The 57,671-nt window shown below is 65.4% G+C and carries 48 protein-coding genes and 1 tRNA gene (1 of these 49 only partly in view); 26 read left to right on the top strand and 23 right to left on the bottom strand.

Annotated elements, in window-relative coordinates:
• Positions 1-90 precede the first annotated feature (90 nt).
• Genes D779_RS03375 through D779_RS03360 form a run of 4 tightly spaced genes read left to right on the top strand, consistent with a single transcriptional unit; the run spans position 91 to position 4,080 of the window.
• Positions 91-1,185: a polyamine ABC transporter substrate-binding protein gene (locus tag D779_RS03375; RefSeq protein ID WP_043749388.1), complete on the top strand. Its 1,095-nt coding sequence runs from the start codon at positions 91-93 to the stop codon at positions 1,183-1,185.
• A gap of 18 nt (positions 1,186-1,203) precedes the next feature.
• Complete coding sequence (locus D779_RS03370) at positions 1,204-2,340, top strand: ABC transporter ATP-binding protein (RefSeq protein ID WP_043749386.1); 1,137 nt, start codon at positions 1,204-1,206, stop codon at positions 2,338-2,340.
• A 22-nt stretch (positions 2,341-2,362) separates the two neighbouring features.
• Positions 2,363-3,283, top strand: a complete 921-nt coding sequence (locus tag D779_RS03365; RefSeq protein ID WP_081763300.1) for an ABC transporter permease subunit — start codon at positions 2,363-2,365, stop codon at positions 3,281-3,283.
• The gene (locus D779_RS03360) at positions 3,280-4,080 is read left to right on the top strand and encodes an ABC transporter permease subunit (RefSeq protein WP_043749381.1); all 801 of its coding nucleotides are present in this window, start codon (positions 3,280-3,282) and stop codon (positions 4,078-4,080) included. The genes D779_RS03365 and D779_RS03360 overlap by 4 nt, the downstream gene beginning before the upstream one ends.
• A gap of 70 nt (positions 4,081-4,150) precedes the next feature.
• Here D779_RS03360 and pnp read toward each other — a convergent pair whose 3' ends face one another.
• The 13 genes from pnp to D779_RS03295 all read right to left on the bottom strand — a co-directional run bounded on the left by pnp (position 4,151) and on the right by D779_RS03295 (position 18,226).
• Entirely contained in the window at positions 4,151-6,247 is a 2,097-nt protein-coding gene (gene pnp, locus D779_RS03355) for a polyribonucleotide nucleotidyltransferase (protein WP_043749378.1), read from the bottom strand.
• Positions 6,248-6,429: 182 nt separating this feature from the next.
• Complete coding sequence (rpsO, locus tag D779_RS03350; protein WP_043749376.1) at positions 6,430-6,699, bottom strand: 30S ribosomal protein S15; 270 nt, start codon at positions 6,697-6,699, stop codon at positions 6,430-6,432.
• Between the two features lie 184 nt (positions 6,700-6,883).
• Positions 6,884-7,801 (bottom strand): tRNA pseudouridine(55) synthase TruB, encoded by a 918-nt coding sequence (truB, locus tag D779_RS03345; RefSeq protein ID WP_043749373.1) that lies wholly within the window; start codon positions 7,799-7,801, stop codon positions 6,884-6,886.
• 4 nt (positions 7,802-7,805) lie between these two features.
• Entirely contained in the window at positions 7,806-8,219 is a 414-nt protein-coding gene (rbfA, locus tag D779_RS03340; protein ID WP_043749370.1) for a 30S ribosome-binding factor RbfA, read from the bottom strand.
• On the bottom strand, positions 8,216-10,966 hold the full coding sequence (infB, locus tag D779_RS03335; protein ID WP_043749367.1) for a translation initiation factor IF-2: 2,751 nt from the start codon (positions 10,964-10,966) through the stop codon (positions 8,216-8,218). The genes rbfA and infB overlap by 4 nt, the downstream gene beginning before the upstream one ends.
• Positions 10,967-10,984: 18 nt before the next feature.
• The gene (gene nusA, locus D779_RS03330; protein WP_043749365.1) at positions 10,985-12,487 is read right to left on the bottom strand and encodes a transcription termination factor NusA; all 1,503 of its coding nucleotides are present in this window, start codon (positions 12,485-12,487) and stop codon (positions 10,985-10,987) included.
• Positions 12,488-12,548: 61 nt separating this feature from the next.
• On the bottom strand, positions 12,549-13,007 hold the full coding sequence (rimP, locus tag D779_RS03325) for a ribosome maturation factor RimP (protein ID WP_043749496.1): 459 nt from the start codon (positions 13,005-13,007) through the stop codon (positions 12,549-12,551).
• A gap of 326 nt (positions 13,008-13,333) precedes the next feature.
• Positions 13,334-14,077 carry a hypothetical protein gene (locus tag D779_RS03320; protein ID WP_043749362.1) on the bottom strand — a complete coding sequence of 248 codons (744 nt, stop codon included), beginning with the start codon at positions 14,075-14,077 and terminating at the stop codon, positions 13,334-13,336.
• A gap of 101 nt (positions 14,078-14,178) precedes the next feature.
• The gene (locus D779_RS03315) at positions 14,179-14,919 is read right to left on the bottom strand and encodes an S-methyl-5'-thioinosine phosphorylase (protein WP_043749360.1); all 741 of its coding nucleotides are present in this window, start codon (positions 14,917-14,919) and stop codon (positions 14,179-14,181) included.
• 117 nt (positions 14,920-15,036) lie between these two features.
• Positions 15,037-15,495: a hemerythrin domain-containing protein gene (locus D779_RS03310; RefSeq protein ID WP_043749357.1), complete on the bottom strand. Its 459-nt coding sequence runs from the start codon at positions 15,493-15,495 to the stop codon at positions 15,037-15,039.
• Positions 15,496-15,696: 201 nt separating this feature from the next.
• Positions 15,697-16,248 (bottom strand): hypoxanthine-guanine phosphoribosyltransferase, encoded by a 552-nt coding sequence (locus D779_RS03305; RefSeq protein WP_043749355.1) that lies wholly within the window; start codon positions 16,246-16,248, stop codon positions 15,697-15,699.
• Complete coding sequence (gene nagZ, locus D779_RS03300) at positions 16,245-17,321, bottom strand: beta-N-acetylhexosaminidase (RefSeq protein WP_043749353.1); 1,077 nt, start codon at positions 17,319-17,321, stop codon at positions 16,245-16,247. The genes D779_RS03305 and nagZ overlap by 4 nt, the downstream gene beginning before the upstream one ends.
• Before the next feature lie 152 nt (positions 17,322-17,473).
• Entirely contained in the window at positions 17,474-18,226 is a 753-nt protein-coding gene (locus D779_RS03295) for an ABC transporter permease (RefSeq protein ID WP_052347769.1), read from the bottom strand.
• A 245-nt stretch (positions 18,227-18,471) separates the two neighbouring features.
• Here D779_RS03295 and ftsH point away from each other — a divergent pair, with 245 nt between their 5' ends.
• A complete protein-coding gene (ftsH, locus tag D779_RS03290; RefSeq protein ID WP_043749349.1) occupies positions 18,472-20,388 on the top strand; it encodes an ATP-dependent zinc metalloprotease FtsH in 1,917 nt (638 codons plus the stop codon).
• A gap of 180 nt (positions 20,389-20,568) precedes the next feature.
• On the opposite strand, the gene D779_RS03285 is transcribed toward ftsH, so the two are convergent.
• The 5 genes from D779_RS03285 to rimI form a co-directional block, all read right to left on the bottom strand.
• On the bottom strand, positions 20,569-24,075 hold the full coding sequence (locus D779_RS03285) for an ATP-binding protein (protein WP_043749347.1): 3,507 nt from the start codon (positions 24,073-24,075) through the stop codon (positions 20,569-20,571).
• Positions 24,072-25,346: a DNA repair exonuclease gene (locus D779_RS03280; protein ID WP_043749344.1), complete on the bottom strand. Its 1,275-nt coding sequence runs from the start codon at positions 25,344-25,346 to the stop codon at positions 24,072-24,074. The genes D779_RS03285 and D779_RS03280 overlap by 4 nt, the downstream gene beginning before the upstream one ends.
• A 77-nt stretch (positions 25,347-25,423) precedes the next feature.
• A complete protein-coding gene (locus D779_RS03275) occupies positions 25,424-25,666 on the bottom strand; it encodes a BolA family protein (protein WP_043749492.1) in 243 nt (80 codons plus the stop codon).
• Between the two features lie 121 nt (positions 25,667-25,787).
• The gene (locus D779_RS03270) at positions 25,788-27,368 is read right to left on the bottom strand and encodes a peptide chain release factor 3 (RefSeq protein WP_043749342.1); all 1,581 of its coding nucleotides are present in this window, start codon (positions 27,366-27,368) and stop codon (positions 25,788-25,790) included.
• Positions 27,369-27,464: 96 nt separating this feature from the next.
• Entirely contained in the window at positions 27,465-27,935 is a 471-nt protein-coding gene (gene rimI / locus D779_RS03265; protein WP_043749340.1) for a ribosomal protein S18-alanine N-acetyltransferase, read from the bottom strand.
• Positions 27,936-28,254: 319 nt separating this feature from the next.
• Between rimI and nifJ the strand changes: the two genes are divergently transcribed.
• From nifJ to D779_RS03245, 4 genes are all read left to right on the top strand, one after another.
• Positions 28,255-31,836 (top strand): pyruvate:ferredoxin (flavodoxin) oxidoreductase, encoded by a 3,582-nt coding sequence (gene nifJ / locus D779_RS03260; RefSeq protein WP_043749337.1) that lies wholly within the window; start codon positions 28,255-28,257, stop codon positions 31,834-31,836.
• A gap of 111 nt (positions 31,837-31,947) precedes the next feature.
• Complete coding sequence (locus tag D779_RS03255) at positions 31,948-32,964, top strand: dihydroorotate dehydrogenase-like protein (protein WP_043749334.1); 1,017 nt, start codon at positions 31,948-31,950, stop codon at positions 32,962-32,964.
• 313 nt (positions 32,965-33,277) lie between these two features.
• Complete coding sequence (locus D779_RS03250; RefSeq protein ID WP_043749332.1) at positions 33,278-33,586, top strand: DUF485 domain-containing protein; 309 nt, start codon at positions 33,278-33,280, stop codon at positions 33,584-33,586.
• Complete coding sequence (locus D779_RS03245) at positions 33,583-35,301, top strand: cation acetate symporter (RefSeq protein ID WP_043749328.1); 1,719 nt, start codon at positions 33,583-33,585, stop codon at positions 35,299-35,301. Before D779_RS03250 ends, D779_RS03245 begins: the two co-directional genes overlap by 4 nt.
• Positions 35,302-35,396: 95 nt before the next feature.
• On the opposite strand, the gene soxB is transcribed toward D779_RS03245, so the two are convergent.
• Positions 35,397-37,178, bottom strand: coding sequence for a thiosulfohydrolase SoxB (gene soxB, locus D779_RS03240; protein ID WP_043749488.1), 1,782 nt, complete (start codon positions 37,176-37,178; stop codon positions 35,397-35,399).
• Between the two features lie 466 nt (positions 37,179-37,644).
• On the opposite strand from soxB, the gene soxX reads away from it, so the two are divergent.
• The 5 genes from soxX (at position 37,645) to D779_RS03215 (ending at position 40,513) form a co-directional block, all read left to right on the top strand.
• On the top strand, positions 37,645-38,025 hold the full coding sequence (gene soxX, locus D779_RS03235) for a sulfur oxidation c-type cytochrome SoxX (protein ID WP_043749326.1): 381 nt from the start codon (positions 37,645-37,647) through the stop codon (positions 38,023-38,025).
• Between the two features lie 26 nt (positions 38,026-38,051).
• Positions 38,052-38,894, top strand: coding sequence for a sulfur oxidation c-type cytochrome SoxA (gene soxA, locus D779_RS03230; RefSeq protein WP_043749323.1), 843 nt, complete (start codon positions 38,052-38,054; stop codon positions 38,892-38,894).
• 84 nt (positions 38,895-38,978) lie between these two features.
• Positions 38,979-39,539, top strand: coding sequence for a hypothetical protein (locus D779_RS03225; protein ID WP_043749321.1), 561 nt, complete (start codon positions 38,979-38,981; stop codon positions 39,537-39,539).
• A 69-nt stretch (positions 39,540-39,608) separates the two neighbouring features.
• Positions 39,609-40,280, top strand: a complete 672-nt coding sequence (locus D779_RS03220; protein WP_043749318.1) for a rhodanese-like domain-containing protein — start codon at positions 39,609-39,611, stop codon at positions 40,278-40,280.
• Positions 40,281-40,428: 148 nt separating this feature from the next.
• A tRNA-Leu gene (locus D779_RS03215) sits at positions 40,429-40,513 on the top strand.
• Between the two features lie 1,537 nt (positions 40,514-42,050).
• Here D779_RS03215 and D779_RS21510 read toward each other — a convergent pair.
• From D779_RS21510 to D779_RS03200, 3 genes are all read right to left on the bottom strand, one after another.
• Positions 42,051-42,386, bottom strand: coding sequence for a helix-turn-helix domain-containing protein (locus D779_RS21510; protein ID WP_043749316.1), 336 nt, complete (start codon positions 42,384-42,386; stop codon positions 42,051-42,053).
• Positions 42,370-42,681 (bottom strand): hypothetical protein, encoded by a 312-nt coding sequence (locus D779_RS03205; RefSeq protein ID WP_043749313.1) that lies wholly within the window; start codon positions 42,679-42,681, stop codon positions 42,370-42,372. Before D779_RS03205 ends, D779_RS21510 begins: the two co-directional genes overlap by 17 nt.
• A 344-nt stretch (positions 42,682-43,025) precedes the next feature.
• On the bottom strand, positions 43,026-44,651 hold the full coding sequence (locus tag D779_RS03200; protein WP_081763298.1) for a serine hydrolase: 1,626 nt from the start codon (positions 44,649-44,651) through the stop codon (positions 43,026-43,028).
• A 353-nt stretch (positions 44,652-45,004) separates the two neighbouring features.
• Between D779_RS03200 and D779_RS03195 the strand changes: the two genes are divergently transcribed.
• From D779_RS03195 to ccmI, 11 genes are all read left to right on the top strand, one after another.
• A complete protein-coding gene (locus D779_RS03195; RefSeq protein ID WP_052347765.1) occupies positions 45,005-45,424 on the top strand; it encodes a YajD family HNH nuclease in 420 nt (139 codons plus the stop codon).
• A gap of 123 nt (positions 45,425-45,547) precedes the next feature.
• On the top strand, positions 45,548-47,710 hold the full coding sequence (rlmKL, locus tag D779_RS03190) for a bifunctional 23S rRNA (guanine(2069)-N(7))-methyltransferase RlmK/23S rRNA (guanine(2445)-N(2))-methyltransferase RlmL (RefSeq protein ID WP_043749311.1): 2,163 nt from the start codon (positions 45,548-45,550) through the stop codon (positions 47,708-47,710).
• Between the two features lie 94 nt (positions 47,711-47,804).
• On the top strand, positions 47,805-48,422 hold the full coding sequence (gene ccmA / locus D779_RS03185; protein WP_043749309.1) for a cytochrome c biogenesis heme-transporting ATPase CcmA: 618 nt from the start codon (positions 47,805-47,807) through the stop codon (positions 48,420-48,422).
• Positions 48,423-48,428: 6 nt separating this feature from the next.
• Positions 48,429-49,100, top strand: coding sequence for a heme exporter protein CcmB (gene ccmB / locus D779_RS03180; protein WP_043749306.1), 672 nt, complete (start codon positions 48,429-48,431; stop codon positions 49,098-49,100).
• A 58-nt stretch (positions 49,101-49,158) separates the two neighbouring features.
• Positions 49,159-49,917, top strand: coding sequence for a cytochrome c biogenesis protein CcsA (gene ccsA / locus D779_RS03175; RefSeq protein WP_043749304.1), 759 nt, complete (start codon positions 49,159-49,161; stop codon positions 49,915-49,917).
• A complete protein-coding gene (gene ccmD / locus D779_RS03170; protein WP_043749301.1) occupies positions 49,914-50,084 on the top strand; it encodes a heme exporter protein CcmD in 171 nt (56 codons plus the stop codon). Before ccsA ends, ccmD begins: the two co-directional genes overlap by 4 nt.
• Complete coding sequence (gene ccmE, locus D779_RS03165) at positions 50,081-50,551, top strand: cytochrome c maturation protein CcmE (RefSeq protein ID WP_043749300.1); 471 nt, start codon at positions 50,081-50,083, stop codon at positions 50,549-50,551. The genes ccmD and ccmE overlap by 4 nt, the downstream gene beginning before the upstream one ends.
• The gene (locus tag D779_RS03160) at positions 50,551-52,545 is read left to right on the top strand and encodes a heme lyase CcmF/NrfE family subunit (RefSeq protein ID WP_043749297.1); all 1,995 of its coding nucleotides are present in this window, start codon (positions 50,551-50,553) and stop codon (positions 52,543-52,545) included. Before ccmE ends, D779_RS03160 begins: the two co-directional genes overlap by 1 nt.
• Positions 52,546-52,564: 19 nt before the next feature.
• Positions 52,565-53,113 (top strand): DsbE family thiol:disulfide interchange protein, encoded by a 549-nt coding sequence (locus D779_RS03155; protein ID WP_043749294.1) that lies wholly within the window; start codon positions 52,565-52,567, stop codon positions 53,111-53,113.
• Positions 53,110-53,601, top strand: a complete 492-nt coding sequence (locus D779_RS03150) for a cytochrome c-type biogenesis protein (RefSeq protein WP_043749292.1) — start codon at positions 53,110-53,112, stop codon at positions 53,599-53,601. Before D779_RS03155 ends, D779_RS03150 begins: the two co-directional genes overlap by 4 nt.
• A gap of 7 nt (positions 53,602-53,608) precedes the next feature.
• Positions 53,609-54,922: a c-type cytochrome biogenesis protein CcmI gene (gene ccmI / locus D779_RS03145; RefSeq protein ID WP_043749289.1), complete on the top strand. Its 1,314-nt coding sequence runs from the start codon at positions 53,609-53,611 to the stop codon at positions 54,920-54,922.
• A 6-nt stretch (positions 54,923-54,928) separates the two neighbouring features.
• Here ccmI and D779_RS03140 read toward each other — a convergent pair whose 3' ends face one another.
• Positions 54,929-55,423, bottom strand: a complete 495-nt coding sequence (locus D779_RS03140) for a YbhB/YbcL family Raf kinase inhibitor-like protein (RefSeq protein WP_043749286.1) — start codon at positions 55,421-55,423, stop codon at positions 54,929-54,931.
• A gap of 358 nt (positions 55,424-55,781) precedes the next feature.
• Here D779_RS03140 and fusA point away from each other — a divergent pair, with 358 nt between their 5' ends.
• A protein-coding gene (gene fusA, locus D779_RS03135; protein WP_043749284.1) for an elongation factor G crosses the window boundary here: on the top strand, positions 55,782-57,671 show its 5' portion. It continues 156 nt past the right edge of the window; 1,890 of the gene's 2,046 nt are visible here — the first part of the coding sequence; its start codon is at positions 55,782-55,784; its stop codon lies beyond the right edge, outside the window.

Below are 57,671 nucleotides of genomic sequence, written 5' to 3'. Positions count from 1 at the left end.
AGACTCCCACCGCTGGATGGGCTCCAATTCAGCCCGTCGATATCGTTCCGTTTCAACCCATACGGAGAGACCACATTGCGATTTCTGTCAATGAGCCACCAGACGCTGGCACTGGCCTTGTCTCTGCTGATCGGCGTCCCGTTCGCCTCCCAGGCCGAGGAACAGGTCCACCTCTATAACTGGAGCGATTATTTCGCCGAGGACACCCTCTCCGGCTTCGAGTCTCGGTCCGGAATCCACCCCGTGCTGGACGTCTACGACTCCAACGAGGTGCTCGAGGCCAAACTCTTCGCCGGCAGCAGTGGTTACGATCTCATCTTCCCCACGGCGCGCCCCTTCGCCGCGCGCCATATCAAGGCCGGACTCTATCGGCCGCTCGACGCATCGGCCTTGGCCGGACTGGACCGGCTCGACCCGGACATCATGAAGAGCCTGGAGGAGATCGATCCGGGCCACCGCTATCTAGTTCCCTACATGTGGGGCTCCACAGGGATCGGGCTCAACCTGAAGAAGGTTCGGGCAGCGCTCGGCGATGAAGCGGCGCTGGATACCTGGGGGCTCGTCTTCGATCCGGACAAGGCATCCAAGCTCGCCGGCTGCGGCATCGCGCTGCTCGACGACGCCACCGAGGTGTTCGCGGCCGCGCTCGCCTATCTGGGCAAGGATCCTAACAGCCTCGACAAGGAGGACCTCGCCGCCGCCTCGGATCTGATCAAGGGTGCCCATCCCTATATCCGCTATTTCCACTCGTCCCAGTACATCAGCGATCTCGCCAACGGCGATCTCTGCGTCGCCCATGGCTATTCTGGCGACGTGCTCCAGGCCAAGGCGCGCGCCGAGGAGGCGGGCAAGGGCGTCGAGGTCGGCTACCGCATCCCGCGCGAGGGCGCCGTGCTCTGGACCGACGTGATGGCGATCCCGAGCGATGCCCCCAACCCGGCCGCCGCGCACGCCTTCATCGCCTATCTGCTCGACCCCGAGGTGATCGCCGGGATCTCGAACTATGTCTACTACGCCAACCCCAACCTGGCGGCGACGTCCCTGCTCGATGCCGAGTTGCGCAAGGATCCGGGGATCTATCCGCCGCCCGAGGTCAAGGCGCACCTCTTCACGCTCAAGGAGCGCGGCGACCGCGAGATACGCAACCTGAACCGGCTCTGGACCCGGCTCAAGGCCGATCGCTGAGCGGACCCAGAGGTTTTCATGGCCGTACCCGCAGACCGGCGCCTGCTCGAACCCTGGCAGGATCCCAAGGCCGCGCCCTATGTCCGCATCGAGCGCGTCACCAAGCAGTTCGGCGACGTCTACGCGGTCGACGACGTCAGCCTCAACATCTTCAAGGGCGAGTTCTTCTCCCTGCTCGGGAGCTCCGGCTGCGGCAAGTCCACCCTGCTGAGACTGCTGGCCGGGCTCGAATACCCGACCACGGGCCGGATCTTCATCGACGGAGTGGACGTGACCCAGGTCCCGCCCTACTCGCGCCCGGTCAACATGATGTTCCAGTCCTATGCGCTCTTTCCGCACATGAGCGTGGAGCAGAACATCGAGTTCGGGCTCAAGCAGGAGCGTCTTCCGCGCAGGGAGCGCGCGGAGCGGATCGCGGAGATGCTGGACCTGCTCAAGATCGCCCCGCTGCGCAAGCGCCGACCGGATCAGATCTCGGGCGGACAGCGCCAGCGCGTCGCCCTCGCCCGCAGCCTGGCCAAGCACCCCAAGCTGCTGCTGCTCGACGAACCGCTCGGGGCGCTGGACAAGCGCCTGCGGGAGAACACCCAGTTCGAGCTGGTGAATCTGCAGGAGCGTCTCGGCATCACCTTCGTGACCGTCACCCACGACCAGGAGGAGGCCATGACCATGTCGACCCGGATCGCGGTCATGGAGGCCGGACAGATCATGCAGGTCGACACACCGACCGCCATCTACGAGTTCCCGACCTGCCGCTTCGTGGCCGAGTTCATCGGCTCGGTCAACCTCTTCGAAGGCAAGGTGATGGCCAGCGAGGGCAACGAGATCCTGGTCGAGGCCGGCGCCGGCTTCACCATCCGCATGCGCAGCTATCAGCCGCACCCCCTCGGCACGCCGGTGACCGTCGCCATCCGACCCGAGAAGATGCGGCTCTGCGCCCAGTACGATCCCGAGGCCGTCAATCAGATCGAGGGGGTCGTCGAGGACATCGCCTATCTCGGCGACGTCTCCATCTACCGCATTCGCATCGACGAGGGCCGCCTGGTCGAGATGACGCTCACCAACATCCAGCCCCGCACCGAGCAGGCCCTGACCTGGGAGCAGAAGGTCGCCATCGAATGGTCGCCCACCAGCGGCGTGGTCCTCACCGAATGACGCCAGCGCGCGATTCGATCCCATGAACCAGACCCCGAACATGCAAGCTCGCCAGACCAGCCGGCTCAGCCGGCTGGTGAACATCGGCGTCCCCTATTTCTGGCTGGGGCTCTTCTTCCTGCTGCCCTTCGTCATCGTGCTGCAGATCAGCCTGTCCGAGCCGGCGCTGGCCCAGCCGCCCTACCGCCTGCTGTGGGAATGGGTCGAGGAGGGACTGCTGCAGATCCAGATCAATCTGCAGAATTTCATGCTCATCTGGGAAGACGACATCTATCTCTACGCCTTCCTGAACTCGCTCTGGGTCGCCCTGGTCTGCACCCTCATCTGTCTGCTGCTCGGCTATCCCATGGCCTACGCCATCGCCACCGCCCGGGAGCGGCACCGGATCCCCCTGCTGATGCTGATCATCCTGCCCTTCTGGACCTCCTTCCTGATCCGGGTCTACGCCTGGATCGGCATCCTCAACACCAACGGGCTGCTGAACCACTTCCTGCTCTGGCTCGGCGTCATCGACACGCCGCTGCAGATCCTGCACACCCAGACGGCCGTCTACATCGGCGTGGTCTATTCCTATCTGCCCTTCATGATCCTGCCGCTCTACGCCAATCTCACCCGGCTCGACCCGACCCTGCTGGAGGCGGCGGCCGACCTGGGATGCCGGCCGCTGCGCGCCTTCATGCGGGTGACGCTGCCGCTCTCCATGCCGGGCATCGTCGCCGGCAGCATGCTGGTGTTCATCCCGGTGGTCGGCGAGTTCGTGATCCCTGATCTGCTCGGCAGTCCGGGCAGCCTCATGGTCGGCAAGCTGATGTGGACCGAGTTCTTCTCCAACAAGGACTGGCCGCTGGCCTCGGCGCTCGCGATCGTCCTGCTCGGGTTGCTGGTGATCCCATTCGTCCTCATGCAGCGGCTGCAGCAAAACCTGGACGAGGGCCGGACATGAAGCGCCGCTCCTGGCCCCTGCTCGGTATCCTGGCATTCGGCTACGCCTTCCTCTACGTGCCGATCCTGCTGCTGATCCTCTACTCCTTCAACGAATCGCGCCTGGTCACCGTCTGGTCGGGATTCTCGACCAAGTGGTACGGTGAGCTGCTGCACAACCAGCAACTGCTCGACGCCGCCTGGCTCAGCGTGCGCATCGCCGCGACCAACGCCACGGTCGCCGTGGTGCTGGGCACGCTCGCCGCCAACGCGCTGGTCAGACAGGGACGCTTCCGCGGACGCACCGGCTTCGAGCTGCTGCTGATGGCACCGCTGGTCATGCCAGACGTCATCATCGGTCTCTCGCTGCTGCTGCTGTTCGTGGCCATGCAGCAGACCATCGGCTGGCCGGACGGCCGCGGATTCACCACCATCGCCATCGCCCACATCACCTTCAGCATGGCCTACGTCGCCGTCGTGGTCCGCTCCCGGCTGGCCCAGATGGACGGCTCGCTCGAAGAGGCGGCGATGGACCTGGGTGCGCGGCCGCTCGGCGTCTATCTGCAGATCACCTTGCCGCTGATCGCCCCCGCACTGCTCTCGGGCTGGCTGCTGGCCTTCACGCTCTCGCTCGACGACCTGGTGATCGCCAGCTTCGTCTCGGGTCCCGGTTCGACCACCTTGCCCATGGTCGTCTATTCGAGCGTGCGGATGGGCGTCTCGCCGCAGATCAACGCGCTCGCGACCCTGATCGTCCTCATCGTGGCCATCGCGGTCCTGATCGCCGGCTTCACGATGCGGCGCGGTCCCAACCGCTGACCTCGCCTCCGCAACGAAAAAGGGGCCTCTCGGCCCCTTTTTCACGTCTCGATCCCGTCTCGGAGCGAGATCACTCGCCCGGTTCGACCGCCTTCATGCTGAGACGGATACGGCCCTGCTTGTCGACCTCCAGGACCTTGACCCGGACCACGTCGCCCTCTTTCAGCTTGTCGCTGACCGACTGGACGCGCTCCTCGCAGATTTGGGAGATGTGGACCAGACCGTCGCGGCCGGGCAGGATGGTGACGAAGGCGCCGAAGTCCATGAGACGCGCGACCTTGCCCTCGTAGACCTTGCCGACCTCGACGTCCGCGGTGATGAGTCGGATGCGCTTCTTGGCCTCCTCGCCCGCGGCCTTCTCGACCGAGAAGATCTTGACCACGCCGTCGTCGTTGATGTCGATGGTGGCGCCCGTCTCCTCGGTGATGGAACGGATGACCGAGCCGCCCTTGCCGATGACGTCGCGGATCTTCTCGGGATGGATCTTGAACTCGATGATGCGCGGGGCGTGCTCGGACATCTCCAGACGATGGGTGTCGATGACCTTGTTCATCTCGCCCAGGATGTGCAGACGCCCATCCTTCGCCTGGGCCAGGGCGACCTCCATGATCTCCTTGGTGATGCCCTCGATCTTGATGTCCATCTGCAGGGCATTGATGCCCTCGGCGGTTCCGGCGACCTTGAAGTCCATGTCGCCCAGATGATCCTCGTCACCCATGATGTCGGTCAGGACGGCGAACTCGTCGCCCTCCTTGATCAGACCCATGGCGACGCCGGCCACGGGCGCCTTGATGGGCACGCCGGCATCCATGAGGGCGAGGCTGGTACCGCAGACGCTGGCCATTGAGCTCGAGCCGTTGGACTCGGTGATCTCGGAGACCACGCGCACCGAATAGGGGAACTCCTCGATGCTCGGCATCACCGCCAGCACGCCGCGCTTGGCCAGACGGCCGTGACCGATCTCGCGCCGCTTGGGGCTGCCCACGCGGCCGGACTCGCCGACGCAGAATGGCGGGAAGTTGTAGTGGAGCATGAAGTGCTCGCGCCGCTCGCCGTCGAGCGCGTCGATGATCTGCGAGTCGCGCTCGGTGCCCAGGGTGGTGATGACCATCGCCTGGGTCTCGCCGCGGGTGAAGAGCGCCGAGCCGTGGGTGCGCGGCAGCACGCCAGTGCGGATGGTGATGGGTCGCACGGTCTTGCCGTCGCGCCCGTCGATACGGGGGTTGCCGGCGAGGATGGATCCGCGCACGGTCTTGCTCTCGAGCGCCTCGATCGCGCCCTTGACCGCCATCTCGGACCAGGGGGCGTCCTCGGTGCAGAGCTGCTCGACCGCGGCCGCGCGGGCGGCGTTGAGTGCCCTGTAGCGCTCCTGCTTCTCCTTGATGCGATAGGCCGCGGCGATCTGCTCGCCACAGGCGTTGGCGACCGCATCCGCCAGGTCCGGCGAGGGGACGGACGGCGTCCATTCGATCTGAGGCTTGCCGGCCTCGGCCGCAAGCTCGCGAATGGCCTCGATGACGACCTGCATCTGCTCGTGGCCGAACAGCACGGCGCCCAGCATGACCTCCTCGGACAGACCGCGCGCCTCGGACTCGACCATGAGCACGGCCTTGTCGGTACCGGCGACGACCAGGTCCAGATCCGAGTCCGGGTTCAGACCCACGACCGCCGGATTGAGGATGTACTCGCCGTTCTTGTAGCCCACCCGCGCGGCGCCGATCGGCCCGTTGAAGGGCACGCCGGCGATGGCGAGCGCGGCGGAGGCGCCAATCAGGGCCGGGACCTCGGGATTGACCGCCGGGTTCAGCGACTTCACCGTCGCGATGATCTGAACCTCGTTGGTGAAGCCGTCGGCGAAGAGCGGACGGACCGGACGGTCGATCAGACGCGAGGTCAGGATCTCACCCTCGCTCGGACGCCCCTCGCGACGGAAGAAGCCGCCCGGAATCCGGCCGGCGGCATAGGTCTTCTCCTGATAGTCGACCGTCAGGGGAAAGAAATCTCGCTCGGCACCGGGCCGCTTGTCGACGACCACTGTGACCAGGACCACGGTGTCGTCCATGTCGACCATGACAGCGCCGTCGGCCTGGCGAGCGATCTCGCCGGTTTCCAGCCTGACCGTCTGGTTTCCGAACTGGAACTGTTTAACGATTGGAGTGGGTATCACAGATAAATCCTCGGGATGTTTGGGCCGTCTGAGCGTCGAACCCTGGTGCGCGGCGACCCTGATTCGAGCCGGCGAGAGATGAGTTGGCGGCGCCTGCTGTCTGAGCCGCCCGCGCCGGTCGCGGCGCGGACGGAAGGCGAGCCCGGGTCGGCAGAACCACGCTCGCCAGGGTCGAACGGACCTTAGCGACGCAGACCCAGACGCGCAATCAGATCGCGATACCGGTCCAAGTCCTTGCCCTTGAGATAGTCGAGCAGCTTGCGGCGCGAGTTGACCATGCGCACCAGACCACGACGCGAGTGATGGTCGTGCTTGTGCTCCTTGAAGTGCTCGGTCAGCTGAAGGATACGAGCCGTCAGCAGAGCGACCTGGACCTCCGGAGAACCCGTGTCCTTGTCGCCGCGCGCATATTCCTCGACGATCTTCTTCTTGTCCGCTGCAGTCATTGTCATTGATTGATTCCTCGATCTAGCTAAGTGACGAACGAAAGGCCCGGATCCGCACCGTGAAGGCCGAAATCGCTTCCCCGACAATGACTTCAGGGATATCGGGCCGAGTTGAAAACAGACTGAATTCGATGAATGGGATGAGCGCCGAATCTATGAAAAATCACGGCCCGAGGCCGTGACAGACGACTCAGATCAATCGTTTGGGCTGAACCTTGCCGTCGTCCAGAATGCAGCCGACGCCCATGAAATGTTCGGACGGATCATAGAGTCGGACCAGTCCCTCGGTCGGGGCCTGAGGCACCAGAACCGCCTGACCCTGGCGCAGATAGAAGGCCGCGTCGGCCGACAGGCGAACCGAGGGCCAGTGTCCGAGCGCGGAATCCAGCGGCAGCAGCAACCCGTCGAGACGCTGCGGCGTCTCGTCCTCGGCCAGGGTCTCCAGCTGATCCATGGTCACGAAAGGCGCCGCCGATTCGGTATAGGGACCGACGCCGGTGCGTCGGAGCTGAATCACGTGTCCCCCGCAGCCCAATTCCCGGCCGATGTCCTCTGCGAGCGTGCGCACATAGGTTCCCTTCGAGCAGTGCACATCGAGTTCGATCTCGGGCAGATCGACCGACAGCAGCTCCAGCGCATGGATCTCGATCTGGCGCGGCTGGCGCTCCACCTCGACACCCTCGCGGGCCAGCTTGTAGAGACGCTGGCCCTGATGCTTGACCGCCGAATACATGGGCGGCAGCTGATCGATGGTTCCGAGGAAACCGCTCAGCACCTGGTGCAGCCGGGCCTCGTCGACGCCCTCGACCGGGCGCGTCTCGACGATCTCGCCCTCGGCGTCGCCCGTCGTCGTGGTGACGCCGAGCCGGACGCGAACGCGGTAGCGCTTGTCGGCGTCCAGCAGAAAGGCCGAATACTTGGTCGCATCCCCGAGACAGCAGGGAAGCAGTCCGGTGGCCAGCGGATCGAGGCTTCCGGTGTGTCCCGCCTTGGCGGCACGGTAGAGCCGCTTGACGCGCTGCAGCGCCTCGTTGGAGGTCAGACCGAGCGGCTTGTCCAGCAGGAGAATGCCGGTGATGTTGCGTCCCGAATGACGACGGCGTCCCATGGGATCAGCCCTCCCGATCCGCGTCGAGCGCGGTATCCGCGCCCGGAGACTCGGTCCCGTGGGAATCGCCGACGGCGGCATCGATCAAGGTGGAGAGTCGCTCGCCATAGGCGATCGAGCTGTCGTGGACGAAATGCAGCTGCGGAATCGTCCGCAGACGCACCTCCTTGGTCAGCGCGTGACGCAGGAACCCGGACAGGCGACCGTTGAGCAGACGCTCCTGGGTCTCGGATTCCTGGTCGTCCGGAAAACAGGTGAAGAACACCTTGGCATGCGCCAGATCGCGCGTCACCCGGACCTCGTGAACCGTGATGTTGGCAAGCCGCGGATCCTTCACCTGGTCGCGGACCAGAACCGAGAGCGAACGCTGCAGTTCGGCCCCGATCCGCTCGGTACGATCGAATTCGCGCTCGCTCACAGGACGCGTGCCCGCTCGGTGCGCTCGAAGACCTCGATCTGGTCGCCGGACTGGACGTCGTTGTAATTCTTGACGCCGATACCGCATTCGGTTCCGGACTTGACCTCGCTGACGTCGTCCTTGAAGCGGCGCAGGGATTCCAGCGCGCCCTCGTAGATGACGACGTTGTCGCGCAGCACACGGATCGGGTTGTTGCGACGGATCACGCCCTCGACGACCATGCAGCCGGCGACCGCACCGAACTTGGAGGAGCGGAAGACGTCGCGCACCTGGGCCAGACCGATGATCTCCTCGGTGACGATCGGGCTGAGCAGACCGGAGATGGCCTGCTTCACGTCGTCGATCAGCTCGTAGATGATGCTGTAGTAGCGCAGATCGATCCCCTTCTCCTCGACCACGCGTCGGGCCGAGGCGTCCGCACGGACGTTGAAGCCGAGCATGATGGCGTTGGAGGTCACCGCGAGGTTGGCATCCGACTCGGTGATGCCGCCGACGCCCGAGGACACGATGGTGACCTTGACCTCGTCATTGGTGAGCTTGATCAGGCTGTCCTTGAGCGCCTCCAGGCTGCCCTGCACGTCGGCCTTGACGATGAGGTTGACCGACTTCTGCTCGCCCTCCTTGAGCTGGGAGAAGAGCTGATCGAGGCTGGCGCCGCGCTGCTCCTCGAAGCGGCTCAGACGCGTCCGCGCCGAACGGAACTCGGCGACCTCGCGGGCACGGCGCTCGTCGTCGACCACGATGACGTCGTCGCCCGCATTGGGCGTGCCGGAGAGACCCAGCACCTGGACCGGAATCGAGGGACCGGCCGACTCGATGGAGGTGCCCGATTCGTCGAACATGGCGCGCACGCGGCCATATTCGCCGCCGCTGACGATGACGTCGCCCCGATTCAAGGTGCCGGACTGGACCAGCACGGTCGCGACCGGGCCGCGCCCCTTGTCCAGACTCGACTCGACGATGGCGCCGCGGGCGGGGCCATCGACCGGGGCGGTGAGCTCGAGCACCTCGGCCTGCAGCAGCACCGCGTCGAGCAGCTCGTCGATACCTGTACCGGCCTTGGCCGAGACCTTGACCATCATGGTATCGCCGCCCCACTCCTCGGTAACCACCTCGTGCTGGGTGAGTTCCTGCATGACCCGATCCGGATTGGCCTCCGGCTTGTCCATCTTGTTGATGGCGACGATCAGCGGAACGCCGGCCGCACGGGCGTGATGGATGGCCTCGATGGTCTGCGGCATGACGCCATCGTCGGCCGCCACGACCAGGATGACGATATCCGTCACCTGAGCGCCACGGGCACGCATCGCGGAGAAGGCGGCGTGACCGGGGGTATCCAGGAAGGACACCGTGCCCTTATCGGTCTCGACGTGATAGGCGCCGATGTGCTGGGTGATGCCGCCGGCCTCGCCGGAAGCGACCCGGGTACGGCGGATATAGTCGAGCAGGGAGGTCTTGCCGTGGTCGACGTGACCCATGATGGTCACCACGGGCGGACGCTGCAGCGCCTCGAACTGGCCCTCCTGCTCCTGCAGGTCGTCGAGCAAGGTGCCTTCGGCATCGCGCTCGTCGGCGACCACCGCCTTGTGACCCAATTCCTCGACCACGATGGTCGCGGTGTCGCGGTCCAGGTTCTGGTTGATGGTCACCATCATGCCCTGCTTGAAGAGCTCCTTGATGACCTCGGATGCCTTCACGGACATGCGGTTGGCCAGCTCGCCGACCGAGATGCTCTCCGGGAGCTCGACCTCGCGCACCACAGGCGCGGTCGGTCTCTGGAAGGCATGCTTGTCCTGCAACTGCGGCTTGAGCGACTTTCTCTTGCGACGCAGACCACGACCGGACCCGGCCGACCCATCGACCTCTTCGTAATCGGTGCGCGTGGAGACGTCGACATCGCGCATCCGGCCGCCCTCCTTGCGCACGCCCTTCTTGGCCGCGCGCTCCTTCTCGGCCGGCTCGACAGTCTTCTTGACGCCCTTTTTGGGACGCGCGCTGTCCGCGCGGCGTGCCCCGGTCGATCCGGCTTCGCCCTCGCCCTTGTCGGCCTTCGGCGACTCGGCTCGCTCGCTGGGCTTGCGTTCCGCGGGCTTACGGTCGGCGGCCTCGAGCTCGGCCTTCTTGCGCGCCTCTTCCTCGGCGGCGCGACGCGCCTCCTCTTCCTGGCGACGGGCTTCCTCGGCCTCGCGTCGGCGCTGCTCCTCCTCGCGGGCACGACGCTCCTGTTCTTCCTGCTCGGCGAGACGACGCGCCTCCTGCTCGGCGCGCATCGCCTCGAGCTCGGCGCGACGGCGCGCCTCGTCGAAGACCGCGTTCGCCGTCGCGGCACGCTCGCGCTGCGGACGGGAGCGATCGCCGGATTGACGACGCGAAGATCCCGAAGACGATTCGTCCCCGCGCTTGACATAGGTGCGCTTGCGTCGCACCTCGACGCTCACCGTCTTGCCGCTGCGCGGTGTCGGAGCCGGTCTGGCTCCGGCCGTACCGCTGCGCGGGGCGGCGGTCGGCTGACGCAGTTCGCTGACCGACTTGCGCTTGAGCGTCACCTGATTGGGAGCCGCGGCCGCATCCTCTTCGTCCTTGCCATGGCTGCGTCGCAGATAGCCGAGAAGCTGGAGCTTCTCCTGCTCCGTCAGCTTGGAATCGGCACCGCTCGCGCTGATGCCGGCCTCGTTCAATTGGGTAAGGAGTCGCTCGACCGGAATGCCGACCGTGGAGGCGAGTTGCTTGACCGTGACTTCACTCATGGACTGACCTTTATACCTCTATTCCTCTGGGGCATCCACGAACCAGGGTTCGCGTGCCTTCATGATCAAGCGCGCCGCCCGCTCTTCGTCCATCCCCTCGATTTCCATGAGCTCATCAACCGACTGCTCGGCGAGATCATCCAGGGTGGCGACACCTCGGGCTGCCAGCGCGTCGGCAAGATCTTCGTCCATCCCCTCGAGCGAGAGAAGGTCACCCACGGCTTGCGGGGTGTCGCCCTCCTCCGAGGCGATGGCGCGAGTCAACAGGACGTCTTTTGCGCGCTCGCGCAACATTTCGATGGTCTCGTCATCGAACTCGTCGATCGCCTGCATCTCGGCGAGCGGAACATAGGCCACCTCGTCGACGCTCGAGAAGCCCTCCTCGACCAGCAGAGTCGCCAGATTCTCGTCGACGCCGAGCTGATCCATGAAAGACTGCACCGAGCGGCGGGCCTCCTGCTCGCTCTTGGCAGCCGCATCCTTCTCGTTCATGACGTTGAGCTCCCAGCCGCTGAGCTGGGTGGCGAGACGCACGTTCTGGCCGAAGCGCCCGATGGCCTGGGCGAGATTCTCTTCCTTGACGGCAACGTCCATGCTGCGCGCGTCCTCGTCGATCACGATGGAGACGACATCGGCGGGCGACATGGCGTTGATGACGAACTGAGCCGGATTCTCATCCCACAGGATGATGTCGACGCGCTCGCCGTTGAGCTCGTTGGAGACCGCCTGGACGCGAGAGCCGCGCATACCGACGCAGGCCCCGACCGGATCGATGCGGGGATCGGCGGTTCTCACGGCGATCTTCGCCCGCGAGCCGGGATCGCGCGCCGCGCCGAGGATCTGAATCAAGCCCTCGCCGACCTCGGGAACCTCCAGCTTGAAGAGCTCGATGAGGAGTTCGGGGGCGGTCCGGCTGACGAACAGCTGGGGCCCCTTGGACTCGGAGCGCACGTCGTAGAGATAGCCGCGCAGACGATCTCCGGGACGCACCGACTCGCGCGGGATGACATGGTCGCGCGGCACCAGCGCCTCGGCGTTGTTGCCCAGATCGAGCAGAATGGTGCCGCGCTCGGCCTTCTTGACGATCCCCGTGACGAGCTGGCCCTTGCGTTCGGCGAAGGCGGAGACGATCTTGGCGCGCTCGGCATCGCGCACCTTCTGAACGATGACCTGCTTGGCCGTCTGGGCCGCGATACGGCCGAACAGCTCGGACTCGATCTCTTCCTCGATGAAATCGCCGAGCCCCAGGGTCGGCTCGAGAATCTCGGCGGCGGACTGAGTGATTTGACGCGCAGGCGCCTCCAGCACCCCTTGCTCGGGGTCCGGAACGATTTCCCAGCGACGATAGGTACGATAGTCCCCGGTTTTGCGGTCGATGACGACGCGCGCATCGATCTCGCCACCGTGCTTCTTACGGGTCGCCGATGCCAGGGCGGCCTCGATCGCTTCGAAGATCACGGATTCGGGGACGTCCTTCTCGTTGGAAACGGCCTCAACGACCAGTAAGATCTCTTTACTCATTCCACCTATATCCAACTCTAGAACATGCGACCCGGAAGCATCCGAGGAAGATCGGTCGCCCTCAAAATTCGGGCACCAAGCGCGCGGATTCGATCGACTCGAACGGAACCTCCCAACGACGGCCTTCGGACTCCAGAACCACCAAGCCGTCCTCGCAACCCTGAAGGAGCCCATCCAGCTTGCGCCGCCCCTCGAGCTTTTCGGCCAACCGAATTCGGATCCGGTGACCCGCGAAGCGCGCGAAGTGCTCGGAGAACACCAGGGGCCGGTCCAATCCGGGCGAGGAGATCTCGAGGTCGTAATGCCCCGGCAAGGGATCCTCTACATCCAGTACGCCACTCAGCTGATGACTCACCGCAGTGCAATCGTCGAGCGTGATGCCGCGTTCGTGATCAATATAGACTCTCAGCGTCGCACCAGCGGTTCCGCGCTGAAAGAACTCCACTCCGACGAGCTCGAACCCCATGGATTCGACGACCCCACGCGCCAGCGTGGTGAGATGACTGTCTGCAGGTTGCATGATCCGCCCCATAGAAACAAAAATTGGGCCATCGGCCCAACCTCTGAAGCGCCTCACGGCGGCCCAGACCCAGCGACCGCGATTCGCGAGCGACAAAAAAACCCCGTGACGGGGCCTCATGGACGGCGAGCGTGATATCTCTTTCTCTGCCTCCTCTTTAAGCGTTGAAAGTATATCCGAGCTCCCCTCTCACTGCAACACCGCAAGTACACGAGAATCCAGCGCCAGGGGCGGCGAACCGTCTCCTGGCGCCAGACACGGAGCAGCACCGACGGGGCTCCTGGCGGACAGGCCCGAGCACGAGCCCGCCGCCCGAAAACGGAAAATCAGCGCACGGGAGCGTATGCGCCAGGCGGATAGACTGGCGTGTAGCCCGGATAGCCGTAAGGAGCGGCCGGCGCATAGGTCCGCATCTGCTCCCACTGCTGACGCATGCGCTCGTCCGCCTCGCGGCGCATCGCCTCGTACTGAGCCATGACCTCGGCACGCTGTTTCTCGATGGCCTCCCAGTCATAGCGGGCCGCAGGAGGCATCGAGCGCGGGGACGCCTGAGAAGCGGCCGCAGCGGGAGCGGGATCGGCAACCGGAGCCTGGGGCTCAAGAGCCGCAGCGGCCGAAGACGGCGCAGGGACGGCACGAGGCATGGATGGCGGCACGGCAGCCACCGGAGCGGGGACGGCAGCCTGAGGCGCGTGCTGCGGAGCGGTCGGGGCGGCGGCTGGGTGCTGACGGATCAAGGAGTCGGCGAAGACCGAGGATTCGGTCTCTCGAACCGGTTCCCGATCAGCCGAACTCACGGATGCAGCCTTGGGCTCGTCGGCCGCGGACTTCGAGGTTCCAGCCGCCGCAGCGGACGCAGTCGCGTCATGCGAGGAGTCGGGCAGGACATTGATTGGGATCGGGCTCAGCTTCGCGAGCGAATCCATGAATGCCTCGGTGGTCGGCGTACCCGCCTCACGGTCGATCGAGCTTAGATAGAGATAGCCGAAGGCGATGACCACCCCCCAGAGCACGAGCCTGGATAGCCAGCCCAGCGACGAACGAGGGGCCGCGTTGTCCGCATTAGCCATGATGAATACTCCTCAAGAGCTTGCTTGAAAATTGAACCTGCTTATAGAAATGAACCGTTCAACGCGCCGATGACCCATCGAGTCCTGAACTGCCCGGCCGATCAGCGACACGCCGCCAGCGCCAGCAGAATCTGCAGAATCCGTTCGGAGCACAGGGTCACGTTGTCCTCGATCTCCTTCATGGTAATGACGGTGCCGCTCTTACCGGCGGCCCAGTTGACGACGAACGCGAAACTCGCATAGCACAAGCCCAGCTCCCGCGCAAGCGCCGCTTCAGGCATGCCGGTCATGCCGACCATGTCGCAGCCATCGCGTTCGTATCGTCTTATTTCTGCTGCCGTCTCCAGCCGCGGCCCCTGGGTCGCACCATAGGTCCCGCCCGCCACGACCTCGCAGCCAACCTGCTCGCACGCCCGAATCAGAGACTGCCTCAGCGCCCCGCAGTAGGGCTCGGTGACATCGATATGCTCCACGCCGCCAGCGGTCCCGTCGTACAGGGTATGTTCGCGACCGTAGGTATAGTCGACGATCTGATCCGGCACCGACAGCACGGCGGGACCGAAGCGTTCCGTGATCCCGCCGACCGCGGCCAAGGCGACCACGCGCTCGGCACCACAGTGTTTAAGCGCCCAGAGATTGGCGCGATAATTGATGCGGTGAGGCGGAAGATGGTGGGACGCCCCATGCCGGGGCAGAAACAGGACCTCGGAATCCCCCAAGCGACCACGGGCCACCGGGGCGGAGGTCTCGCCGTACGGCGTATCCACCGACCGAGACTCCGTAACCGCGAGAGATGACAGCCCGGAAAAACCCGAGCCCCCGATGATAGCGAGAAGAGACATGCGCCCACCACGACCGATAAAGACACGCAAGTCTACCGGAGAGCGCACGGGTTGCCAAACCCGCGCCACGATCGGCGCCGGCCGACAATCGGCTTGGAAAATCGAACCTTAGTCGCTTTACGAGCCGGGTCGAGCGGCCTCCTGAAACACACCGATCTCGACCAGCTTCGGAAGCAGCACCTGCTCCTCGCGGTCGATACGACTGGCGACCATCTCGAAGACCTCGCGCGTCTCGGCCATGAATTCATCGGAGAAATTGAAGTCGCAATTCTTCAGCCAGCGCTTGTGATAGTCGTCGAACAGCTTGCGCAGCGGCTTCTCGCCACTGATGAATCCCCAGGCGATCGACTTGACCCTGGGATCCTCGTGAATCAGCAGGGTCGGATAGAGCGAGCGGTCCTCGTCGGAGAGGTGCGCCCGCACCTTCATCCCCAGATCGCAAAGCAGCTCGTAGGCCGTCTTGGCATTGGGTCGTATCTTCAGCATCTCCGGCGTCATGATCGCATTGAGATCTTCGATCATCTGACGCAGCTCGGCATGCGTATTGCGGTAAGTCTCCAGGGTCGTCGTGGACATTCTCGCTCCGGGTTATGGCGGCAATATGAAAAGGCCGCTATAGCGCCCACGCCATGGAGACGGGGCGACGCGGCCGACGCTGGGGCGGCTCTGCGATGGGAGCCGCATCCTCCCCGGAGGATGTATACCAAAGACGCAAAATAGTCAAAAAGCCTTTAATTATATTGATATTTTGACAAATAGAGCGGACGCGCCCGGAGACTACATATCCTGATCGGCAACCGCATAGATCCCCGGGGCATTGCGGAAATAATTCTTGTAATCGAGCCCATAGCCGTAGAGATAACGGTCCGGAACCTTGACGCCGACCACATCGACCTCGCACTGGTGCGGACGGATCTTCTCGACCAGGACGGCCGAATGGACGCTGGCCGCGCCGTCCTCGCGGCAGGCGCGCACGACCTGGTCGACGGTGATCCCCTCGTCGAGGATGTCGTCCAGCACCAGCACGTGCTCGCCGCGAATCGCATCCGACGGACGGTAGCGCCAGGCCATCTCGCCCCCGCTGGTCGTACCCTGATAACGGCTGGCATGGATGTAGTCGAGTCGGAGCTGGAAATTGAGCCGAGGCAGCAGGAGACCGGCCACGATGACGGCCCCGGTCATGACGCACAACACCAGCGGATCCTTCCCCGCCAACCGCTCCGTGATCTCCGCCGCCATGCGATCGAGGGCCGCCTCCATCTCGTCGGCCGTCACCAGACATTCGGCGCGGCCGGCGATGGCGGCATAGTCTTGCGAATCGAGCTTCATCCCGCGTTCTCCGGATCTGTAGGGTCGTTCAGACCGAGCGAGAGCGTCTCGAGCTCCTCCAGCTCGGCCACGTAGCGCAGCGCGCGCTGCCACTCGGGGCACTCGTGCAGCTGCGAGAAATCCACCCGGCCACGACCATGCATGCGCAGCAGGCGCAGATGCGAGGCCGGTTCGCGACGTTCGCCGAAGGCATCGACGATCTCGAGCGCGGCCGGGCGATTGTTGCAGATGAGCAGCATATCGCAACCCGCCTCGGCCGCGGCCCGCGCGCGCTCCGGATAATCGCCACCCGCCCCGGCCGCCGCCATGTTGAGATCGTCGCTGAAGATGACCCCCTCGAAGCCGAGACGGCCGCGCAGGATATCCCTCAACCAGCGCGGCGAAAAACCGGCCGGCTCGGGCGCGATCCGCGGATAGACGACATGGGCCGGCATGATCGCCTCCAGGCCGCGGTCGATCAGACGCCGGAAGGGCACCAGATCCTCCATCTCGAGATCGGCGAATGCCCGCTCGTCCGTCGGCAGCTCCAGGTGCGAATCGCCGCCGACGCCCCCATGCCCGGGAAAATGCTTGCCGACCGCGGCCATGCCCGCTCCACGCGCACCCTCGACCCAGGCCGCCGCCAGCTCGCAGACCTGCTGGACTTCGCGGCCGAACCCCCTGTCGCCGATCACACGGCTGATTTCCCGATCCAGATCCAGCACGGGGGCGAAGCTGAAATCCACGCCGACCGACCGCAGCTCGGCCGCCATCAGCCAGCCGACCGACTCGCAGGCCCGGCGTGCCTTGGCGGGATCGGAGGCATGGAGCCGGCCGAACCGCCCCGCGGGTGGCAATCGGGTGAAACCCTCCCGAAACCTCTGCACACGGCCGCCCTCCTGATCGACGCCGACCAGGAGGCGCGGTTCCCTCAGGGCATGGATGTCCGAGGTGAGGCGGGAGATTTGAGCGGGCGAATCGTAGTTGCGCGAGAAGAGGATCACCCCGCCGACCGCGGGATGGAGCAGCAGATCCCGATCCTCCGCCGTCAACTCCGTTCCGGCGAGATCGACCATGATGGGACCGAGCGACACCTCAGCGGATCCGAGCGAAGAGGTGAAGAACGGGGCGCGAGAACGGCGGCATCGTCGGAACCCTGGTCATTGAGCGAGGCGGACAGGAATCATATGGCGCCAGTTGTAACACAGGGTCAGAGCTGTCGCGAGCCCAGGAGGCGCGAACCGAATCAGGAACGCCGAGAGCGCACGTCCAACCGATCGCGCAGGGCGTCCCCCAGAAGATTCACCGAGAGCACGACGCACAGGATCGCCAGACCGGGCGCGACCACCAGATGCGGCGCGACCAGCAGATAGGACACGCCGTCGCGCACCATGTTGCCCCAGGAGGCATCCGGAGGCTGCACGCCGAGACCGAGAAAGGACAGACTGGCCTCGGCGACCACTACGCCGGAGACGGCGAAGGTCGCCTCGACCATCAAGGGGGCGATCGTCAAGGGAATCAGATGGCGCAGCAGGATGGCCCCGCCCGAGCATCCCAGCGCCCGCGCCGCCGCCACATGGTCGCGATGCACCAGGGTCAGCACCTGGGCCCGAGCCAGACGCGCATAGCCGACCCAGCCGACGACCGTCAGGGCGACGATCACGTTCTCGATACCCGGCCCCATGACCCCGGCCAGGGCGATCGCGAGCAGGATGCCCGGGAAGGCCATGAAGAGATCGAGAACCCGCACGATCAGCAGATCCAGCCACCCGCCGACGAATCCCGACAGCGCGCCGATCAAGGTTCCGAGCGAAGCGCTGACCGCAACCACGCCGAAGCCGACCAGCAGCGAGGTCCGCGCCCCGGCCAGCAGCCGATCCAGCACCGGCCGCCCAAGATCGTCGTTTCCCAGCAGGGTGAGCTCGCCCGGAGGCGCCAGAATGGCCGTGAGATCGACGCGATCCGGGCTCAAATCGAGCAGCGGAGCACAAATCGCCATGAGAATCCATGAGACGAGGAACAAGGCCGCCCCAGCAAGAGTCCAATCCTTTCTCAAACCTGATAAGCTCCGATCAACCGACAATCATTTGCCGAGACAACGATTAGGCCCCGATCGCCCCGAAACCGCGCGTTTTGGGCACTGTTGGATTTCTAGACCCCGCCCTGATGTATCGCCTAGAGGTCGCGGCATCATCGTCGCATGCCACGATATAGCGCATCAGGTCAACGAGGATAGCCCTAAGAATGAATGCGAAGAACCTGAACATCCTGCTCTGGATCGCCGTCACCTTCTGGCTGGTGATGTCGCTCAACAGCCTCACCACGACCAACCAGATCGAGGCGCGCAACCTGAGCTACAGCCAGTTCCTCCAAGAACTCTCCGACGGATCCATCCGCGAAGTCACCATCCAGGACCAGAAGGTCAAGGGTGTTCGCACCGACGGCTCTCGCTTCGAGACCTACGATCCGGGCGATCCCGGCCTAGTCGGCGACCTGCTGAAGAACTCGGTCACCATCCGCGCCGAGCCCCCGGAGCAGCCGAGCGTCTTCATGCAGCTCCTGGCCGCCTGGCTGCCCTTCCTGCTGCTCGCCGGGGTCTGGATCTGGTTCATGCGCCGCAGCTCCGGCGGCGGCACCGGAGGCATCTTCAACTTCGGCAAGAGCCGGGCCCGCCAGCATGCCGAGGGTGAGGTCAAGGTCACCCTGCGCGACGTCGCCGGGGTCGAGGAGGCCAAGGAAGAGGTCGGCGAACTGGTCGACTTCCTGCGCAGCCCGCAGAAATTCTCCAACCTCGGCGGACGCATCCCGCGCGGCGTGCTGATGGTCGGCCCGCCCGGAACCGGCAAGACGCTGCTGGCGCGCGCCATCGCCGGCGAGGCACGGGTGCCCTTCTTCAGCATCTCGGGCTCCGACTTCGTCGAGATGTTCGTCGGCGTCGGCGCCTCGCGCGTGCGCGATCTCTTCGAGCAGGCCAAGAAGAGCGCTCCCTGCATCATCTTCATCGACGAGATCGACGCCGTCGGCCGCAAACGCGGCGCCGGACTCGGCGGCGGACACGACGAGCGCGAGCAGACCCTCAACCAGCTGCTGGTCGAGATGGACGGCTTCGCCGGCACCGAGGGCATCATCGTAATCGCGGCCACCAACCGCGCCGACGTGCTGGACCCGGCCCTGCTGCGTCCCGGACGCTTCGACCGCCAGGTGGTCGTCGGACTGCCCGACCTCTCGGGCCGCGCCGCCATCCTCGAAGTGCACATGCGCAAGGTGCCCATCGCCGAGGACGTGGACGCTCGCACCATCGCCCGCGGAACCCCCGGATTCTCCGGCGCCGATCTCGCCAACCTGGTGAACGAGGCCGCCCTCTTCGCCGCGCGCGCCGGGCACACCGACGTCTCGATGGAGATGTTCGAGAAGGCCAAGGACAAGATCATGATGGGCGCCGAGCGCCGCAGCATCGTCATGTCCGAGAACGAGAAGAAGCTGACCGCCTATCACGAGGCCGGACATGCCATCGTCGGCCGGCTGGTCCCCGAGCACGACCCGGTCCACAAGGTCAGCATCATCCCGCGCGGCCGAGCCTTGGGCGTCACTCTCTTCCTCCCGGAGCGTGACCGCTACAGCATGAGCAAGCGTCAGCTGGAGAGCCAGATCTCCAGCCTCTTCGGCGGCCGCATCGCCGAGGAGATGATCTTCGGTCCCGAGTACGTCACCACCGGAGCCTCCAACGACATCGAGCGCGCGACCGACATCTCGCGCAACATGGTCACCCGATTCGGCCTGTCGGATGGAATGGGTCCCCTGGCCTATGCCGAGGACGAAGGCGAGGTCTTCCTGGGACGCTCCGTGACCCAGCAGCGTCAGATCTCTCCCGAGACCGCCCAGGCGATCGACAAGGAGGTGCGCACCATCATCGACCGCAACTACCAGCGTTCCAGGCAGCTGCTCGACGAGAACCTGGAGAAGCTGCACACCATGGCCGAGGCGCTCCTCAAGTACGAGACCATCACCAAGGAGCAGATCGACGACATCATGGAAGGCCGCCCGATGCGCGAGCCCGAGGACGACCCGGGCCGGCCGAGCGCACCCACGGCCGGCGGAGGCGGAGCCGAGAAGGGCGCAGGCAGCCCCAAACAGCCGCCGATCGCCATCGGCGGTGTCTGACACCACCTCCAAGCACCACCGCTAGCCCCCAAAGAAAAGGCCCCCGCGATCGCGGGGGCCTTTTTCGTGGACCCGATCGACGACGGCCCGCTCAGGACGAACCGGAGTCGACGACCATCGGGTCGGATGCCTTGCGAAAGGCATGTCAGCGGCTCCTCGGACATCGCAAGAAGGTTTCGGCTAGAGGCTGTGGACCAGGATCCGGTCCTGACGGGGGTCCAACTCGGCCGCCTGTTCGAGCACCCGCTGGTGATGGGTGAAGAGGATCACCTGCGTCTTGGCGGAGAACTCGGCCAAGGCGGCGAGCGTCGCCCTGGCGCGGGCGTCGTCGAATTGGATGAGGATGTCGTCGACGATGAAGGGCAAGGGTTCGACCTGCTCCAGATGGTGCTCCAGGCTCGCGAGCCGCAGGGCCAGGTAGAGCTGGTCGCGGGTGCCGGTGCTCATGCCCCCCACCCCGACCCGCTCGCCCTCGGCACGCAGTCCGACCAGCACCGGTTCGTCGGAGGCGTCGAAGTGGGTTTCGACGGCGGCGAATCCGCCGCAGGTGAGCCGGGCGAAATAATGGCTGGCGCGGGCCAGGATGGGGTCGCGGTGCTCGCGCCGGAAGCGCTCGATCTCATCGCGCAGGATGCGGGCGGCGAGCCTGACCCGAACGTAGCGCTCGGCGGCCGAACGGATCTCGGACCGCAATCCCTGGGCCTCGTCGGCCAGGACGGCGGCGCGGTCCTCGCCGGCCATGGCGGCAAGCTCGCGCTCGGCCACCAGCTTGCGCTCCACCGATTCCGTATGCCGCGGTCGCAGCTCGGACTCGATACGCGACTCCAGTCCGGCGAGCGCGGCCGTCACCTCGTCCCGATCGATCGAAGCCGCCTCGGCCCGGAGCGCCTCGATGTCCAGACCGTCACCGGCCTCGAGCAGCTCCGCCTCGACCGCGTCCAGCTCCCGCAAGCGCAGACCGCGCTCGCGGACACGCTCCTCGAGCGCCGGCAGGGCCTCCGGGGCCGCGCAGCCGGCCTGACGACAAAGATCGGCCAAGACCGACTCGGCCGCCTTCAGCCTGGTAGCCTGGGTGCGCGCCTCATGTTCGGCTCCCTCGAGCTGGGACCGGATCTCTTCTCGCCGCGCGTGGTCGTCGCGCTGTCGGGTCAGGCTGGCGCCGAGCTGGATCAGTCCCTGGTCGAAGGGGATGCCGGACTGCTCGGGCGCGAGACGGTCCACCAATGCCCGCGTCTCCGCGGCAAAGGCCTCGGCATCGGCATCGATGCCCGAGATGCGCCCGCCGAGCTGATCGGCCTGATCGATCAGCTCGAGGACTTGCGCCAGCGACTTGAGGCCGTCCGCCGCCTCGCCGGGGCCGGTCTCGGCCGGCAGTCCGAGTTCGGCCATCAGCTGCGTCCAGTCGGCCGTCAGCCGCGCGACCTCGGCCTCGAGATCCTGCAGCTCGGTCGCCTGATCCGCACGGTGCCGCTCCAGTTCGGCGATCTCCTCGACAAGCCTCTGGCGTTGCTGCGCGCGGTCTGCCAGGTCGGCCAGACGCGCCTCGGCCAGCGAGACCATTCGGGCCAAACCGGTCGCATCGGCCGCCGGGGCATCTCCGAACTCGCATAGCGCCGATCGCAGCGACTCCTGCAGCGAGACGGCGCCCTCGAACAGTCCGGCCCGTTCCTGGCGCAGCGCGCCGAGCGCGTCGATCCGTTCGCGCAGACGCAGCGCCTTGCCGAGCCAGGATGCCATCTCGTGCGGCGGGAGCGGCTCCAGTCCGCAAAGCGACCAGAGGGCCGACCAGTCGGCCAGCAGGTGCCGACGCCGTTCGACAGCCGACACCAGGACCGTATCGGCGGCCTCGAGCCGCCGGGCGCTGGACTCCAGTCTGGATTGGTCGGCCGCCCGGGCATGGACCCGCTGCGACTCGCGCCTGAGCCGGTCCGATACCTCGTCGGCCGAGCCGAGCGCGCCCTCGAAGGCATCCTGCAGGGTCTGTGTCCCGGCGTAGGCATGGACCTCGTCGGCGACATCCACACCCTCCAGCCATTGGCGCCTGATGATCCGCCAGCCTCGATCGCGGTGGTCGCGGGCCTGGTCGAGCTCCGATTCGCTCGGCACCGAGCCGGCAAGCTCCAGGGCGCGCAGCGACTCGCCGGCCCGGGCCTGCTCGGCCAATGCCTCGTCCCGTTCCTGCTCGCCGCGCCGCTCCTCGTCGGCCAGCGACTGCAGGTCGCGGGCGAAACGCGCCACCGTCTCCTCGGCCGGCAGCGGGAGCCGACGAAAGACGTCGAGCTCGCCGGACCAGAGGCCGAGCCCGGCCAGATCGCGCTCCAGGTCTGCGGTCTGGGTCCGGAGACGCCGGTTCAGTTCGGCCATCGTCCCCTCCAGATCGCCGGCGCGGCGCGCCGCATCGAGGGCGCGCTCGAGTTCGGCCAGGGGTTCGGCCTGACCCAGCTCGCTCAGAAGCCCGCGCCGGTCCGGTAGCTCCCGGTCCAGCCGGGCGAGCTGGCGCGCGGCCTCCTGGTGCCGGCTGGTGCAAGCGGCACGCTCGCCGGCCAGCTCGGTCACCCGCCGCTGCCGGCCGAGTACCGGGCGCAGCGCCCGCGCCTGGTCCAGCGACTCGCCGGACCGGTCCCGGGCGAGGAGCGACTCGGCCTGAGCGATCAGCGCCTGACGCTGGGCGACCAGACCCGGGCGGTCGGCCGATGCCTTGCGGTGGCTGCCCAGGCGCTCGCGCAGTGCCTCGATGAGATCGGCCTCGTCGAGCAGCGCGAAGCGCACGGGCAGGGTCTGGAGCGTCGCCCGCAGTTCGGCCGCCCTGGTCTCGGCGGCCGTGCGCGCGGCCTGGGCGAGCCTGAGTTCGGCGCTGGCCCCTTCGCGCTTCTTGGCGAAGTCGTCCGCCAGACTGGGCAGCTCGCCCAGGGCCGCGAGCTGGTCCGCGAGCCGATCGCGCCGGGCCAGATTGGGCAGGGTGCGGCGGATGCGCTCGAGCCGGCTGCGCTCGCGCGATGCCTGGCGCAAGGCCTGATCGGTCTGCTCCAGACTGGACCGGGCCGTCTCGAACGACTTGCGTGCCTGCTCCCATTGGCCGGCCGAGAGCGTCGCCTCGCGCTGCGCCTTCTCGATCTCGGCGAGCTTGGAGAGACGCCCGTTGATGCTCGAGTTGCGCGCCCGCGGGCGGAAGAGGGCCTCGGCCTCCTGATCCAGCTGCCTGAGCACCGACTGGACGTCGGTCGACCCGAGACCGCTGGCGAAGAGCGCCTCCGCCTCGCGGCCGCGCTCGGCGAGCAGGGCGTCGCCGCCCGAGACCAGGGAGTCGTGGTCGATGCCGAAGAGCCGCTCGAACAGACGCTCGTCGATGCCGCCGAGCAAGGGGGCCAGAGAGGCATCCGGGATGGCCTTGCCGTCGGGGCCGAGCAGCGTATTCTTGCGGCCTTTGCGGCGATAGCAGACCAGCTCGTCGCCGCCGCTCGCGCGCAGCCTGGCCCCGACCCGCAGATCCTGACGGCCATGGCGAAAATCGTCCGGGGTATGCTCGGGTACGCCGTAGAGCAGCGCCCGAAGCGCCCGCATGGCCGAGCTCTTGCCGGCCTCGTTGGGTCCGAAGACGAGGTGCAGCCCCTGAGTCCCGCCGCTCAGATCCAGATGAGCCCCGGAAAAGGGGCCGTAGGCCTGCAGATAGAGGTCGAGGATCTTCATCCGCGCCCCGCCGTTCCGCTCGGACCCTCCAGGAGACGCTCGACCAGGAGTGCCTTCACGTCCTCCAGGGCCGACGGCAGCTGCGAGAGATCGGTCGGTCTCGCCCCGGACTCCTCGGCCATGAGGTCGGCCGGAAGTTTGGCCGCCAGGTCGGCCACCTCGCCGGACAGCGCGGAGAGCCGATCGGCATCCAGTTCCAGCGTGTCGATGGCGGCGAGCAGACCGCCGAGCGCATCCTCGGCGGCTCCTTGGACGCCCGGGGTTGCGGGCGCGCGCGTCTCGATCCTCACCTGTTCGAGCCAGAGTACGCCGGCCCCCAGTTCGAGCGCCCGGGCTCGACACTCGGCCACCAGCCACGCCTGCTCGGCATGGAGTCTGGCGTGCATGAGGGTCCGGCCGCCGAGCCGCAGCCGCAGCGCCAGCAGGCGGCCATCGGCACCGGACAACGCGGCCTCCAGTGCGCCTTCGATGCGCTCCAGCACAGCGGTCAAGGTCTCCGCGTCGCCGAGGTCGACCTCGGCCTGCTGCCAGCGCAGGACATCCAGGGACCGATGCGAGAGATCCCGCAGACGTCCGTCCTCGACCGACACCAGCACGCAGCCCTTCGCCCCCGGTTCGCGCACGTGCCGGCCCTGTAGATTTCCGGCATACACCACCCAGGGATCTTCGGCGACGACCTCGTACCGATGTACATGGCCCAGTGCCCAGTAGTCGTAGCCGCGGGTCAGCAGGCCGTCGAGCCGGCAGGGCGCATAGGGGGCATGGCCCGGCCGGCCGTCGAGCGAGGTGTGGAGCAGACCGATGTTGAAGAATCCCGGAATCGCCGGCGGATACCCGAGCGAGAGATCCTCGGTCACGCTCGGCGTCTGGAAGCTCTGGCCGTGAATGGCGACGCCCAGGTCTTCCAGGCGGGCGGTCTCGGCCGCCGCCGAGCCGAACAGGCGCACGTTGGCCGGCATCTGCAGCACACGGCTGATCCGGCTCTCGGCGTCGTGGTTGCCGGCCACCATGAAGACCGGGATCCCGGCCTCTTTGAGCCGGGCCAGCTGGCGCGCGAAGAAGAGCCCAGTGTTGTAGTCGCGCCAGTCTCCATCGTAAATGTCGCCGGCCAGGAGCAGGAAGTCGACCCGCTCATCGATCGCGACTCGGATCAGATTCTCGCAGGCGCGACGCGTGGCCCCGCGGATCTCCTCGACCGGAGCCCCGTCATAGCGCTCGAGCCCCCGCAAGGGGCTGTCCAGATGGATGTCGGAGGCATGGATGAACTTCAACGCATTCCCTCGAAAACCCGCCAGGCGGGGCGACCCCGGCACTTATGTCCTGTACAGCAGATCCCCCGCGTGAAGGATCAGGTCCCGATCGCGGCCTGCTGGGCCGGGGTGCGCGCCTTGACGGACAGCGCATGCAGCTCGCCGCTCGCGACCTGCTCGCGCACCGTCTCCATCACCAGACGCTCGCGCTTGATCGGGGTCAGACCCTCGAAGACGTCGCTGACGACGATCGCCTCGAAATGACTGCCGTCACCCGAGACCTGCACGTCTGCGCCCGGGATGCCGGCGCGGATCAGCTCCGCCACTGCTTCGGTTTCCATCGTCATCACTCCGTCGGTGAATCGATTCGAATTCGGGAATTCGAACCGCAAAGGCGCGAAGGGCGCAAAGGATCCCAAGGGTGTCCCGTGCGCCTTTGCGGTTCGATACAGCTTGCCGAGATCAGAGTTCTCGGGTGGCCAGGAAGCGAACGTCGGGCCAGCGTTCCTGTGCCAGGCTCAGGTTGACCATGGTCGGGGCCAGATAGACCAGCTGATCGTCGCCGTCCAGGGCGAGGTTCTCGTAGTTCTTCTCCTTGAACCGCTCCAGCATCTTGGGGTCGTCGCAATGGATCCAACGGGCGGTCTTGACGCCGACCGCCTCGACGATGGCATCCACGTTGTACTCGTCCTTGAGACGATAGGCCGCGACGTCGAACTGGAGCACGCCGACCGCGCCCAGGATCAGATCGTTGTTCTTGAGCGGACGGAAGGACTGGGTGGCGCCCTCCTCCGAGAGCTGCAGCACGCCTTTCTGCAGCGCCTTCATCCGCAGCGGATCCTTGAGCACGACCCGGCGGAACAGCTCGGGCGCGAAATAGGGGATGCCCTCGTACTTGAGGCTCTCGCCCTCGGTGAAGGTATCGCCGATCTGAATGGTGCCGTGATTGTGCAGACCGATGATGTCGCCCGGCCATGCCTCCTCGACATGACGGCGCTCGTCGGCCTGAAAGGTGATGGCGTTGGCCACCTGGATGTTCTTGCCGATGCGCACGTGGCGCATCTTCATGCCCTTGGTGTAGCAGCCCGAGCAGACGCGCATGAAGGCGACCCGGTCGCGATGGGCCGGATCCATGTTCGCCTGGATCTTGAACACGAATCCGGTGAAGGTCTCCTCGTCCGGCGAGACGGTGCGCTGCTGGGTCGGCCGGGGACGCGGCGGCGGGGCGTACTGGGCGAAGGCGTCGAGCAGCTCGCGCACGCCGAAGTTGTTGATCGCCGAACCGAAGAAAACCGGGGTCTGCTTGCCGGCCGCATAGGCATCGAGATCGAGCGGGTGGCTCGCCCCCTCGACCAGCTCGAGCTCCTCGCGCAGCTCCTGGGCCTGATCCCCCAGGATCTCGTCCATGCGCGGATTGTCGAGACCGTCGATCACCTCGCCCTCGGCGATCCTGCCGCCATGCTGGGCGCTGAACAGATGGGTCTTGCCGGTGCGCAGGTCGTAGACCCCCTTGAAGCGCTTGCCCATGCCGATCGGCCAGGTCACGGGGGAGCACCGGATCTTGAGCACCTCCTCGATCTCGTCGAGGATCTCGATGGCGTCGCGGCCCTCGCGGTCGAGCTTGTTGACGAAGGTGAGGATGGGGGTGTCGCGCAGCCGGCAGACGTCCATCAGCTTGATGGTCCGCTCCTCGACGCCCTTGGCGACGTCGATCACCATCAACGCCGAGTCGACCGCCGTCAGGGTCCGATAGGTGTCCTCGGAGAAATCCTCGTGACCGGGGGTGTCGAGCAGATTGACGATGGCGTCGCCATAGGGGAACTGCATGACCGAGGAGGTCACGGAGATGCCGCGCTCCTTCTCGAGCTCCATCCAGTCCGAGGTGGCGTGCCGAGCCGCCTTGCGGCCCTTGACGGTACCGGCGAGCTGAATGGCCCCGCCGAAGAGGAGCAGCTTTTCGGTGAGCGTGGTCTTCCCCGCGTCCGGGTGAGAAACGATGGCGAAGGTACGGCGCTTGTGCAGTTGCTCTTGGAGCTCGCTCATAGAGGGGTCGTGATGGGATTGCGCTGGTAAATCGCGGGAGTATATCCAATCGGAACGGCTCAGGCACGGCCGACGCGCTCTGGATCTCCGGAGAGGTCAGGCGACGCGCTGCCCCAGATCCAGGTCTCCCAACTGACGCGCCAGCAGGGTCGCGTCCTCCCGCCCGCCGGGCGCCGGATAGTAGCGGGGGCGAGTCCCGATCTCGCAAAAACCCTCGGAGGCATAGAGCGCCCGGGCGCCCGCGTTCGAGGCCCGGACCTCCAGGAAGGCGGTCTCGGCCCCGCGCTCGAGCGCCTGCGACAACAGATGCCGCAGCAGCCTGCGGCCATATCCCCGCCGCTGGTGGTCCGGATGGACGCAGAGATTGAAGACGTGGCATTCCCCGACCGCGACCGACATGATCCCGTGCGCCGCGATCTCCGACCCGAGCTCGCCGACCCAGCAGGAATAGCCGACCCGCAGACAGTCCTCGAAGATCCCAAGACTCCAGGGGAAGGCGTAGGATTGGCGCTCCACCGCGAGGACGGCTCTCAGATCGTCGTCGCGCATGGGCCTGAAGGTCAGCATGGGAGACTCCATTAAGGGTCCTGCACTCGGAAAATTGTTTACTTTAACCGACCGCGCGTCGGTGCCGCACTATAGGCAGATGATTCAAATCATGTCGCGGCCGATTGGCGGAAAAGTCACGCGAAGAGCATCGACAATGCCCACCGCTTTGGGTCTATAGTGTGCCGGTAATCGAGAATCGCGCAGGGAAGAAACGCACGGATCGAGCCGGATGGCCAAGCAGGACGGGGCATCCTTCCTCGATCGACGGACTCGGAGTCCAATGCTGCAATGCCGCGTCGCGGTCATCCCCCTTTCCACCCACACTCCGGATAGTTCGATGTCGCACAAGAGCATGGTCACCCTCGACGGCAATGAAGCCGCCGCCTATGTCGCCCATATGACCAACGAGGTCATCGCCATCTACCCCATCACGCCCTCCTCGAACATGGGCGAGTGGGCGGACGACTGGTCCGCTCAGGGAATCACGAATCTGTGGGGCACGATCCCCGATGTCGTCGAGATGCAGAGCGAGGCCGGCGCCGCCGGTGCCATCCACGGCGCCCTGCAAGGCGGATCCCTGGCCACCACCTTCACGGCCTCGCAAGGTCTGCTGCTGATGATCCCGAACATGTACAAGATCGCCGGCGAGCTCTCGCCGACCGTCTTCCATGTCTCGGCGCGCTCCCTCGCCGCCCAGGCCCTCTCGATCTTCGGCGACCACTCGGACGTCATGGCCTGCCGGGCGACCGGTTACGCCATGCTCTGCGCCGCCTCGGTGCAGGAGGTCATGGACTTCGCCCTGATCGCGCAGGCGTCGACCCTGGAAAGCCGGGTCCCCTTGCTGCATTTCTTCGACGGCTTCCGCACCTCGCACGAGGTCTCCAAGATCGAGAAGCTACCCGTCGACACGATTCGCGCCATGATCGACGAGGATCTGGTCGCCGCCTGCCGGGCACGCGGACTGAATCCGGACCGCCCCAAGCTGCGCGGCACCTCGCAGAATCCGGACGTCTATTTCCAGGGGCGCGAGACGGTCAACCCCTACTACACGGCGACCCCGGATATCGTCCAGGGCGTCATGGACCGCTTCGCCGCGCTCACCGGACGCCAGTACGGTCTATTCGAATACGTGGGCGCACCCGATGCCGAGCGCGTGATCGCGCTCATGGGCTCGGGGATCGGCGCCGCCGAGGAGACGGTCGAACACCTGACCGCGCTCGGCGAGAAGGTGGGTCTGGTCAAGGTCCGTCTGTTCCGCCCATTCGATCCAGCCCGATTGATCGCCGCCCTGCCCGGCACGACCAAATGCATCGCCGTGCTCGACCGCACCAAGGAGCCGGGCGCCGACGGCGAACCGCTCTACAAGGACATCCTGACCGCCCTGGCTCAGGCCCACGGCGAAGGAGAGCTGGCGAGCATGCCGCGCGTCCTCGGCGGGCGCTACGGCCTGGGCTCCAAGGAGTTCACCCCGGCCATGGTCAAGGGCGTCTTCGACGAACTCGCCAAGCCGGCCCCGAGGAACCATTTCACCGTCGGCATCCTCGACGACGTCGGCCATACCAGCCTGGACTGGGATCCGGACTTCAAGTCGAGCGCCATGCAGGGCGTGACCGCCTGCGTCTTCTACGGTCTGGGCTCGGACGGCACCGTCTCCGCCAACAAGAACTCCATCAAGATCATCTCGGAGGAGACGCCCAACTTCGGTCAGGGCTATTTCGAGTACGACTCCAAGAAGGCCGGCGCCATCACCATCAGCCATCTGCGCTTCGGCCCCAACCCGATCAACAGCACCTACCTGATCGGCAACGACGAGGCGAGTTTCGTCGCCTGCCACCAGCCGACCTTCCTGACCCGCTACGACATGCTCGACAAGGCGCGCAAGGGCGGCGTCTTCCTGCTCAACTCGCACACCCCCCCCGAGCGGGTCTGGGACGATCTGCCGCGCCGCATGCAGCGGACCATCCTCGAGAAGGAACTGAGCGTCTACGTCATCGACGCCTACGGCATCGCCGCCGCAACTGGCATGGGCCGGCGCATCAACACCATCATGCAGACCTGTTTCTTCGCCATCTCGGGCATCCTGCCCAAGGACGAGGCGATCGCCCACATCAAGGAGGCGGTCAAGAAGACCTACGGCAAGAAGGGTCAGGCCCTGCTGGACCGAAACTATCAGGCCATCGACGCGGCGCTGGCCGGGCTGCACCAGGTTTCGGTGCCCGGCGAGGTCTCGAGCACCTTCGATCGTCCACCCGTGGTCCCGGACGATGCACCCGATTTCGTGCGCCAGGTGACGGCCACATTGCTCGCCGGGAACGGCAACCAGCTCCCGGTCAGCCTCATGCCGTCCGACGGTACCTGGCCGACCGGAACGACCCAGTTCGAGAAGCGCAACCTGGCGCTGAAGCTGCCCAAGTGGGATCAGAATCTCTGCACCCAGTGCGGCAAATGTCCGCTGGTCTGCCCTCATGCCGCCATCCGCGCCAAGGTCTACCCGGCCGAGCTCACCGAGTCGGCCCCCGAGGGCTTCCTGCACGCGACCATCAAGGGCAAGGACTTCCCCGCGGGCTATCAGGTCACCTACCAGATCGCGCCCGAAGACTGCACCGGATGCGGTCTGTGCGCCGAGGTCTGCCCGATCCGCGATCGCAAGGACCCAGAGCACAAGGCGCTCGACATGGTCGACGCCGAACTCATCCACGCCCAGGAAAAGGCCAACTGGGATTTCTTCCTGGATCTGCCCGAATACGACCGTACCAAGCTGGATGCATCCAAGATCAAGCACGCCATGATGATGCAGCCGCTGTTCGAGTTCTCTGGGGCCTGCGTGGGCTGCGGCGAGACGCCCTACATCAAGCTCGCCACCCAGCTCTTCGGCGACCGCATGCTGATCGCCAACGCCACCGGCTGCTCGTCCATCTACGGCGGCAACCTGCCGACCACGCCCTACACCACCACCCCGGAGGGACGCGGCCCGAGCTGGAACAACTCGCTGTTCGAGGACAACGCCGAGTTCGGTCTGGGTCTGCGTCTCGCCGTGGACAAGCAGACGGCCCAGGCCCGCGAACTGGTCGCCCGTCTGGCTGACCGCATCGGCAGCGATCTGGCCGAGGCCCTCCTGAACGCCGACCAGTCGACCGAGACCGGGCTTCACGAGCAGCGCGAGCGTGTCGCCGCCCTGCGCGAGAAGCTCTCCGTCATCGAGGGACCCGAAGCCCGCAGTCTGGAGCACATCTGCGATCAGCTGGTCAGGCGCAGCGTCTGGATCGTCGGCGGCGACGGCTGGGCCTACGACATCGGCTATGGCGGCGTCGACCATGTGCTCGCCAGCGGACGCAACGTCAACCTGCTGATCCTGGACACCGAGGTCTATTCCAACACCGGCGGCCAGAACTCCAAGGCGACGCCGCTCGGGGCGGTCGCCAAGTTCGCCGCGGGCGGCAAGCCGACCTTCAAGAAGGATCTGGCCATGATGGCCATGGCCTACGAGAACGTCTATGTCGCCCATGTCGCCTTCGGTGCCAAGGACATGCAGACCGTGCGCGCCTTCCTCGAGGCCGAGTCCTACGAAGGACCTTCGATCATCATCTGCTATGCGCCCTGCATCGCCCACGGCGTGGACCTGTCCAACAACCTGCGTCAGCAGGACATGGCCGTCAACTCGGGTCACTGGCCGCTGTTCCGCTACGACCCGCGCCGTACCGGGCGCGGCGAGAACCCGCTGCTGATCGACTCCAAGCCGCCGAGCATCCCCTATCGGGATTTCATGAGCTCGGAGACCCGCTTCAGCCTGCTGACCCGCACCCATCCGGATGCCGCGGAGCGTTTCCTGCAGATGGCCCAGAAGCAGGTCCAGACGCGGTTCGATCTCTACGAGCAGCTGGCCCAGCTGGCGGTCCAAAAATCACCCGCATCCGAGTAGGTCCCATCCGATAGGTCTCATCCGACCGGTTCCAATTGGCGACGGCGGATCCCATATGGATGGGATCCGCCACGGACCGCAAACGATCTTGTCAACGAGGCGTAGCCGACCATGAATCTGACGACCAAGTATCTCGGACTGGAGCTCAAGAATCCGCTGGTCCCCTCGGCCTCTCCACTGTCCCGAAGTCTCGACATCGCGCGCGAGCTCGAGGACAGCGGCGCGGCCGCCATCATCATGTATTCGCTGTTCGAGGAGGCCATCACGGCCGAGTCCGAGTCCATGGTGCGTTTCCTGCACCATCAGGACACGGGGTTCGCCGAGAGCACCGCGGGCTACCTGCCCGATCACCAGGATTTCCAGAACGGACTGGAACTCTATCTGGAACAGATCCGCAAGCTGAAGGAGTCGCTCGACATCCCCGTCATCGCCAGTCTCAACGGGGTCACCGACAGCGGCTGGATCAAGCATGCCATCGAGCTCGCGCAGGCCGGGGCCGACGCACTGGAACTGAACGTCTATTACGTCGCGGCCAATCTCGATCAGAGCGGCGCCGAGGTCGAAAATCTCTATCTCGAGCTGCTGAAAGAGCTGCGCGGTGAGATCCGCATCCCCATCAACATGAAGCTCTCGCCGACCTTCAGCTCGGTCGGCAATTTCGTCAAACGTCTCGCGGACGCGGGTGTCAACGGCGTCTCGCTCTTCAACCGTTTCTATCAGCCGGACATCGACGTCGGCCGGCTCGCCCTGCGCGCCAGGCTCACCCACTCCACCTCGGCCGAGTCACTGCTGGCCATGCGCTGGATCGCCATCCTCTATGGGCGCATCGAGAATCTCTCGCTCGGAGCGACCGGCGGCATCCACACCGCGGAGGATGCCATCAAGCTGCTCCTGGCCGGCGCCGACGTGGTCCATCTGTGCAGCGCACTGCTGGAAAAGGGCCCCACCTACACCGCGCTCCTGCTCGGCGACATCGCAGACTGGATGCAGGAGCACGGATTCGAATCGGTCGAGGATTTCCGCGGCCGCGTAAGCGCGCTCTCGGCACCCAATCCGGCCGAGCTCGAGCGCGCCAACTATCTCAGCGTCCTGGACAGCTACAGCCACTCACCTGGAGTCAGGGTCTGACACCGCTCGACAAGGGTTGCGCATCGCGCGCAACCCGACCCTCGCCAGCGATCGCCAATCGACGACATTGAAAGAATCAATCGCTTTCCGATTGACGATTATCACCGCCGACCAACAGAATCCTACGCGCCCAGTTCGCGCACGCAATCACTAAAGCAACAACGAGAGGCACCGCGCTCGCCAAACGAGTACGCGGGCAGCATCAGTGCGCGCTCCAACCGGCGGAACAACTCAATCCAGGTCTCGCACCCATGAGGCCGATTTCATGCTGCCCGACTCTCAGATAACGATTCCAAAACGATTAGGAAAACCCATGCAACAAGACTCGGTCGACGCCATCAAGGCGCACCCGCGCTACCAGGAGCTGGTTTGCTCGCGCAAATGCTTCGCCTGGAACCTGACAGTGCTCATGCTGGTGATCTATTACGGCTTCATCATGATCATCGCCTTCGCCCCTTCCTGGCTCGGCACGCCCATCGCCGAGGGCGCCACCACCACGATCGGCATCCCGATCGGCATCGTCATCATCGTCGCCGCCTTCATCCTCACCGGGATCTACGTCGCCCGGGCCAACGGCCGCTTCGACGCCCTCACCAAGGAGATCCGGGAGGACATGCAATGAAGCGTTTCGCACTCTGGGGCGTGCTGCTGGCGCTGCTGACGCCTTTCGTGCTGGTGGCCGCGCCGGCCATGACCGGCGAGGTCGAGCGACAGGCGACCAACTACACCGCCATCGGCATGTTCCTGGTCTTCGTCGCCGGCACGCTCGGCATCACCTACTGGGCGGCCAAGCGCACCCGTTCCGCCAAGGACTTCTACACCGCCGGCGGCGGCATCACCGGTTTCCAGAACGGTCTCGCGATCGCCGGCGACTTCATGTCGGCCGCCTCCTTCCTAGGTATCTCCGGCCTGGTCTTCGCGTCCGGCTACGACGGACTCATCTACTCCATCGGCTTCCTGGTCGGCTGGCCGGTCATCATGTTCCTGATCGCCGAGCAGATCCGTAACCTGGGCAAGTTCACCTTCGCCGACGTCAGCTCCTACCGCTTCGGCCAGACCCCGATCCGCACCATGGCGGCCGTCTCCTCGCTGGTCGTGGTCGCCTTCTATCTCATCGCCCAGATGGTCGGCGCGGGCAAGCTGATCCAGCTCCTCTTCGGTCTGGACTACTGGATGGCCGTGGTCGCGGTCGGCATCCTCATGATGGTCTACGTCATCTTCGGCGGCATGACCGCCACGACCTGGGTGCAGATCATCAAGGCCGTCCTGCTGCTCGCGGGCGCGACCTTCATGGCACTGGCCTCGCTGGCCTATTTCGGTTTCTCGCCCGAGGAGATGTTCCGTCAGGCCGTCGAGACCCACCCCAAGGGAGACGCCATCATGGGTCCCGGCACCCTGGTCACGGACCCGGTCAACGCCATCTCGCTGGGCCTGGCGCTCATGTTCGGTACCGCCGGTCTGCCGCATATCCTGATGCGGTTCTTCACCGTGCCGGATGCCAAGGAGGCGCGCAAGTCGGTCTTCTACGCCACCGGCTTCATCGGCTATTTCTACATCCTGACCTTCATCATCGGCTTCGCGGCCATCGTTCTGCTGACCCAGCATCCCGAGTACTTCAAGCCGGGCGCACTGGTGGACGGCGTGCTGGTCGACGTCAAGGGCGTGAACGGCGGCACCAACATGGTCGCCATCCGTCTGGCGGAGGCCGTCGGGGGCAACCTCTTCCTCGGCTTCATCTCGGCCGTCGCCTTCGCCACCATCCTGGCGGTGGTCTCGGGTCTGACCCTGGCCGGCGCCTCGGCCATCTCGCACGACCTCTACGCCAGCGTCATCGCGCGCGGGCGCAGCAACGAGGCCACCGAGATCCGGGTCTCCAAGATCGCGACCTTCACCCTGGGCCTGGTCGCCATCGGACTGGGTATCGCCTTCGAGAGCCAGAACGTGGCCTTCATGGTGGGTCTGGCCTTCGCCATCGCGGCCAGCGCCAACTTCCCGGTGCTCATCACCTCCATCTTCTGGGGCAAGATGACCACCCGTGGCGCAGTCGTCGGCGGACTCGTGGGTCTGATCAGCGCCGTGGTGCTGACCATCCTGTCGAAGGCGGTCTGGGGCGACGTGCTGGGTCACACGGCCATGATCGACGGCAAGGAGGTCTCGGCCGGTCTGATCGGACTGAACAACCCGGCGATCATCTCCATGCCGCTGGCCTTCTTCTTCATCTGGCTGGTCTCGCTCCTGGACAACTCGGAGCGCGCCAAGATCGATCGGGCCGCATTCGACGCCCAGAAGATCCGGTGCGAAACCGGCATCGGGGCCGAGGGCGCCGTCAGCCACTGAGGCGGCCCAGGATAGACGCCGGCCCGGAACTGGGATGTTCCGGGAACGGCGGATAGAAAGAACGGGGCCGCTGGCCCCGTTCGTCTTTCCCGACCTCAGACGATCCCCGGATAATCGGCGATCCCCGGATTGCCCGCGACGTTCTTCAGCCTGGGCGTGTTCAGACGCTCGATCTTGACCGTCTCGATGTCGCGCAGATAGGTCGCGACCGTCTCCCAGATCGGCTCGCCCGGCGACTGGCTTCCGACCGTCGCCCAACCTGCCACCACATAATCCTTGTCCGGATCGATGGGAGTCCCGTCGTCGAGTGTCATCTCCTGGATGCGCTTGCCGATGGTCTCGGCCGGATCGCAGACATAGTTCATTCCACCCACCCGCACCATGTCGCCGCCCTGCTGGACGTAGGGATCCGGATTGAAGAGGTTGTCGCAGACGTCCTCCAGAATCGCTTTCAGGTCCCTGCCCTTCATCTCGCGGCGATAGGTCTCGGGATAGGTGATACAGGTCTGATCCATGACGTTGTCCATGGTGATCGCCTGTCCCGGCGGCACCGTGGTCCCCCAGCGGAATCCGGGCGAGAGACTGATCTGGGCGTCATGGACCTTGCGCAGGGCGTCGCAGATCACCTGATCGAAGGTGCCGTTGAAATTGCCGCGCCGGTAGAGGGTCTCCTCGGCCACGGCCAGCTTCTCCTCCAACTGGGCCTTGTAGGGCGCGCGCACCCCGGCGATGTAATCCACCATGGCCGGATCCGGCTTCAGCAGATTGGAGAAGACCGGCAGCAGACGATAGCGGTAGTCGTTCAGCTTGCCATCCTTCACGTCCAGATCCATGACGCCGACGAACTTGCCGTTGGAACCGGCGTTGGTGACCAGGGTCTTGCCGTCGGCGTTGGAGACCAGCGTCGGCGCCGGCATGCCGTCGTGGGTGTGGCCGCCGAAGATGACGTCGATCCCGGTCACCTGCGAGGCCATCTTGATGTCGACGTCCATGCCGTTGTGCGAGAGCACCACCACCAGGGCCGGATTCTCCTCCTCCCTGACCCGGTCGACGATCTCCTGCATCCGCCCGTCCTGGATCCCGAAGGTCCAGTCCGGGATGAACCGGCTGGGATTGGCGATCGGCGTATAGGGGAAGGCCTGACCCACGACGGCCACCTTGACGCCGCCGATCTCCTTGATGCTGTAGGGACGGAAGGCCAGCCCCTGGTCCTCGTCGAACCCGGCGAAGTCCTCGAATTTGTAGTCGAACAGGGCCTCCTCGCGCACCTTGACGTTCTGGGCGACGAAATCCCCATTGAAGGCGCCGATGTTGCGGATGACCTCCTCGTCCCGATAGGTGAACTCCCAGTGCCCGGTCATGACATCGACCCCGAGCAGATTGCAGGCGCCGACCATGTCCATCCCGCGCGTCCAGTAGGCGGTGCCCGAGCCCTGCCAGGTATCGCCGCCGTCGAGCAGCAGGCTGTTGCCGTCGCCGGCCTCGGCGCGCAGACGGTCGACCAGGGTCTTGAGATGGGCGAAGCCGCCGACCGCCCCGAAGCGCTCGGCGCCCTCGGCATAGTTCAGATAGGTCAGCGCATGGGCCTCGATGCCGCCCGGCTCGACGCCGAAATGCTCGAGCAGCGTCCGTCCGACCAGATGCGGCGCCTTGCCGAGCGCATCCCCGACCCCGATGTTGACGTTCGGCTCGCGGAAATAGATGGGGTTCAGCTGGGCGTGGGTGTCCGTGATGTGCAGCAGACGCAGGGTTCCGAATCGAGGCGTCTCATAGAGATCGGCGGGGAGACGCTTGGCGGCGAAGGCACCGGCGGGGAGCATGCCGGCCGCCCCGGCCAGCCCCATGAGACGAACGAATTCTCTTCGTGATAGCGACATTGGCAGACATTCCTCCTCGTGATTGGCGTAACCCAGGCCCCCATGCCGATGCGCGTCGGCATCGAGAGCGAAATCGGGTCGGCTGCATCTATGTTTGGCCTTGACCCAGGAATACCAGCCACCCCTCTTTATGAATCCGATGTCCACCCTCATTGTGGACGGACGGATCCGGGCATTTGCACATGCCCGAATCCCGAGCCGATATAGACCCAACGGCCGCCGTTCAACCGCAGGCGGCCGGCCCATAAGAATGACGAGGGTGCGCATCAGACGACACCCCGAGGATCAAGGAAGCACGAGCGATGGAGATGCCGTCGCCTTTCACTCGACGGCCAGATACCGTTGGAAGCGGGCACATGAGAAGGCATCCATGCGCCCCGAGTCGCATCGGTCGAGGAACGGAGCCGAGCGACGGACACGACCATTAAGACCCATACCAACCATAAAAGCCGAGGAGATTTCGCACATGTCGTCCTTTCGTTCACCGCGCCGGGCCTTGCTCGCCCTGCCGCTGGGCCTGGCGGCCCTGACAACCAGCGCCGCGTTCGCCGAGATGCCCGACTGGAAGCTCGATGGCGATGCCACCGCCGGCAAGGTGGTCGCCAACGACCGTGCCAAGGGCAACTGCGTGGCCTGCCACGTGATGGCCGGCTCGGACAGCCCGGGCGCGATCGGCCCCGTCCTGATCGCCATGCAGACGCGCTTCCCCAGCAAGCAGGCGCTGGCCAATCAGATCTGGGACGCGACCGTCGCCAACCCCGAGGCGGTCATGCCCCCATTCGGCAAGCACGAGATCCTGACCCACAAGGAATTCGTCGACGTCGTCGAATACATCTGGTCGCTCTGAGCCATCGTCACGGGAGGCAACACATCATGAATCACGCACCAGCCCCTCTGCTCGCCACCGCCCTCGCCTGCCTGCTGGCGATTCCTGCCGCGAACGCCGCCACGCCCGAAGAGGATCAGAAGAACTTCCAGGACTATTTCAAGCACCGCTTCCCCACCGTGCCCACGACCGAGTTCAAGAACGGCTCCTACGCCATCGACCCGGTCGGGCGCGAGAACTGGGAGGCGATCGAGGAATTCCCGCCCTACGAGACGGCCATCAGCAACGGCGAGATCATGTGGGAGACCGCGTTCGCCAACGGCAAGCACTACAGCGACTGCTTCCCGGACGGCCCGGCCATGGAGGCCAAGTATCCCTACTGGGACCGCGACCGCGGCATGGTCGTCACCCTCCCGCTGGCCATCAACGAATGCCGGACCGACAACGGCGAGGAGCCGCTCAAGTATGGCAAGGGCAAGATCGCCGATCTGGTCTCCTACATCGCCTACGAGTCGCGCGGCCAGATCACCGACGTCGAGATCCCCGGCGACGACCCGCGCGCATTGGCGGCCTACGAAGCGGGCAAGCAGTTCTACTTCGCCCGCCGCGGCCAGCTCAATTTCTCCTGCGCCCACTGCCACTTGGGCAATTCCGGGACCACGCTGCGCACCGAGATCCTCAGCCCGGCCTACGGCCACACCACGCATTTCCCGGTCTACCGCTCCAAGTGGGGCGAGATGGGCACCCTGCACCGCCGCTTCTCCGGCTGCAACAAACAGGTCCGCGCCAAGCCCTTCAAGCCGCAGAGCGAGGAATACCGCAATCTCGAATATTTTCTCACCTACATGAACAACGGCCTCGAACTCAACGGACCGGGGGCGCGCAAATAGCCGCAGCCCCCAGACCCCGGCCGAGCGGGGCGCCGAGTCCCGGCACGGCAGGCCAATCACGAGAGACGAGAGGAATCCAACTCGATGAAGAACCGACAGCATTCAGTCGCGGCCATCCTGACCGCGCTCATCCTGGCCGTCCCCATGACCAGCGCTTGGGCGACGCATCGCAACGACGCCGAGCAGGCCATCGCCGAGGCCAAGGCCGCCCACGAGAAGGCCGCGGAGGCCAACGCCGCATCGGACGAGACGGCGAACATGATCGAGCAGGCCGAGGGGCTCATGCCCTCGCGCCAGTTCACCAAGGCCCGCGAGATCGCCAACAAGGCCAAGCAGCAGGACACCTTCGCCTACGAGCAGGCGACGGGCGCGGCGAAGACCGACGAGACCGCCGCCAGCGAGGCCGAACGGGCGATCGCGGCCGCCGAGCAGGCGCGCAAGAAGGCCGCCTCGGTCGACGGCGAATGGCGGGACACGGCGAAGATGATCGGCGAAGCGGAGAGTCTCGCCAAATCGGGCAAGTATCGGGAGGCGACCGATCTGGCCGAGAAGGCCCGTAGACAAGGCGAGCTGGGGTACGACCAGGCAATGCACGAAAAAGACGCGGACTTCCCATCCTACGTGACCAGTTGGCGCCAGGAATAGAGGGCCACCCGACCAGGAACACCGCTTCGATCACACACGTCGCATCATCTCGCTGGGGAGAATTCCATCATGCGTAGTTCAACGCCTTCGATCGCACTGCTGCTCGCCTGCCTGACAACCCCCTTCTCGGCCATCGCCGCCGACAACATGATCACCCCGTCGCTCCAGAGCGTCGACGTCATCGACCACGGCAACAAGGTCACCATCCAGCGCGGTCACGACCGCGATGCCACCTTGCCCGAGATCTTCCAGAAGACCGATCGGGGCTGCCCGCCCTTCTGCGTCCAGCCGATGGTCGCCATCGAGGGCGTGGAGACCATCGGCGAACTGGAGGTGCTCGGGTACCTGAAACGGATCGCCCAGGGCGAATCCGACATCATGGTCATCGACTCGCGCACGCCAGACTGGGTCATGCGCGGCACCATCCCGGGATCGGTCAACGTCCCCTGGAACAAAATCAGCCGCGACACCGCCGGCACCTTCGAGACGCCCTCCGAGGCCGACACCTTCGATCACATCCTGGAAGACGAATTCGGCGCCGACCGCAACCCCGACACCGGCGCCTGGGACTTCAGCGACGCCAAAACCCTGGTGCTCTTCTGCAACGGCATCTGGTGTCCGCAATCGACCGCCAACCTCCGCAACCTGGTCGAGATCGGCTACCCGACCTACAAGCTCAAATGGTATCGCGGCGGCATGCAGGACTGGGTGAGCGTGGGACTGACCACGGTCACGCCCTGACCGGCCCGCACAGCACCAGATTCAGCAGGTAGAGCCCCACCCCACCGAACGGGGCCTGCCCCACATGGGACAGGCCCCCGCTCGGCGCGACGGATAGCACTGGAGACACTACGCCTTTGCGCCGATCCACTGTAGAATGCCCCACCTCGCGCGAGTGGCGGAATTGGTAGACGCGCTGGATTTAGGTTCCAGTGGGGAAACCTGTGGGGGTTCGAGTCCCCCCTCGCGCACCATTCACAACCAATGCTTTATAAACATATCGACCGGGCCATCCCCGGTTATTTTTTGCCTACGTGACTCGAACGTGACTTCCAGGCCATTTTTCACCCGGCGCCTGGTCTCAAGATTCCTTGCGCCAGTCACCGCCCGATCCTGTCGCTCGTAGCCGTTTCCGCTTTTCCCCTCCCTCTCCAAAGGCTCCGATCGGCCGTCGTCACGTCACGCTCGTATCCGTGCTCGTCATCGCCATCCCGCCAGAATGGTAGGCGCAAAGCGCCCGCCGAAACCAATCCCTACAGCAGGGATGCGCCGAGTAGGGTGATCGTCAAACACCGCTCCATCGAAAGGTGCAGACCAGCGGATCCCAGACCCGCACCCGGCGGCTCTCCGGGGCTGTTGCGGAATCTCCTGCAGTGGCGGATGAGTCCGACGTCGTGGTTGTCGTCATTGGTTTGCGCTCCTCAGGCAAGTGGTTCGTGACACCGGACATCCCGACGGATCGGGACCTTGCCTGGCAGAGTAGCGAAGGGCAGATGAACGACGGCTGTGCGTCACGGTCCGCCAATCGTCAGTTTCGTTGCGAATCCTAGGTGTACCTGGAGATTTAGCGCCAACCGAGATCGATCGCCTCGTGTACGCACATCCAGTCGCGCGAGATGGTCACCGCCGTCGGGCGCAACGGCTGAAGAAGTCCATACGCGGAGACTTGGCTGAAGGTTGGCTGACAAGCCCATGCAGTGTTCGGTCAGCCGCCCCGCCCTATGCTGCCCCCAAGCCGCGATGCCAGTCGGCGAGGATTTCCACGAAACAACATCCATGGAGCAGCCACCGATGATCCGTCATTCCACTCCGAACCATGATCGAGACAACCTCTATTCAAGCCGGTATCGAGTGGCCGCGATCGGTCCTGTCCGAGCCGGCGTGAGGATCCCGCTCGACGAACGCCGTCAAGGAGCGCCGTTCCCGATGGCTTCGCCCGCGAACGATCCCTTCATCTCGATCGAAGAGGCGATTCGACACTATGCGGACTCTCAACCGTCCCAGCTCTATCGGGGAGGCGCCTGATTCAGGCCGTCGGAGGTATCCGCCGACGATTGCGTGGCTGACCGCTTGCGGGAGGCGTCGTCCGCGTGATCATCGGCAGGAGTAGCGCCAACGCCACCGATTCACCGGACGAATAAGGCGCATGGTCAGAGATCGAACAGCGAGTCAGAGCAAAAGCAGTCGAGGCTCATTGACCGGTCTGCGCCCGTGGGGCACCAGAAGCTGACATTCATCTCATTGGTACGAGCGATGCCTATACGCGGATTGCTGTCAGCGCAACCTGGCATCGGAATGTCCGAATCCTGCCCCAGATCGGCCGCCGAGGTAACGTAAGCGAAGCGGGCGCAGATCCCCACAGTTGAGGTGCGAAGTCTCAAGCGGCATTGGTCTTAGATCACGACGAAACTCTGGAGGTGACTCATCGAGATGCGCTACTGATCCGGCGAGCGATTGGGCTTGATCACGGCCCTCAGGCAGACACTTGATATCGAGGGGCGATTTTCCTGCTCATCGTGAACCACCCGAGCGGAGGTCTTCTGCCACGTCTCGAAGGATCTTAGGATTTCGCCTTGCAATAGCGAGCAATGTCCGCGCAGCACCGCTGGGCTGTTTGCGACCCTGCTCCCAGCCTTGCAGGGTGCGAACGGACACGCCGAGCAACTCTGCAAACTGGGCCTGAGACAGTCCCACTTCCTGTCTTGCGGCCAGGGCTGACGGCCATACCACGCGTCCTTCCCCAGCCTTCATCTCTCGAACCGCCTGGAGTAGATCCGCCGCGAGATCACGGTTGGCTTCATAAACCTCGATCTCGCTTTCCGTCAATGGTTCAACTTTCGAGGGCACGGCGTATCTCCTGCAGTTTCTGTCCAGTGAGGTTGTCTGTCTTCGACTTGGCGTAAAGCGTCAGAAGAATCAGCTCGCCTGCAGCGGTGCACGTGTAATAGATGGCCCTGACACCACCGGATTTACCCGATCCAGACCACCGCCAGCGGACTTTGCGCAATCCTCCTGACTCGGGAATCACATCTCCAGCACCGGGGTTATCGGCGATGTAGGCGGCGAAGCTGCCCCGTTCGTCCTCCGTCCAGTACAGAGGCCATTGCTTCTGAAACAACGGGGTTTCAATCACGGTCAGCATCCGAGCAATGTACTCCCAAGGAGTAGATCTGTCCATCGCACCCGACGCAGGCGGTATCGTCGCCGCTGCGGGCGAAACACTCGTTCGCGGAAGCCGCGAAATTGACCTCTGTCTTTATGCATTAGCGAGCCGCCGATTCTGAGGAGCGTCAATGACCGCAGTGCGGTTTAGAGGGGACGCTGAATTGAGGCATGCGTATGCCCGCTCATGGGACTCAAGAGTCATTGCCCCGCAAGAGGCGGGTGTCCGCTCATGCGGCAGAGTCGGATTGCGATGCTTTCAGCGGGAGCCCCCCGGGGATTCCGACCCGGTGAGATACGGATACTCACACGCCCGTCGGTCGATTACCGACAGCCCCACGAGACGCGATCCGACCCGACGCATGCACACCAGGACGGACAGGGCGGCAGCTCGGAGATCCGCGTGAAGGTCCCCAGCCCGGCCTGGTTGTAGCGTTCCAGGATCAGACTGTCGGCGCTTCCGCTCGGGCCGACCACGAACTCGGCGCCGCTGAGGCCGAGGGCGTTCTCTCCGGTCGTCTCGAACACGAAGAGATCGCCGTCCCAGTGAGCCAGGGGAAAGGTCATGGCCTGCGGCCCCAGGGTGATCTGCAGCCCCGCGGCCCCGGAGGCGACCGTCAGCGGGCCGTAGTAGGGACTCTCATAGATGCCCACATAGGCGGATTGCGCCAGCGGGGGCTCGGGACTCGCGGGCGGCGAGCGATAGTCCCGCATGAAGTCGCCCTCGTGGGCCCAGAGCTCGGAGAAGCGCTCGAAGTAGAGACTCAGCCAGTCGTTCCGCACCTCCCCTTCCAGTACCAGGTCGAAGAAGATCTGCGACGTGGCCTCGGCCAGCCCGTAGGGTGCGCCGTTGGTCAGGACCAGGATACCGAGATCGAGTCCCGGATAGAGGGTGACGCTGGTGGCGACGCCGAGCATGAAGGCACCGGAATGACTGAGCTTGGTGCGGCCCGAGTCGTCGTAGCCGACGTTCCAACCCAGTCCGTAGAATCCTGATCGACCGTCCGCGGTAGGCGCCGGATCGCTGATCGACTGGGGCAGCTGCGTCTGCAGAAGCGCCTCCGACTGGATCACCGGTTCCCCGGCATAGCGGCCCTCGTCCAGCACGAGCTGCGCCCACTTCGCCAGATCGCTCACACTGGCGCTCGCCCCGCCGGCCGGAGCCTGGGCGTCGGCATCGCGCTCGTAGAGCGGCTGATAGACCCCGTCGACATAGGCATGGGCGAGGGTACGGTTGGTCCGAGCCAGATAGTCCGCGTAACGGAAACTGCTGCGGTCCATGCCGAGCGGGGCGAAGAGCCGTCGATCGGCGACATCGGCCCACTCCATTCCGGCGGCCGAGGCGCCGGCCAGGGCGGCGGCGGTGAAACCGAAATTGGTGTAGGCGTTGGTGATGCGGAACGGCGATAGGGGCGCGCACCTCAGACGCGCCAGGATCTCTTCCCGGCCGAATCCCAGGTCCTCCAGCAGATCCCCGGCGTGATCGGGCAGTCCGCTGCGATGCGAGAGCAGATCGGCCAGGGTCACGGACCGGGTGACCCAGGGGTCGGAGAGGACGAAGCTCGGAAGGAAACGGAAGACCGGGGTCTCCCAGGCGATCAGGCCGTCCCCGACGAGACCGGCGACGACGGTGGCCGCAAGCGGCTTCGAGACGGAGGCGAGCTGGAAGACCGTCTCGGTATCGACGGGCTCGCCCCCGCCCAGGGCACGGACGCCGAAGCCCCGCTGGTAGAGCACCCGATCGCCGGAGACCACGGCGATCGCCATGCCGGGCACACCGGAACGGCTCAGCAGATCGGGGGCCTCGCGGTCCAGTTCCTGGATCGCAGTGGCGATCCGTTCCTCGGTGATCTCTTCGGCGGCGACCTGCGCCGAGCCGACGACCGAGACCAAGAGCGCGGCGCAGACACGCCTCGCCGAATTCGTTACACCAGTATTCAAGACCGTCATACCGCCCTCTCGTATCGGCAAGCCATCGGGGCATGCGCCTGGCCGCATGCTTGGATCAAGATTGAGCCGGAACAGGCCGCAATCAACACCGGGCGAAGCGGCTGCAGCGGATCCGAGAATCGCGCGATCGGTCGCGACAAAGGCTTCGACGGTTTGCTAACATCCAGCGATCCAGACGCACGGGATGGGAAGGTCGGGCGACGCGAAAGACCGATGCGCCCTGTCCCCGAGTCAGGCTCCCGGCATCCCTTCACCCGGCCTGTAGAAGCTCCGGTCTCTCTGTGCGGCCAGCATCCTGTCAACCGGCGAAGCTGTCCGGGCCAGCCGACCGCCATTTCGACAAGGATCCACCCATGGCCACCAGCAACGGCGCACGCCACTCCAAGACCGGCAAACCGATCGATACCGACAAACTCGACCGTGTGGTCGCCCAGGCGCGCGCGGCCAGCGACGAGCGCGCGGCCGGCTATCGCGAGCAGGCGCTCAAGATCTATCCCTGGGTCTGCGGCCGCTGCGCCCGGACCTTCACCCGCGAGAATCTGCGCGAGCTGACGGTCCATCACAAGGACATGGACCACGACAACAATCCGCCGGACGGCAGCAACTGGGAGCTCTTGTGCATCTACTGTCACGACAACGAGCACCAGAAATACGAGGAGCATCTGGCTTCGCTTGCCTCCGGAACCGCCAAGACGCGCGACAAGGACGGAGCCAAGCAAACGACCTTCAACCCCTTCGAGGGGCTGGCCGATCTGATCAAGAAGGATCCATAGAGATCCTCCCGAGGGTTTTCGTTCGCTCGGTCGCACCGCCAACGACCCAAGCCTACCCAGCCCCACCCGAGAGGGGGTCGGCTCGGCCCACTTCACCGAGATCTACCGGAGTATCCGCCCCGCATGTCGCCCCTGATCTTTTTCGCCTCCGCCCCTAGAAACATGGGGAGCCTGGTCGCCGAGGAGCTGATCAAGCTCGGCATGCGCGATGCCACCGAGACGCGGGGCGGAGCCCGCTTCTCCGGCACCCTGGAAGACGCCTACCGCGCCTGTCTCTGGTCGCGGGTCGCCAACCGCATCCTCCTGCCGCTCACCCAATCGACGGTGAGCGGACCGGACGAACTCTACGAGGCCGCCCGCGAGATCCACTGGGAGGATCATCTGACCCCCGAGAGCACCTTCGCGATCCAGTTCGACGGCACCCTGAGCGGGATCAACCACAAGCACTTCGCCGTGCTGCGGGTCAAGGACGCCATCGCCGACCGCTTCGCGGAGCGCTTCGGCCGGCGCCCGAGCGTCGACCCCGACGACCCGGATCTGCGCATCCACGTCTTCGGGCATCAGGACACGGCGGGCATCAGCATCGATCTCTCCGGTCAGTCGCTGCATCTGCGCGGCTATCGCGAGGAAGGCTCGGCGGCCCCGCTCAAGGAGAACCTGGCCGCGGCCCTGCTGCTGCGCGCCGGCTGGCCCGAGATCGCGGCCGAGGGCGGCGCCCTGCTCGACCCCATGTGCGGCTCTGGCACCCTGGTCATCGAGGGCGCGCTGATCGCGGCCGACATCGCGCCCGGCTACATGCGCCAGCGTTTCGGCTTCCAGGGCTGGAGCCAGCACGACGAACCCACCTGGCAGCGTCTGCGCGACGAGGCCCGCATCCGCCGCGACGCCGGACTGGGCCGTCTCGGCAGCCTGCGCGGCTACGACCTCAGCTCCGAAGCGGTGCGCGTCTCCCTTCATAACCTGGAACGGGCCGGACTCGCCGGCCTCGCCCACTTCGAGCGTCGCGAGCTGACCGACTGCCGTCCCGGTCGCCCGGAGGACGAGGGGCTGTTGATCGTCAACCCGCCCTACGGCGAGCGTCTCGGCGACAAGGGCGAGCTTCCCGAGCTCTACGGACGCCTCGGCTCCGTGCTCAAGGAGCGCTTCGTCGGCTGGCGCGCCAGCATCTTCACCGCCGACCCCGAACTCGGCAAATGCATGGGGCTGCGCGCGCAGCGCATGCACAGCCTCTACAACGGCCCCATCGAATGCCGCCTGCTGCATTTCAAGGTCGAACCGCGCTATTTCGTCTCGAATCAGCCGCGCCCGCTGCCGCTCGAGGAACGCAGCCCCGGAGCCAAGATGCTGGCGAACCGAATCAACAAGAATCTGAAGGCGCTGCGGAAATGGCAACGCGACGAGGACGTCTCCTGTCTGCGCGTCTACGACGCGGACCTGCCCGAATATGCCCTGGCGGTCGACATCTACGAGGGCGAGAAGCGCTGGGTCCACGTCCAGGAGTACGCCGCGCCGGCCAACGTCGATCCGAAACGCGCGCGCCATCGTCTGCGCGAGGCGCTCGGACTCATCCCGGAGGTTCTGGAGGTCCCGGGCGAACAGGTTCATTTCAAGGTGCGCCGGCCCCAGAAGGGATCGAGCCAGTACGAGCGCCTGGCCGAAACGCGGCACTTCCACCAGGTCTCCGAGGGCGGACACAGATTCCTGGTCAACTTCGAGGACTATCTGGACACCGGGCTCTTCCTCGATCACCGCGACGTGCGGCGTCTGATCGGCACGCTGGCACCCGGCAAACGCTTCCTCAACCTCTTCGGCTACACGGGAACCGCGAGTGTCTATGCCGCCAAGGCCGGCGCCGTCTCGACCACCACGGTCGACATGTCGCGCACCTATCTCGAATGGGCGGCGAGCAACCTCATGCTCAACAAGATCCAGGGCGAGGAGCACGAACTCGTCCAGGCGGACTGCCTGCGCTGGCTGGACATGATGAACGGTCGCCGACGCTTCGACCTCATCTTTCTCGACCCGCCCAGTTTCTCGACCTCCAAACGCATGTTCGGCACGCTCGACATCCAGCGCGACCACGTCGGGCTCATCCAGTCGGCGATGCGGCTGCTCGAGCCGGGCGGGGACCTCATCTTCTCGAACAACCTGAGACGCTTCCGCATCGACCTCGCTGGACTCTCGCCGCTGCGGGTCGCCGACATCAGCGCCGAGACCCTGCCCAGGGACTTCGCCCGCAACCCGCGCATCCACAACTGCTGGCGCATCCGGCGTCCCGAGAGCTGAAAGGGCGCCACGAGGACCTCTCGGGTTGTGGAAATCGACCCGAGCGTATATTTTTGCCTGCCTTTAGCCAATGCTCAGCAGATCCTGAACCCAGATGCTCGAGGTAAACCAGCTCGAATGCCGACGCGGTGACCGGAGGCTCTTCACCGAGCTGGACTTCTCCCTCTCGTCGGGCACCCTGATGCACGTTCGCGGACGCAACGGCAGCGGCAAGACCACCTTGCTGCGCACGCTCTGCGGACTCTTCACCCCGGAGCGCGGCGAAATCCGCTGGAATGGCGAATCCATCCGCGAACTGGGCGAGGAATATCGGCGCGACCTGCTCTATTTCGGCCACACCAACGGCATCAAGGGCGAACTCACCGGGCTCGAGAACCTCTCGATCGCGGCGACCCTCGACGGCGACCGGGTCGAGGAGACGGCCATCTGGGACGCGCTCAAGCGCATCGGCCTGGCCGGGTTCGAGGATCTGCCCACCCGCATGCTGTCCCAGGGGCAGAAAAAGAGGGTTGCACTGGCCCGGCTCATCCTGACCAGGGCCAGGCTCTGGATCCTCGACGAGCCCTTCACGGCCCTGGACGTCGACGCGGTCGCCCTGCTGCAGACCCTGATCGCCGATCATGTCGCCACCGGAGGCATCGCCGCGCTGACCACCCACCAGGAGGTCCCGCTCACCTCCGGCCAGATCGAACAACTGAACCTGGGGAACTGAAACGCCGTGCTGCGAGTCTTCTGGTGCATCCTTTCACGCGATCTGACACTGGCCATGCGCCGGCGCACGGATGTCCTCACCACGCTCTTCTTCTTCGTCATCGTCGTCAGCCTCTTCCCGCTCGGTGTCGGTACCGAGAGCAAGGCTTTGCAGATCATCGGTCCCGGCGTGGTCTGGGTCGCCGCCCTGCTGGCCTCCATGCTTGCGCTGGAGCGACTCTACGCCGCCGACTACGAGGACGGCACCCTGGAACAGATGCTCCTGACCGCCCAGCCGCTCTCGCTCCTGGTGCTGGCCAAGATCGCGGCGCACTGGCTCCTCACCGGTCTGCCGCTGGTCCTGATCGCGCCCCTGGTCGGCATGCAGTATCAGCTTGCCGACAGCGCCATCGGCATCATGATGCTGGCGCTGCTGGTCGGCACGCCCATCCTGAGCCTGATCGGCTCGATCGGCGCCGCGCTCACGCTCGGGCTGCGCGGCGGCGGCATCCTGCTGTCGCTGCTGATCCTGCCGCTCTACATCCCGGTGCTGGTCTACGGCGCGGGCGCCGTCGAGGTGAGCCAGATCGACCTGGCCGACACCCAGCCCTATTTCGCCCTGCTCGGGGCATTTCTGCTGATCGCACTGGTGTTCGCCCCCGTCGCCTCCTCGGCGGCGCTGCGGATCTCGCTCGAATGAGCCGACCCCGTACCAACCCGAACGACCCAAAACCCACTCGATACTCCGACTCAAACTCATGGCCCTGAACTGGTTCAAATTCGCGTCACCCGCGACCTTCTACCCCATCGCCGGCCGTCTCATACCGGTGTTCTGGATCCTCACGCTCCTGCTGCTCGCCATCGGTCTCTACTGGGGATTCTTCGAGACCGCCAGCCAGCTCGGCGGCAGCAACCCGCAGAAGGAGTACTACCGCATCATCTTCATCCACGTGCCCTCGGCCTGGATGTCGATGTGGCTCTATATCGTGATGGTGGCCTGGGCGGCGATCGGGCTGATCTTCAACACCCGGCTCTCATTCATGATGGCCAACGCGGTCGCGCCCACGGGGGCCATCTTCACCTTCCTGGCGCTCTGGACCGGGGCCTTCTGGGGACGCCCGAGCTGGGGCACCTACTGGGACTGGGATCCGCGCCTGACCTCGGAACTGGTGCTCTTCTTCATGTACATCGGCTACATGGCGCTGCACTCGGCGATCGACGACACCCGGCGCGCCGACCGCGCCTCGGCCCTGCTGGCGATCGTGGGCCTCATCATGGTCCCGGTCATCTTCTGGTCGATCAACTGCCCGGATCCCAACCAGTGCGCGGCGCTGCACCAGCGCTCCAATCTGACCCGAATCGACGGCAACATCCTCTTCTCGATGCTGACTATGACCCTGGCCTTCTGGATGTACTCCTTCGCGACCACCTTCATGCGGCTGCGCGGCATCATCCTGACCCGCGAGGCCGAGAACACCTGGGTCCAGGACCTTCTCAACGCACGGGGACGGACATGAGCGAATTCTTCTCGCAGGGCGGTTTCGCCTTCTTCGTCTGGGGCGCCTACGGCATGGTCGCCCTGCTTCTGGTGGCCGAGATTCTGCAGCTGCGGGCCGAGTGGCGAACCATTTGGTCCCGTCTTGGTCGATTGACCCGGATGAGAGATTCCGGAGGAACAGAATGAAAGCACGAAAGAAACGCCTGGCCTTCGTCGGCCTGGCCGTGATCGGCGTGGCGGCGGCCTCGACGCTGGCACTGACCGCGCTCAAGGGGAACATCTCCTATTTTTTCAGCCCGTCCCAGGTGATCGCCAACGAGGCGCCCCAGGATCACGTCTTCCGGCTCGGCGGTCTGGTGACCGAGGGCACGCTCCGTCGCGAGGGCGACGGGCTGACGGTGCGGTTCGACGTCACCGACAACGCCGAGACGGTGAAGGTCGCCTACGAAGGCATCCTGCCCGACCTCTTCAGCGAGGGTAAGGGCGTGGTGGCCAGGGGCAAGCTCGGTCCCGACGGCGTCTTCTACGCCGAGGAGGTCCTGGCCAAGCACGACGAGGAATACATGCCGCCCGAGGTCGCCAGCACCCTCAAGACGGCCCATGCCGAGGGCGTCGCCGAATCCGCGACCCAGACCAGCGGGGCACCCAACTGATGGTTCCCGAGCTCGGTCATTTCGCACTCCTGCTGGCCCTGGTGCTGGCCGTCGTCCAGTCGAGCGTCCCCCTGGTCGGCAGCTTCACCGGCAACCGCGCCTGGATGGAGACGGCGCGCCCGCTTGCCTGGGGTCAGCTCGTCTTCATCGGCATCGCCTTCCTCTGTCTGCTGCAGGCATTCCTGACCGACGACTTCTCGGTCATCTATGTGGCGACCAACTCCAATTCGCTGATGCCGACCCTCTACAAGATCTCGGCGATCTGGGGCGCCCACGAGGGCTCGCTGCTGCTGTGGGTGCTGATGCTGGCCGGCTGGGGCGCCGCCGTGGCGGCCCGCAGCCACTTCATGCCGCTGCCCATGATCGCGCGGGTCATCTCGGTCCAGGGCATGGTCGCGATCGGCTTCCTGCTGTTCATGGTCCTGACCTCCAACCCCTTCGACCGCATCTTCCCGGCGCCGCTCGAGGGACGCGATCTGAATCCCCTGCTGCAGGATCCGGGACTCGCTATCCACCCGCCCATGCTCTACATGGGCTACGTCGGCTTCTCGGTCGCCTTCGCCTTCGCCATCGCCGCCCTGATCGGCGGCAAGCTGGACTCGGCCTGGGCGCGCTGGTCGCGTCCCTGGACCACGGTCGCCTGGGTCTTCCTGACCATCGGCATCGCGCTCGGCTCCTGGTGGGCCTACTACGAGCTGGGCTGGGGCGGCTGGTGGTTCTGGGATCCGGTCGAGAACGCCTCCTTCATGCCCTGGCTGGTGGGCACGGCGCTCATGCACTCGCTCGCCGTCACCGAGAAGCGCGCGGCCTTCAAGACCTGGACCGTGCTGCTGGCCATCTCCACCTTCTCACTGTCGCTGCTCGGCACCTTCCTGGTGCGCTCGGGCGTCCTGACCTCGGTCCATGCATTCGCCACCGACCCGGCGCGCGGCAGCTTCATCCTGCTCTTCCTCTGCATCGTGATCGGCGGCTCGCTCGCGCTCTACGCCTGGCGCGCGCCCTCGATCTCGGGCGGCGGCCGCTTCGATCTGGTCTCGCGCGAGAGCTTCCTGCTGGCCAACAACCTACTGCTGGCCACATTGGCGGTACTGGTCCTCTTCGGCACCCTGGCACCGCTCATCTACGAGGCCGCCGGCTGGGGCAAGATCTCGGTCGGTTTCCCCTGGTTCAACAAGATGTTCATCGCCCTCTCGCCCATGCTGATCCTGGCGACCGGCGTCGGACCGCTGGTCCACTGGAAACACGACTCGCACCTGCGGCTGCTGCGCGCGCTCTGGCTCGCCATCCTGCTCGGCATCACCGCCTTCGTGCTGGTGTCCTTCCCCATTCTGTCCTCGGCTGGAGACATGTGGGTCGGCTTCGGCCTGGCTCTGGCAGCCTGGGTGGTCGGATCGCACCTGAGCAGTCTCTTCGGCCGTCTCCGGCACAAGGGCGGACTCAAGGGACTGCGGACCGACATGGCCGGAAACAGCCGCAGCTATTACGGCATGTGGCTGGCGCACATGGGTCTGGCCGTCTTCATCGTCGGCGTCACCATGGTCTCCAACCACGGCCAGGAGACCGACGTGCGCATGTCGCCCAGCGGCGTTCACGAGGCATCGGGACACCGCTTCCAGTTCAACGGCGTGACGGCGGTTCCAGGCCCCAACTACAACGCTTTCCGAGGTGATTTCACCGTTTACGAAGGCGAGCGCGAGATCGCCCGGCTCTATCCCGAGAAGCGCAGCTATTTCTCGGGCGGCATGCCCATGACCGAGGCCGCGATCGACGCCGGTCTGCTGCGCGACATCTATGTCTCGCTCGGCGAACCCATCGGCGACGGCGGCGACTGGGCGCTGCGCATCTATTACAAGCCCTATGTCCGCTGGATCTGGCTCGGCGCGATCCTGATGGCGCTCGGCGGCATCGTCTCCGTCTCCGACCCGCGCTATCGCGCCGTCCGCCGCACCGCAGCCGCACCCTCCGGGGCAGCGCTCGCGGCCCAGGCCACCTGATACTGGATGCAATACGACAATGAATAAATCCGCCACACGCGCACTGATTCCGCTTGGCATCTTCATCGCCCTGGCCGCACTGCTCTTCTACGGCCTGGGGCTGAACCCGCGCGAGATCCCCTCACCCCTGATCGGCAAGCCGGCGCCCGATTTCGCCCTCGCCTCGCTGAAGGACCCGGGCCGGACCCTGACCAGGAAGGATCTGCTCGGCAAGGTCTCCCTGGTCAACGTCTGGGCCTCCTGGTGTCCCTCGTGCCGCCAGGAGCATGCCGAGCTGATGCGGATCGCCCGCGCCAACGCCGACATCCAGGTGATCGGCTTCAACTGGAAGGACACGCGCCCCGAGGCGCTGCAGATGCTCCAGCGCTTCGGCGACCCCTACGCCGAGATCCTCTACGATCCGGACAACGAGGTCGGCATCGACTGGGGCGTCTACGGCGCGCCCGAGACCTTCGTGGTCGACGGCGAGGGCATCATTCGCCACAAGCGCATCGGCCCCATCGACCAGCAGGTCTGGGAATCCGAGATCCTTCCCGTCATCGAGCGCTATTCGGCGAAGAAATCATGATGCGTCCAACGATCCCCGCACTCGCGATCGCCGGCCTGCTGGCCGGCGCCCTGACGCTCGGTACGGCCCAGGCCTACACGCTCGAGGAGTTCACCTTCGAGGATCCGGCGCGAACGGACGAGTTTCGCGATCTCATCGGCCAGCTGCGCTGTCTGGTGTGCCAGAACGAATCGCTCGCCGGTTCCCAGGCCAGCGTCGCCCAGGACCTGCGCAAGGAGGTCTACCGCATGATGCAGGACGGCCAGAGCACGGATGAGGTCGTCGACTTCCTGGTCGAACGCTATGGCGATTTCGTGCTCTACGAGCCGCCGATCAAGCCCTCGACCTACGTCCTCTGGTTCGGTCCCTTCCTCTTCCTCGGATTCGGCGCCTTTCTGCTGCTCCGCACCCTGCAGCGCAAGAAGGAAGAGCCGGAGCAGGATCTGAGCGAGGCGGAGCAGGAACGACTGCGTCGACTGCTCGCCAAGACAGGCAACCAACAGGACTAGAACCCCAATGATCATCTTCTGGATTCTGGCCGGCGGCCTGCTCGCCCTGGCCCTGTGGATCATTCTGCCCCCGCTGCTGAGGCGGGAGACCGCCGCCGACACGCCCGATCAGAACGCCCTGAACCTCGCGGTGTTCGAGCAACGGCTCAAGGAGCTCGAGGACGACCGCACCGCCGATCTGATCGAGGAGGAACGCTATCTGGCCGCGCGTCACGATCTCGAGCGCGAGCTGCTCTACGACGTCGACGACGCCGAGAAACCGGCCCGGCGCCCCGCCTCGGCGGCCAGCCGCTGGCTGCTCGCGGCACTCTTGGCCACGGCGGTTCCCGCCTCGGCCGTTCTCATGTATCTGGAACTCGGCAATCCGGCGCTCATCGACCGCATCGAGGGAAGCGCGGGCCAGGCCGCCGCGGAGGACGGCTCGGACACCCAGTCGGGGGCCTCGCTCGAGGAACTGGTCGGACGGCTTCAGGAGCGGCTGAAAGAGGATCCGGACAATGTCGACGGCTGGCTGATGCTCGGCCGGACCTATTTCGCCACCGATCGGATCGAAGAAGGGCTCGCCGCCTTCGAGAAGGCCTACCAGCTGGCACCGGATCAGGTCCCCGTCATGCTCGCCTATGCCGAGGCATTGGCCTCGGCCAGTCCTGGGAAGAGTCTCGCCGGCAGACCGGCCGAGCTGATCCGGGCCGCGCTGGAGAAGGATCCGCAGGACCCGATGGCACGTTGGCTGGCCGGGATGATCACCTTCCAGGAGGGGGGCTATCAGGAGGCCGCGGACGCCTGGCAGACGATTCTGGACGAACTCGAGCCGGGCAGCGACGACGCCAAGAACCTCGGTCAGATGATCGATGAGGCGAGAAGCCGCGTCGCCCGGGCATCCGAGACGGGCAGCGGTGCCGCAGAGACCCAGCCGGCCGCGAGCCGGGACGCGACAGCGACCGCTCAATCCGGCGAGGCGGCGGCAGCCGAATCCGCCAGCGTCACGGTCAGGGTGAGTCTGGCACCGTCGATTGCCGAGCAGGCATCGCCCGAGGACAGCGTCTTCGTCTTCGCCCGGGCGACCCAGGGGCCGCCCATGCCGCTCGCGGCGAAACGCATCCAGGTCAAGGACCTTCCGGCGGAGGTCGTGCTCGACGACAGCCAGGCGATGAGCCCGACACTCAAACTGTCCGGCACGGAGCAGATCACCATCGGCGCGCGCGTCTCCAAAAGCGGCGACGCCACGCCTCGGGCGGGAGATCTGGAGGGAACCGCCGCGCCGATCGGGCTTGACGAGGACGCGGCGGTCTCCGTCGTCATCGATCGCGTCAGACCCTGATCGACATCAGCCGGGGTCGTTCGGATCGGACTTGTCGTACGTCCCCACCAGCTCGGCATGGGCGAGTATGTGATCGTCCATGGCGAGCAGCAGCTCGTCCTTGGTGGGCTGTCCCAGCCCATCGGGCAGGCGGGTATCCAGGGCGTAGAGCCGATGGAAATAGCGATGGCGCCCGATCGGCGGACATGGCCCGCCGTAGCCCGTCCGCCCCCAACTGTTGACGCCCTCGCCGACGCCCTCGGGAAGCCCTCCGCGCGCCGCACCCGCGTCCAGACCCGAGCAGCTCGGGGGGATGTTGTAGAGGATCCAATGATCCCACACCATGCGGGGCGCCGCGGGATCCGGGGCATCCGGATCGTCCACGATCAGAACCAGACTCTCGGTCCCCTCGGGCAGATCCGACCACTGCAAGGGCGGCGAAAGATCCTCCCCCTCGCAGCTGAAACGACGCGGAATCGGATTTCCGTGGACGAAAGCTCCCGATTTGAGAACCAGTGCCATCTTATGACCTCCCCCTCTGTGCTAACGTCTCGATCAACACACGAGAGTATGGTTCAAAACGCAAAGGATTCACCTTTTCCCTAGCTGTGCGTCCTTCGGCGGTCGGTCGACCGCCGTTTTTTTGGCCATATATCGGCCTTCTCTCGTCGCGCCCCATCCTCGGCGGACCAGGCTCGATCCCACTCCCCCTCGGCTATCCAACCGCGATCCTTGATCTGAAGCAGCTCGCACCGCATTCCTCGTTACCTCATCAAGAGTGTCAACTGGGTTACAGTATAATTTCGGCTCGCCCGAACGAACCTAGAGGGGCGTCGACGAACGCCCTGGATTCCACTCAAGCGCCACGACGGGATCAAAGATGTCTGACTACAATGCCGAGGACGTCCGAAACATCGCTCTGGTCGGCCATGCCGGCTCCGGAAAGACCACCCTGGTGGAGGCGCTGCTAGCAGCCACCGGTGTCATTTCCAGTGCCGGAAGCGTCACCAAGGGCTCGACGGTTTGCGACTTCGACCCCCTGGAAAAGGAACTCCAGCATTCACTGGATACCGCCATCACCGGCTTCACCACCGGCGGCAAGCACATCAACCTGATCGACACCCCCGGATCGCCGGACTTCCTCGGCCGCAGCATCTCGGTGCTGCCCGCGGTGGAAACCGCCGCGCTGGTCGTCAACGCCCAATCCGGCATCGAGCCGATGACGATTCGCATGATGAAGGCCGCGGACAACCGCGCGCTCTGCCGCATCATCATCGTCAACCAGATCGACGGTTCCGATATCGACCTCCCCCAGCTCACCGAGCAGATCCGCGAGACCTTCGGCGCCGAATGTCTGCCGATCAACCTGCCGACGAACGGCGGACAGGGCGTCGTCGACTGCTTCTTCCAGCCCAGCGGCAAGGATACGGACTTCTCCTCCGTCGCCGAGGCCCACAGCCAGATCATCGATCAGGTCGTCGAGGTCGACGAGGATCTGATGGAGGTCTATCTGGAGCAGGGTCAGGAGCTCAAGCCCGAACAACTGCATGACCCCTTCGAAGCGGCCCTGCGCGAGGCGCACCTGATCCCGATCTGCTTCGTGTCGGCACAGACCGGCGCCGGCATCCCCGAACTGCTCGAGATCTTCGACCGACTCATGCCGAATCCGGCCGAGGGCAATCCGCCCGCCTTCCTCAAGGGCGAAGGCGCCTCCATGGAACCGGTCAAGGTCGAACCGGATCCGAATCTGCACGCCGTGGCCCATGTCTTCAAGGTCATCAACGACCCCTTCCGCGGCAAGATCGGCATCTTCCGCGTGCATCAGGGCCGGATCACGCCGAACAGCCAACTCTTCATCGGCAATGCCCGCAAACCATTCAAGATCAATCACCTGTATCGCCTCCACGGTGCGGATCTGACCGAGGTCGACGAAGGCGTGCCGGGCGACATCCTCGCCGTCGCGCGCGTCGACGACATCCATTTCGACGCCGTGCTGCACGACTCGCACGAAGAGGACCATTTCCATCTCTCGACCCTGGAATGCCCGATCCCGCTCTTCGGGCTCGCCATCAGCACCACCAAGCGCGGCGACGAGCAGAAGCTGACCGACGCGCTCCACAAGCTCCAGGACGAGGATCCCTGCTTCCACATCGAGCACAACGCCTCGGCCAACGAGACGGTCGCGCGCGGTCTGGGCGAACTGCACCTCAAGGTCATCCTGAGACGCCTCTCCGAGCAGTTCCACGTCGAGGTCGAGACCAAGCCGCCAAGCATCCCCTACCGCGAGACCATCATGGGCAAGGCGGAGGGCCATCATCGGCACAAGAAGCAGACGGGCGGGGCCGGACAGTTCGGCGAGGTCTATCTGCGGGTCGAGCCCAACGAGCGAGGCGCCGGATTCGCCTTCGTCGACGCGGTCGTCGGCGGCACCATCCCGGGCAACTTCATCCCCTCGATCGAGAAGGGCGTGCGCCAGGTGCTCGAGGAGGGCGTCGTCGCCGGCTATCCCTTCCAGGACGTCAAGGTCACCGTCTACGACGGCAAACACCATCCGGTCGACTCCAAGGACATCGCCTTCGCCACCGCCGGCCGCAAGGCCTTCGTCGAGGCCGTCCTCCAGGCCCAGCCCGTGATCCTGGAGCCCATCGTCAAGATCCGCATCACGGCGCAGGACTCCTCCATGGGCGACCTGGCCGGCGATCTCTCCAGCCGGCGCGGTCGCATCAACGGCAGCGAATCCAAGAGCCGGGGGCGGATCGTCATCGAGGGA

Origin of the sequence: Imhoffiella purpurea (genome assembly GCF_000585215.1) — a bacterium.
Taxonomy (GTDB): domain Bacteria; phylum Pseudomonadota; class Gammaproteobacteria; order Chromatiales; family Chromatiaceae; genus Imhoffiella; species Imhoffiella purpurea.
This window is presented reverse-complemented; position numbering and strand designations above follow the sequence as displayed.

What these genes read in the sequence shown, in the direction of transcription:
- D779_RS03375 (WP_043749388.1), top strand. Translation starts at nt 91, where the DNA reads ATGAGCCACCAGACGCTGGCACTGGCCTTGTCTCTGCTGATCGGCGTC.
- D779_RS03370 (WP_043749386.1), top strand. Translation starts at nt 1,204, where the DNA reads ATGGCCGTACCCGCAGACCGGCGCCTGCTCGAACCCTGGCAGGATCCC.
- D779_RS03365 (WP_081763300.1), top strand. Translation starts at nt 2,363, where the DNA reads ATGAACCAGACCCCGAACATGCAAGCTCGCCAGACCAGCCGGCTCAGC.
- D779_RS03360 (WP_043749381.1), top strand. Translation starts at nt 3,280, where the DNA reads ATGAAGCGCCGCTCCTGGCCCCTGCTCGGTATCCTGGCATTCGGCTAC.
- rpsO (WP_043749376.1), bottom strand. Translation starts at nt 6,699, where the DNA reads ATGACAATGACTGCAGCGGACAAGAAGAAGATCGTCGAGGAATATGCG.
- truB (WP_043749373.1), bottom strand. Translation starts at nt 7,801, where the DNA reads ATGGGACGCCGTCGTCATTCGGGACGCAACATCACCGGCATTCTCCTG.
- infB (WP_043749367.1), bottom strand. Translation starts at nt 10,966, where the DNA reads ATGAGTGAAGTCACGGTCAAGCAACTCGCCTCCACGGTCGGCATTCCG.
- nusA (WP_043749365.1), bottom strand. Translation starts at nt 12,487, where the DNA reads ATGAGTAAAGAGATCTTACTGGTCGTTGAGGCCGTTTCCAACGAGAAG.
- rimP (WP_043749496.1), bottom strand. Translation starts at nt 13,007, where the DNA reads ATGCAACCTGCAGACAGTCATCTCACCACGCTGGCGCGTGGGGTCGTC.
- D779_RS03320 (WP_043749362.1), bottom strand. Translation starts at nt 14,077, where the DNA reads ATGGCTAATGCGGACAACGCGGCCCCTCGTTCGTCGCTGGGCTGGCTA.
- D779_RS03315 (WP_043749360.1), bottom strand. Translation starts at nt 14,919, where the DNA reads ATGTCTCTTCTCGCTATCATCGGGGGCTCGGGTTTTTCCGGGCTGTCA.
- D779_RS03310 (WP_043749357.1), bottom strand. Translation starts at nt 15,495, where the DNA reads ATGTCCACGACGACCCTGGAGACTTACCGCAATACGCATGCCGAGCTG.
- D779_RS03305 (WP_043749355.1), bottom strand. Translation starts at nt 16,248, where the DNA reads ATGAAGCTCGATTCGCAAGACTATGCCGCCATCGCCGGCCGCGCCGAA.
- D779_RS03295 (WP_052347769.1), bottom strand. Translation starts at nt 18,226, where the DNA reads ATGGCGATTTGTGCTCCGCTGCTCGATTTGAGCCCGGATCGCGTCGAT.
- ftsH (WP_043749349.1), top strand. Translation starts at nt 18,472, where the DNA reads ATGAATGCGAAGAACCTGAACATCCTGCTCTGGATCGCCGTCACCTTC.
- D779_RS03285 (WP_043749347.1), bottom strand. Translation starts at nt 24,075, where the DNA reads ATGAAGATCCTCGACCTCTATCTGCAGGCCTACGGCCCCTTTTCCGGG.
- D779_RS03275 (WP_043749492.1), bottom strand. Translation starts at nt 25,666, where the DNA reads ATGGAAACCGAAGCAGTGGCGGAGCTGATCCGCGCCGGCATCCCGGGC.
- D779_RS03270 (WP_043749342.1), bottom strand. Translation starts at nt 27,368, where the DNA reads ATGAGCGAGCTCCAAGAGCAACTGCACAAGCGCCGTACCTTCGCCATC.
- rimI (WP_043749340.1), bottom strand. Translation starts at nt 27,935, where the DNA reads ATGCTGACCTTCAGGCCCATGCGCGACGACGATCTGAGAGCCGTCCTC.
- nifJ (WP_043749337.1), top strand. Translation starts at nt 28,255, where the DNA reads ATGTCGCACAAGAGCATGGTCACCCTCGACGGCAATGAAGCCGCCGCC.
- D779_RS03255 (WP_043749334.1), top strand. Translation starts at nt 31,948, where the DNA reads ATGAATCTGACGACCAAGTATCTCGGACTGGAGCTCAAGAATCCGCTG.
- D779_RS03250 (WP_043749332.1), top strand. Translation starts at nt 33,278, where the DNA reads ATGCAACAAGACTCGGTCGACGCCATCAAGGCGCACCCGCGCTACCAG.
- D779_RS03245 (WP_043749328.1), top strand. Translation starts at nt 33,583, where the DNA reads ATGAAGCGTTTCGCACTCTGGGGCGTGCTGCTGGCGCTGCTGACGCCT.
- soxB (WP_043749488.1), bottom strand. Translation starts at nt 37,178, where the DNA reads ATGTCGCTATCACGAAGAGAATTCGTTCGTCTCATGGGGCTGGCCGGG.
- soxX (WP_043749326.1), top strand. Translation starts at nt 37,645, where the DNA reads ATGTCGTCCTTTCGTTCACCGCGCCGGGCCTTGCTCGCCCTGCCGCTG.
- soxA (WP_043749323.1), top strand. Translation starts at nt 38,052, where the DNA reads ATGAATCACGCACCAGCCCCTCTGCTCGCCACCGCCCTCGCCTGCCTG.
- D779_RS03225 (WP_043749321.1), top strand. Translation starts at nt 38,979, where the DNA reads ATGAAGAACCGACAGCATTCAGTCGCGGCCATCCTGACCGCGCTCATC.
- D779_RS03220 (WP_043749318.1), top strand. Translation starts at nt 39,609, where the DNA reads ATGCGTAGTTCAACGCCTTCGATCGCACTGCTGCTCGCCTGCCTGACA.
- D779_RS03205 (WP_043749313.1), bottom strand. Translation starts at nt 42,681, where the DNA reads ATGCTGACCGTGATTGAAACCCCGTTGTTTCAGAAGCAATGGCCTCTG.
- D779_RS03200 (WP_081763298.1), bottom strand. Translation starts at nt 44,651, where the DNA reads ATGACGGTCTTGAATACTGGTGTAACGAATTCGGCGAGGCGTGTCTGC.
- D779_RS03195 (WP_052347765.1), top strand. Translation starts at nt 45,005, where the DNA reads ATGGCCACCAGCAACGGCGCACGCCACTCCAAGACCGGCAAACCGATC.
- rlmKL (WP_043749311.1), top strand. Translation starts at nt 45,548, where the DNA reads ATGTCGCCCCTGATCTTTTTCGCCTCCGCCCCTAGAAACATGGGGAGC.
- ccmA (WP_043749309.1), top strand. Translation starts at nt 47,805, where the DNA reads ATGCTCGAGGTAAACCAGCTCGAATGCCGACGCGGTGACCGGAGGCTC.
- ccsA (WP_043749304.1), top strand. Translation starts at nt 49,159, where the DNA reads ATGGCCCTGAACTGGTTCAAATTCGCGTCACCCGCGACCTTCTACCCC.
- ccmD (WP_043749301.1), top strand. Translation starts at nt 49,914, where the DNA reads ATGAGCGAATTCTTCTCGCAGGGCGGTTTCGCCTTCTTCGTCTGGGGC.
- ccmE (WP_043749300.1), top strand. Translation starts at nt 50,081, where the DNA reads ATGAAAGCACGAAAGAAACGCCTGGCCTTCGTCGGCCTGGCCGTGATC.
- D779_RS03160 (WP_043749297.1), top strand. Translation starts at nt 50,551, where the DNA reads ATGGTTCCCGAGCTCGGTCATTTCGCACTCCTGCTGGCCCTGGTGCTG.
- D779_RS03155 (WP_043749294.1), top strand. Translation starts at nt 52,565, where the DNA reads ATGAATAAATCCGCCACACGCGCACTGATTCCGCTTGGCATCTTCATC.
- D779_RS03150 (WP_043749292.1), top strand. Translation starts at nt 53,110, where the DNA reads ATGATGCGTCCAACGATCCCCGCACTCGCGATCGCCGGCCTGCTGGCC.
- ccmI (WP_043749289.1), top strand. Translation starts at nt 53,609, where the DNA reads ATGATCATCTTCTGGATTCTGGCCGGCGGCCTGCTCGCCCTGGCCCTG.
- D779_RS03140 (WP_043749286.1), bottom strand. Translation starts at nt 55,423, where the DNA reads ATGGCACTGGTTCTCAAATCGGGAGCTTTCGTCCACGGAAATCCGATT.